At 66.5% G+C, this 56002-nt stretch carries 54 protein-coding genes and 1 pseudogene (1 of these 55 running past the window's edge); 20 read left to right on the top strand and 35 right to left on the bottom strand.

Annotation, left to right across the window (positions count from 1 at the left end; all coding sequences use genetic code 11):
• The 4 genes from mrdA to AQ611_RS01055 all read right to left on the bottom strand — a co-directional run.
• Nucleotides 1-79 carry the beginning of a penicillin-binding protein 2 gene (gene mrdA, locus AQ611_RS01070; protein ID WP_069233513.1) on the bottom strand. Its footprint begins 2279 nt before the window's first position, so only the first 79 of its 2358 coding nucleotides appear in the window; it begins with the start codon at nucleotides 77-79; the stop codon falls past the left edge of the window.
• A gap of 127 nt (nucleotides 80-206) precedes the next feature.
• A complete protein-coding gene (gene mreD, locus AQ611_RS01065) occupies nucleotides 207-719 on the bottom strand; it encodes a rod shape-determining protein MreD (protein WP_059517222.1) in 513 nt (170 codons plus the stop codon).
• Nucleotides 716-1858 carry a rod shape-determining protein MreC gene (mreC, locus tag AQ611_RS01060; RefSeq protein ID WP_059517224.1) on the bottom strand — a complete coding sequence of 381 codons (1143 nt, stop codon included), beginning with the start codon at nucleotides 1856-1858 and terminating at the stop codon, nucleotides 716-718. Before mreC ends, mreD begins: the two co-directional genes overlap by 4 nt.
• Before the next feature lie 117 nt (nucleotides 1859-1975).
• Complete coding sequence (locus tag AQ611_RS01055) at nucleotides 1976-3019, bottom strand: rod shape-determining protein (protein WP_059517226.1); 1044 nt, start codon at nucleotides 3017-3019, stop codon at nucleotides 1976-1978.
• 356 nt (nucleotides 3020-3375) lie between these two features.
• Between AQ611_RS01055 and gatC the strand changes: the two genes are divergently transcribed.
• The 5 genes from gatC (at nucleotide 3376) to AQ611_RS01030 (ending at nucleotide 8497) form a co-directional block, all read left to right on the top strand.
• Nucleotides 3376-3675, top strand: a complete 300-nt coding sequence (gene gatC / locus AQ611_RS01050; RefSeq protein ID WP_059517228.1) for an Asp-tRNA(Asn)/Glu-tRNA(Gln) amidotransferase subunit GatC — start codon at nucleotides 3376-3378, stop codon at nucleotides 3673-3675.
• A 43-nt stretch (nucleotides 3676-3718) separates the two neighbouring features.
• Complete coding sequence (gene gatA / locus AQ611_RS01045; protein ID WP_069233512.1) at nucleotides 3719-5290, top strand: Asp-tRNA(Asn)/Glu-tRNA(Gln) amidotransferase subunit GatA; 1572 nt, start codon at nucleotides 3719-3721, stop codon at nucleotides 5288-5290.
• Between the two features lie 2 nt (nucleotides 5291-5292).
• Nucleotides 5293-6765, top strand: coding sequence for an Asp-tRNA(Asn)/Glu-tRNA(Gln) amidotransferase subunit GatB (gene gatB / locus AQ611_RS01040; protein ID WP_069233511.1), 1473 nt, complete (start codon nucleotides 5293-5295; stop codon nucleotides 6763-6765).
• Nucleotides 6766-6845: 80 nt separating this feature from the next.
• Nucleotides 6846-7685, top strand: a complete 840-nt coding sequence (locus AQ611_RS01035) for a PPK2 family polyphosphate kinase (protein ID WP_069233510.1) — start codon at nucleotides 6846-6848, stop codon at nucleotides 7683-7685.
• 41 nt (nucleotides 7686-7726) lie between these two features.
• Entirely contained in the window at nucleotides 7727-8497 is a 771-nt protein-coding gene (locus AQ611_RS01030) for an exodeoxyribonuclease III (protein WP_069233509.1), read from the top strand.
• 172 nt (nucleotides 8498-8669) lie between these two features.
• Here AQ611_RS01030 and AQ611_RS01025 read toward each other — a convergent pair whose 3' ends face one another.
• Entirely contained in the window at nucleotides 8670-9734 is a 1065-nt protein-coding gene (locus AQ611_RS01025) for an NAD(P)-dependent alcohol dehydrogenase (protein WP_069233508.1), read from the bottom strand.
• Between the two features lie 483 nt (nucleotides 9735-10217).
• On the opposite strand from AQ611_RS01025, the gene AQ611_RS01020 reads away from it, so the two are divergent.
• Complete coding sequence (locus tag AQ611_RS01020) at nucleotides 10218-11165, top strand: AraC family transcriptional regulator (RefSeq protein ID WP_069233507.1); 948 nt, start codon at nucleotides 10218-10220, stop codon at nucleotides 11163-11165.
• Nucleotides 11166-11249: 84 nt separating this feature from the next.
• Here AQ611_RS01020 and AQ611_RS01015 read toward each other — a convergent pair whose 3' ends face one another.
• The 7 genes from AQ611_RS01015 to argB all read right to left on the bottom strand — a co-directional run bounded on the left by AQ611_RS01015 (nucleotide 11250) and on the right by argB (nucleotide 18112).
• Nucleotides 11250-12299 carry a M48 family metallopeptidase gene (locus AQ611_RS01015; protein ID WP_069233506.1) on the bottom strand — a complete coding sequence of 350 codons (1050 nt, stop codon included), beginning with the start codon at nucleotides 12297-12299 and terminating at the stop codon, nucleotides 11250-11252.
• Complete coding sequence (locus AQ611_RS01010) at nucleotides 12289-13599, bottom strand: AmpG family muropeptide MFS transporter (protein ID WP_059517243.1); 1311 nt, start codon at nucleotides 13597-13599, stop codon at nucleotides 12289-12291. The genes AQ611_RS01015 and AQ611_RS01010 overlap by 11 nt, the downstream gene beginning before the upstream one ends.
• 21 nt (nucleotides 13600-13620) lie before the next feature.
• On the bottom strand, nucleotides 13621-14235 hold the full coding sequence (gene metW / locus AQ611_RS01005) for a methionine biosynthesis protein MetW (RefSeq protein ID WP_059517245.1): 615 nt from the start codon (nucleotides 14233-14235) through the stop codon (nucleotides 13621-13623).
• Complete coding sequence (metX, locus tag AQ611_RS01000; RefSeq protein WP_059517247.1) at nucleotides 14232-15377, bottom strand: homoserine O-succinyltransferase MetX; 1146 nt, start codon at nucleotides 15375-15377, stop codon at nucleotides 14232-14234. Before metX ends, metW begins: the two co-directional genes overlap by 4 nt.
• Before the next feature lie 352 nt (nucleotides 15378-15729).
• Nucleotides 15730-16428, bottom strand: coding sequence for a nucleoid occlusion factor SlmA (gene slmA, locus AQ611_RS00990; protein ID WP_059517249.1), 699 nt, complete (start codon nucleotides 16426-16428; stop codon nucleotides 15730-15732).
• Nucleotides 16395-17216, bottom strand: a complete 822-nt coding sequence (locus AQ611_RS00985; protein ID WP_083237194.1) for an HAD-IA family hydrolase — start codon at nucleotides 17214-17216, stop codon at nucleotides 16395-16397. Before AQ611_RS00985 ends, slmA begins: the two co-directional genes overlap by 34 nt.
• A complete protein-coding gene (gene argB / locus AQ611_RS00980; RefSeq protein WP_059517251.1) occupies nucleotides 17213-18112 on the bottom strand; it encodes an acetylglutamate kinase in 900 nt (299 codons plus the stop codon). Before argB ends, AQ611_RS00985 begins: the two co-directional genes overlap by 4 nt.
• 373 nt (nucleotides 18113-18485) lie before the next feature.
• Here argB and AQ611_RS00970 point away from each other — a divergent pair, with 373 nt between their 5' ends.
• The 3 genes from AQ611_RS00970 to AQ611_RS00960 all read left to right on the top strand — a co-directional run bounded on the left by AQ611_RS00970 (nucleotide 18486) and on the right by AQ611_RS00960 (nucleotide 20707).
• Nucleotides 18486-18719, top strand: coding sequence for a cysteine-rich CWC family protein (locus tag AQ611_RS00970; RefSeq protein WP_069233503.1), 234 nt, complete (start codon nucleotides 18486-18488; stop codon nucleotides 18717-18719).
• 20 nt (nucleotides 18720-18739) lie between these two features.
• On the top strand, nucleotides 18740-20080 hold the full coding sequence (locus AQ611_RS00965; protein WP_069233502.1) for an ATP-binding protein: 1341 nt from the start codon (nucleotides 18740-18742) through the stop codon (nucleotides 20078-20080).
• An 84-nt stretch (nucleotides 20081-20164) separates the two neighbouring features.
• Entirely contained in the window at nucleotides 20165-20707 is a 543-nt protein-coding gene (locus AQ611_RS00960) for a response regulator transcription factor (protein ID WP_059517258.1), read from the top strand.
• 335 nt (nucleotides 20708-21042) lie between these two features.
• On the opposite strand, the gene hslU is transcribed toward AQ611_RS00960, so the two are convergent.
• The 10 genes and pseudogenes from hslU to AQ611_RS00915 all read right to left on the bottom strand — a co-directional run bounded on the left by hslU (nucleotide 21043) and on the right by AQ611_RS00915 (nucleotide 30209).
• The gene (gene hslU / locus AQ611_RS00955; protein WP_059517262.1) at nucleotides 21043-22386 is read right to left on the bottom strand and encodes an ATP-dependent protease ATPase subunit HslU; all 1344 of its coding nucleotides are present in this window, start codon (nucleotides 22384-22386) and stop codon (nucleotides 21043-21045) included.
• Nucleotides 22387-22395: 9 nt separating this feature from the next.
• On the bottom strand, nucleotides 22396-22932 hold the full coding sequence (hslV, locus tag AQ611_RS00950; RefSeq protein WP_059517264.1) for an ATP-dependent protease subunit HslV: 537 nt from the start codon (nucleotides 22930-22932) through the stop codon (nucleotides 22396-22398).
• 305 nt (nucleotides 22933-23237) lie between these two features.
• Entirely contained in the window at nucleotides 23238-23654 is a 417-nt protein-coding gene (dksA, locus tag AQ611_RS00945; RefSeq protein WP_006024133.1) for an RNA polymerase-binding protein DksA, read from the bottom strand.
• A 53-nt stretch (nucleotides 23655-23707) separates the two neighbouring features.
• A pseudogene (locus tag AQ611_RS26685) lies at nucleotides 23708-24029 on the bottom strand (hypothetical protein).
• 12 nt (nucleotides 24030-24041) lie between these two features.
• Nucleotides 24042-25115, bottom strand: a complete 1074-nt coding sequence (locus tag AQ611_RS00940; protein WP_059517266.1) for a CobW family GTP-binding protein — start codon at nucleotides 25113-25115, stop codon at nucleotides 24042-24044.
• Nucleotides 25116-25277: 162 nt separating this feature from the next.
• A complete protein-coding gene (locus tag AQ611_RS00935) occupies nucleotides 25278-26642 on the bottom strand; it encodes a class I SAM-dependent rRNA methyltransferase (protein WP_069233501.1) in 1365 nt (454 codons plus the stop codon).
• A gap of 66 nt (nucleotides 26643-26708) precedes the next feature.
• Nucleotides 26709-27629: a tyrosine recombinase XerC gene (gene xerC, locus AQ611_RS00930; protein WP_059517268.1), complete on the bottom strand. Its 921-nt coding sequence runs from the start codon at nucleotides 27627-27629 to the stop codon at nucleotides 26709-26711.
• Between the two features lie 34 nt (nucleotides 27630-27663).
• The gene (locus AQ611_RS00925) at nucleotides 27664-28386 is read right to left on the bottom strand and encodes a DUF484 family protein (RefSeq protein ID WP_059517270.1); all 723 of its coding nucleotides are present in this window, start codon (nucleotides 28384-28386) and stop codon (nucleotides 27664-27666) included.
• Between the two features lie 33 nt (nucleotides 28387-28419).
• Nucleotides 28420-29289 (bottom strand): diaminopimelate epimerase, encoded by an 870-nt coding sequence (gene dapF / locus AQ611_RS00920; protein WP_059517272.1) that lies wholly within the window; start codon nucleotides 29287-29289, stop codon nucleotides 28420-28422.
• Nucleotides 29290-29324: 35 nt separating this feature from the next.
• Nucleotides 29325-30209, bottom strand: a complete 885-nt coding sequence (locus AQ611_RS00915; protein WP_059517274.1) for a lipid A biosynthesis lauroyl acyltransferase — start codon at nucleotides 30207-30209, stop codon at nucleotides 29325-29327.
• Between the two features lie 258 nt (nucleotides 30210-30467).
• Here AQ611_RS00915 and metK point away from each other — a divergent pair, with 258 nt between their 5' ends.
• On the top strand, nucleotides 30468-31655 hold the full coding sequence (metK, locus tag AQ611_RS00910) for a methionine adenosyltransferase (protein ID WP_059517276.1): 1188 nt from the start codon (nucleotides 30468-30470) through the stop codon (nucleotides 31653-31655).
• Nucleotides 31656-31891: 236 nt separating this feature from the next.
• Here metK and AQ611_RS00905 read toward each other — a convergent pair whose 3' ends face one another.
• Nucleotides 31892-32248, bottom strand: coding sequence for a hypothetical protein (locus tag AQ611_RS00905; protein WP_069233500.1), 357 nt, complete (start codon nucleotides 32246-32248; stop codon nucleotides 31892-31894).
• A gap of 365 nt (nucleotides 32249-32613) precedes the next feature.
• Between AQ611_RS00905 and AQ611_RS00900 the strand changes: the two genes are divergently transcribed.
• Entirely contained in the window at nucleotides 32614-33384 is a 771-nt protein-coding gene (locus tag AQ611_RS00900; protein WP_069233499.1) for a phytanoyl-CoA dioxygenase family protein, read from the top strand.
• Nucleotides 33385-33430: 46 nt separating this feature from the next.
• Here AQ611_RS00900 and AQ611_RS00895 read toward each other — a convergent pair whose 3' ends face one another.
• A complete protein-coding gene (locus AQ611_RS00895; RefSeq protein ID WP_059517282.1) occupies nucleotides 33431-33637 on the bottom strand; it encodes a DUF3185 family protein in 207 nt (68 codons plus the stop codon).
• Nucleotides 33638-33814: 177 nt separating this feature from the next.
• Between AQ611_RS00895 and mgrA the strand changes: the two genes are divergently transcribed.
• Nucleotides 33815-34861: an L-glyceraldehyde 3-phosphate reductase gene (gene mgrA / locus AQ611_RS00890; RefSeq protein WP_059517284.1), complete on the top strand. Its 1047-nt coding sequence runs from the start codon at nucleotides 33815-33817 to the stop codon at nucleotides 34859-34861.
• 102 nt (nucleotides 34862-34963) lie between these two features.
• Here the strand turns inward: mgrA and AQ611_RS00885 are convergent, their stop codons facing one another.
• The 3 genes from AQ611_RS00885 to AQ611_RS00875 all read right to left on the bottom strand — a co-directional run bounded on the left by AQ611_RS00885 (nucleotide 34964) and on the right by AQ611_RS00875 (nucleotide 38032).
• On the bottom strand, nucleotides 34964-35149 hold the full coding sequence (locus AQ611_RS00885; RefSeq protein ID WP_059517286.1) for a hypothetical protein: 186 nt from the start codon (nucleotides 35147-35149) through the stop codon (nucleotides 34964-34966).
• Nucleotides 35150-35513: 364 nt separating this feature from the next.
• A complete protein-coding gene (locus tag AQ611_RS00880) occupies nucleotides 35514-36374 on the bottom strand; it encodes a DMT family transporter (RefSeq protein ID WP_069233498.1) in 861 nt (286 codons plus the stop codon).
• A gap of 371 nt (nucleotides 36375-36745) precedes the next feature.
• Nucleotides 36746-38032, bottom strand: coding sequence for an MFS transporter (locus tag AQ611_RS00875; protein ID WP_069235078.1), 1287 nt, complete (start codon nucleotides 38030-38032; stop codon nucleotides 36746-36748).
• A gap of 327 nt (nucleotides 38033-38359) precedes the next feature.
• Between AQ611_RS00875 and AQ611_RS00870 the strand changes: the two genes are divergently transcribed.
• Both AQ611_RS00870 and AQ611_RS00865 read left to right on the top strand, forming a co-directional pair.
• A complete protein-coding gene (locus tag AQ611_RS00870; protein WP_059517290.1) occupies nucleotides 38360-38572 on the top strand; it encodes a hypothetical protein in 213 nt (70 codons plus the stop codon).
• Between the two features lie 45 nt (nucleotides 38573-38617).
• The gene (locus tag AQ611_RS00865; RefSeq protein ID WP_069235077.1) at nucleotides 38618-39649 is read left to right on the top strand and encodes a serine/threonine protein kinase; all 1032 of its coding nucleotides are present in this window, start codon (nucleotides 38618-38620) and stop codon (nucleotides 39647-39649) included.
• A 259-nt stretch (nucleotides 39650-39908) separates the two neighbouring features.
• On the opposite strand, the gene AQ611_RS00860 is transcribed toward AQ611_RS00865, so the two are convergent.
• Together AQ611_RS00860 and AQ611_RS00855 are read right to left on the bottom strand one after the other, a co-directional pair.
• Nucleotides 39909-41327, bottom strand: coding sequence for a coniferyl aldehyde dehydrogenase (locus AQ611_RS00860; protein WP_069233497.1), 1419 nt, complete (start codon nucleotides 41325-41327; stop codon nucleotides 39909-39911).
• Nucleotides 41328-41349: 22 nt separating this feature from the next.
• Nucleotides 41350-43029: an isovaleryl-CoA dehydrogenase gene (locus tag AQ611_RS00855; protein WP_069233496.1), complete on the bottom strand. Its 1680-nt coding sequence runs from the start codon at nucleotides 43027-43029 to the stop codon at nucleotides 41350-41352.
• Nucleotides 43030-43255: 226 nt separating this feature from the next.
• Here AQ611_RS00855 and AQ611_RS00850 point away from each other — a divergent pair, with 226 nt between their 5' ends.
• On the top strand, nucleotides 43256-44896 hold the full coding sequence (locus tag AQ611_RS00850) for a GMC family oxidoreductase (protein WP_069233495.1): 1641 nt from the start codon (nucleotides 43256-43258) through the stop codon (nucleotides 44894-44896).
• A gap of 68 nt (nucleotides 44897-44964) precedes the next feature.
• Here AQ611_RS00850 and AQ611_RS00845 read toward each other — a convergent pair whose 3' ends face one another.
• The 6 genes from AQ611_RS00845 to fliF all read right to left on the bottom strand — a co-directional run bounded on the left by AQ611_RS00845 (nucleotide 44965) and on the right by fliF (nucleotide 52084).
• Entirely contained in the window at nucleotides 44965-46413 is a 1449-nt protein-coding gene (locus AQ611_RS00845; RefSeq protein WP_069233494.1) for a flagellar hook-length control protein FliK, read from the bottom strand.
• A gap of 35 nt (nucleotides 46414-46448) precedes the next feature.
• Nucleotides 46449-46901 (bottom strand): flagellar export protein FliJ, encoded by a 453-nt coding sequence (gene fliJ / locus AQ611_RS00840; protein WP_069235076.1) that lies wholly within the window; start codon nucleotides 46899-46901, stop codon nucleotides 46449-46451.
• A 238-nt stretch (nucleotides 46902-47139) separates the two neighbouring features.
• The gene (fliI, locus tag AQ611_RS00835) at nucleotides 47140-48642 is read right to left on the bottom strand and encodes a flagellar protein export ATPase FliI (protein WP_374755098.1); all 1503 of its coding nucleotides are present in this window, start codon (nucleotides 48640-48642) and stop codon (nucleotides 47140-47142) included.
• Nucleotides 48636-49319, bottom strand: a complete 684-nt coding sequence (gene fliH / locus AQ611_RS00830) for a flagellar assembly protein FliH (protein WP_069233493.1) — start codon at nucleotides 49317-49319, stop codon at nucleotides 48636-48638. The genes fliI and fliH overlap by 7 nt, the downstream gene beginning before the upstream one ends.
• Nucleotides 49312-50307 carry a flagellar motor switch protein FliG gene (fliG, locus tag AQ611_RS00825; RefSeq protein ID WP_069233492.1) on the bottom strand — a complete coding sequence of 332 codons (996 nt, stop codon included), beginning with the start codon at nucleotides 50305-50307 and terminating at the stop codon, nucleotides 49312-49314. Before fliG ends, fliH begins: the two co-directional genes overlap by 8 nt.
• The gene (gene fliF, locus AQ611_RS00820) at nucleotides 50297-52084 is read right to left on the bottom strand and encodes a flagellar basal-body MS-ring/collar protein FliF (RefSeq protein WP_059517306.1); all 1788 of its coding nucleotides are present in this window, start codon (nucleotides 52082-52084) and stop codon (nucleotides 50297-50299) included. The genes fliG and fliF overlap by 11 nt, the downstream gene beginning before the upstream one ends.
• Before the next feature lie 264 nt (nucleotides 52085-52348).
• Between fliF and fliE the strand changes: the two genes are divergently transcribed.
• The 5 genes from fliE (at nucleotide 52349) to AQ611_RS00795 (ending at nucleotide 55994) form a co-directional block, all read left to right on the top strand.
• The gene (fliE, locus tag AQ611_RS00815) at nucleotides 52349-52681 is read left to right on the top strand and encodes a flagellar hook-basal body complex protein FliE (protein WP_059517307.1); all 333 of its coding nucleotides are present in this window, start codon (nucleotides 52349-52351) and stop codon (nucleotides 52679-52681) included.
• Nucleotides 52682-52867: 186 nt separating this feature from the next.
• A complete protein-coding gene (gene fliS / locus AQ611_RS00810; protein WP_069233491.1) occupies nucleotides 52868-53302 on the top strand; it encodes a flagellar export chaperone FliS in 435 nt (144 codons plus the stop codon).
• Nucleotides 53299-53625, top strand: a complete 327-nt coding sequence (locus tag AQ611_RS00805; protein ID WP_059517312.1) for a flagellar protein FliT — start codon at nucleotides 53299-53301, stop codon at nucleotides 53623-53625. The genes fliS and AQ611_RS00805 overlap by 4 nt, the downstream gene beginning before the upstream one ends.
• A 453-nt stretch (nucleotides 53626-54078) precedes the next feature.
• A complete protein-coding gene (gene fliK / locus AQ611_RS00800) occupies nucleotides 54079-55668 on the top strand; it encodes a flagellar hook-length control protein FliK (protein WP_069233490.1) in 1590 nt (529 codons plus the stop codon).
• A complete protein-coding gene (locus AQ611_RS00795) occupies nucleotides 55665-55994 on the top strand; it encodes an EscU/YscU/HrcU family type III secretion system export apparatus switch protein (RefSeq protein WP_069233489.1) in 330 nt (109 codons plus the stop codon). The genes fliK and AQ611_RS00795 overlap by 4 nt, the downstream gene beginning before the upstream one ends.
• Nucleotides 55995-56002 lie beyond the last annotated feature (8 nt).

Below are 56002 nucleotides of genomic sequence, written 5' to 3'. Positions count from 1 at the left end.
CGAACACGAACACGCCCGCCGCCGCGACCCGCAGGCGGAATGTCGAGAGCTGCTGCTGTGTGTCCTTGAATTCGGTCATGCGCTTACGGATGAAGGGGGGCGCGCAGCAGCGCGCCCGCCCGCGCTTCCCACGTCGGCGGGCAAGCGGCTGGGGCGGCAGGCAGGCGGCGGACGGTCGACGCGTTCATCCTGGCGGGTGCCGTGCGTCAGATCGGCCGCGTGTCGTCCGGATCGACCGGGCGGCGTTGCGGCATCAATAGCAGATGACTGGCGACGGGCCACAGCGCCGCCTCGACGAACCCGTCGACGAGATAGCTCCAGCCGGGAAACGCGGCGCCCATCAGCAAGCGGATCACGAACGGCACGAGCTGCGCGATCACGAGCAGCGGCGCGACATAGAAGATCTGCACGCCGAGCGGCAGCCACAGCACGCGGCGGTGGATCGTGATCGCACCGTATGCGAGCAGCGTGTAGGCGAGCGCATGCTCGCCGAGCAGGCCCGCGTCGTGGACGTCCATCAGGATGCCGAGCAGGAACGCGACACCCATGCCGACCTTGCGCGGCTGGTGGACGTTCCAGAACAGCACCACGAGCGCGACGAAATCGGGGATGCCGGGGATGCGGCCCCACGGCATCAGATTCAGCAGGAACGCGGCCGCGAGGCTGAAGACGATGAAATACGGGTTGACCGGCTGCAGGATGTATTGCGGACGGCTCATCGCTGCGCTCCTTGCGGTGGCGCGGCCGCGGGTTTGGGCGGCGCGGCGGGTTTGGCCGGGCCGGCGGCGCGGTGCGGCGCGGCTGGCTTGGCGGGCGCCGCCGGCTGCTTGGCAAGCGCCGCATCGGCAGGCTTGCCGGCGGGCGCGCCGGATTCTGCTTGCGCGGCCGGTTTGGCGTCAGCCGCCGCGCTCTTGTTCGCGTCCGGTGCGGCGGTTTTCTGCTTGTCGGCGCTCTTCGCGGGCTTTTTGCCCTTGGCGGGCTTTGCGTCGCTTGCGGCATCGTCGGGGGCGGGCCGCGGCGGGATGTCGTTGCGATAGTGCAGCACCAGCATGGTGCGCGCGCCGCGCACCGCGGCGATCGGCTCGCAGACGACGTGCGCGAACGCGGTATCGGCGAGCTTATCGACGCGCACCACCTTCGCGACGGGCAGCCCCGGCGGGTAGACGCCGTCTAGCCCGCTCGTCACGAGTTCGTCGCCCGCCAGCAGATCGGCGCTCGTCGGCACGAAGCGCAGATCGAGCGAATCGCCCTTCGGTGTGCCGTAGATCACGCTGCGCAGCCCGGTGCGCAGCACCTGGACGGGAATCGCGAGATCGCGGTCGGTGATCAGCGTGACTTCGGCCTGCAGCGGGAATACGCGCGTGACTTGGCCGACCACGCCGTCCTCGTTGACGACGGGCGCGCCGTTCTGCACGCCGGTTTGCGAGCCGTGGCCGATGATGATCTTTTGCGAGAATGGGTCGCCCGTGTCGTACTGAATCTCGACCGGCGTCGCCTGCGCGGCGATCTGCTCGCGCAGCCCGAGCACCGCGCGCAGATGCGCATTGTCGGCGGCGAGCTGATTGGCCCGGTTCGCCTGCAGCGAGAGCTGCAGGTTGCGCGCATGCAGCTGCTGATTCTCGCTGCGCAGCGCGGTGCCCGTCACCGCGAATTCGGCGGCGCCCATCAGCAGATCGCGGGGAACCAGTGCCGCGCGCTGCAGTGGGTAGAGAGCGGTGCCGAGCACGCCGCGGACAATCTCGAGCGTTTTGAAGCGTGCATCCGATACGAGGAGCGTGATCGCGAGCACGACGAAGAAGATCAGCCGCACCAGGGCGGACGGACCTTGCTTGAAGAGGGGCGGCGGACTGTATTCCATGGTCGGCGCCGGACGCGCGATCGGTTAGATGTTGCTCAGACGCGCGAAACGCGCGACGGTTCGGCGATAGCCTTGCCGTGGGCGCCGCGCGTGTGACATCGCTGGCCGATGGGACGGTTATTCGTAGGAGAAGATGCTGCCGAGCTTGTCCATCCGCTCGAGCGCCATGCCGGAGCCGCGCACGACGCAGGTGAGCGGATCTTCGGCGACGAGCACGGGCAGGCCGGTTTCCTCGGCGAGCAGGCGGTCGAGGTCGCGCAGCAGCGCGCCGCCGCCCGTCAGCATCATTCCGCGCTCGGCGATGTCCGCGCCGAGTTCGGGCGGCGTTTGCTCGAGCGCGATCTTCACCGACGACACGATCTGGTTCAGCGGATCGGTGAGCGCTTCGAGGATTTCGTTGCTGGAGATCGTGAAGCTGCGCGGAATGCCCTCGGACAGATTGCGGCCCTTCACTTCCATTTCCTTGACTTCGGAGCCGGGGAATGCGGAGCCGATTTCCTTCTTGATCGCCTCGGCGGTTTGCTCGCCGATCAGCATCCCGTAATTGCGGCGGATGTAGTTGACGATCGCTTCGTCGAACTTGTCGCCGCCGACGCGCACCGAGCCCTTGTAGACGATGCCGCCGAGCGAGATCACGCCGACTTCCGTCGTGCCGCCGCCGATATCGACGACCATCGAGCCGGTTGCTTCCGACACCGGCAGCCCGGCGCCGATGGCGGCCGCCATCGGTTCCTCGATCAGGTAGACCTGCGAGGCGCCCGCGCCGTGCGCGGCTTCCTTGATTGCGCGGCGCTCGACCTGGGTCGAGCCGCACGGCACGCAGATGATGATGCGCGGCGACGGCGAGAACATCCGCGATTCGTGCGCCTGCTTGATGAACTGCTTGATCATCTGCTCGGTGACGGTGAAATCGGCGATCACGCCGTCTTTCATCGGACGGATCGCCTCGATGTTGCCGGGCACCTTGCCGAGCATCTGCTTTGCTTCCTTGCCGACCGCCTGGATCGTTTTCTTGCCGTTCGGGCCGCCTTCCTGGCGGATCGACACGACGGACGGTTCATCGAGCACGATGCCCTTGCCGCGCATGTAGATCAGGGTGTTTGCGGTGCCGAGATCGATCGCGAGATCGTTGGAGAAATAGCTGCGCAAAAAACCGAACATTCAGAATCCTGTCTCGCTCTGAGGCCGGCCCCGTGCGGACGTGGCGCGAAGGGCGGCAGCGGAAAAAATAACAGCCTCGGATCGGGCGGACGAGGCCGCTCGGAAGCGCGAAGCTGCGAGTGAAATCCTCCGGACCGGCACGCGGCGCCCGCGCGGCGTGGCTGCGGCGCGGCAAAGGCAGTCCTGGTCTGGGTCGAACGCGTAATGATACCTTATAATTTCGCAGTATTTGAACCGAAACGGGCGGTATTTTCGCCGCTTCGCCCCCGATTTTCGAGGGCTCGATCCAGCCCTCCAACCCCCTGGCGCGGCGCGCTTCGCCCGCTGCGCCAAGCTCTTGTTTTTCCGGTGATCGCATGGCCTTGACCCTGACCGATGTGAAACGCATCGCGCACCTCGCGCGGCTCGAAATGACCGATGCCGACGCCGAGCACACGCTCGGCCAGCTCAACGAGTTTTTCGGCCTCGTGGAGCAGATGCAGGCAGTCGACACGACGGGCGTCGCGCCGCTCGCGCACCCGATCGAGCAGATCCAGGAAGTCGCGCTGCGGCTGCGCGACGACGTCGTCACGGAAGCGGTGAACCGCGACGACAATCAGCGCCCGGCGCCTGCCGTCCAGGACGGGCTGTACCTCGTGCCGAAGGTGATCGAGTAAGCGCCCGATGCGGGCCCCATCGTCAATCCATGAAATTCACGCAATGCACGCAAAAAGCCTGACTGAACTGCGCGCCGCGCTCGACGCCAAGCAATATTCGGCCGTCGAACTCGCGCAGCACTATTTGACGCGGATCGACGCCGCGCGCGATCTGAACGCCTTCATCCACGTCGACCCCGAACTCACGCTCGCGCAGGCGCGAGCCGCCGATGCGCGGCTTGCCGGCGGCGACGCGGGCCCGCTGACGGGCGTGCCCGTCGCGCACAAGGACGTGTTCGTCACGCGCGGCTGGCGCTCCAGCGCCGGCTCGAAGATGCTCGCGAACTACGCGAGCCCGTTCGACGCGACGGTGGTCGAGCGTTTGGCGGCGGCCGGCATGGTCACGCTCGGCAAGACCAACATGGACGAATTCGCGATGGGCTCGTCGAACGAGAATTCGGCGTTCGGCCCGGTGAAGAATCCGTGGGATCTGAACGCCGTGCCGGGCGGCAGCTCGGGCGGCAGCTCGGCCGCGCTCGCCGCGCGCCTCGCGCCCGCCGCGACGGGCACCGATACGGGCGGCTCGATCCGCCAGCCGGCGTCGTTCGCCGGCGTGACCGGGATTAAGCCGACTTACGGCCGCGTGTCGCGTTACGGGATGATCGCGTTCGCATCGTCGCTCGATCAGGGCGGCCCGATGGCGGCCAGCGCCGCCGATTGCGCGCTGCTGCTCAACGCGATGGCGGGCTTCGACGAGCGCGATTCGACCAGCCTCGCGCGCGCCGACGAGGACTTCGCCCGCCATCTCGGCCAGCCCTGGGCCCCGCAGGCGGGCGCGGGCAAGCCGCTCGCGGGCCTGCGCATCGGTCTGCCGGACGAATACTTCGGCGCGGGCCTTGCCGACGACGTGCGCGCGGCGATCGACGCGGCGCTCAAAGTCTACGAAACGCTGGGTGCGACGCTCGTGCCGGTGTCGCTGCCGAAGACCGAACTGTCGATTCCGGTTTATTACGTGATCGCTCCCGCTGAGGCGTCGTCGAACCTGTCGCGTTTCGACGGCGTGCGTTACGGCCATCGCGCGGCCGAGTACCGCGATCTGCTCGACATGTACAAGAAGTCGCGTGCGCAGGGTTTCGGCCCCGAGGTCAAGCGTCGGATTCTGGTCGGCACGTATGTACTGTCGCACGGCTACTACGACGCGTATTACCTGCAGGCGCAGAAGATCCGCCGCATCATCGCGCAGGATTTCCAGGAAGCGTTCAAGCAGTGCGACGTGATCATGGGCCCGGCGTCGCCGACGGTCGCGTGGAATCTTGGCGCGAAGGGCGACGATCCCGTCCAGATGTATCTCGCGGATATCTACACGCTGTCCGTGAGCCTCGCAGGCCTGCCCGGCATGAGCGTGCCGTGCGGCTTCGGCGCGGGGGCGAACGCGCAGCGTCCGGTTGGCCTGCAGATCATCGGCAACTATTTCGACGAGGCTCGGATGTTGCAGGTCGCCGACGCGTTTCAGCGCGCGACCGATTGGCACCGGCAAATTCCGGCGTGGGGGGACGGCGAGCCTTCACGCTCATCAGATTCGTTGCCCCCCGGGGGGGCGGATGCCTCCGTTGAGGCAGCTCGGCGGGAGGCATGAGTATGACGCAATGGGAAGTCGTTATCGGTTTGGAGACGCACGCGCAACTGTCGACCGTCTCGAAGATTTTCTCCGGCGCGCCGACGCAGTTCGGCGCGGCGCCCAACACGCAGGCGTGCGCAGTCGATCTCGCGCTGCCGGGCGTGCTGCCTGTCGCGAACCGCGGCGCGGTGGAGCGGGCGATCCGCTTCGGTCTGGCGATCGGCGCGACGATCGCGCCGCGCAGCATCTTCGCGCGCAAGAATTATTTCTACCCCGATCTGCCGAAGGGCTATCAAATCAGCCAGTACGAGATTCCCGTCGTCCAGGGCGGGCAGATCACGATTCAGGTGAGCGCGAATGAAAAGGCCGGCCAGCAGGCGTATGCGAAGACGATCAATCTGACGCGCGCGCACCTCGAGGAGGACGCCGGCAAGTCGTTGCACGAGGATTTCGCGGGAATGACGGGCATCGATCTGAACCGCGCGGGCACGCCGCTGCTCGAGATCGTCACCGAGCCCGAGATGCGCAGCGCGGCCGAGGCGGTTGCGTATGCGAAGGCGCTGCATGCGCTTGTCGTATGGCTCGGCATCTGCGACGGCAACATGCAGGAAGGCTCGTTTCGCTGCGACGCGAACGTATCGGTGCGGCCGCTCGGCCAGGAAAAGTTCGGCACGCGTGCCGAAATCAAGAATCTGAATTCGTTCCGCTTCCTCGAAGAGGCGATCAACTACGAAGTGCGCCGCCAGATCGAGCTGATCGAGGACGGCGGCGAGGTCGTGCAGGAAACGCGCCTATACGACCCGGACAAACGCGAGACGCGCTCGATGCGCAGCAAGGAAGACGCGCACGATTACCGCTATTTCCCCGATCCGGACCTGATGCCGCTCGTGATCGGCGCGGACTGGATCGAGCGCGTGAAAGGCGAGATGCCCGAATTGCCCGCCGCGATGCAGCAGCGCTTCGTCGATCAGTACGGCCTGACGTCGTATGACGCGAGCGTGCTGACGTCGAGCAAGGCAATGGCTGTCTACTTCGAGGCCGTGGTCGCGAAGGCCGGCGCCGCGCAGGCGAAGACGGCCGCGAACTGGCTGATGGGCGACGTATCGTCGCAGCTCAACCGCGACGGCATCGACATCGACGCGAGCCCGGTGTCGGCCGCGCAACTCGCGCTGCTGTTGCAGCGGATCGCCGACGGCACGATCTCGAACAAGATCGCGAAGGAAATCTTCGTGACGATCTGGGACGAGAAGGCAACCGACGAAGCCGCGGCCGACCGCATCATCGACGCAAAGGGCCTGAAGCAGATCTCCGACACCGGCGCGCTCGAAGCGATCATCGACGAGGTGCTTGCCGCGAACGCGAAATCGGTCGACGAGTACCGCGCGGGCAAGGAGAAGGCGTTCAACGCGCTCATCGGCCAGGCCATGAAGGCGACGAAGGGCAAGGCGAACCCGCAGCAGGTCAACGAGCTGCTGAAGAAGAAACTCGGCTGAGCAGGCGCGGCGGTGCCGGCGCGCCCGGCACCGCCGCGCCTGCGATTGGCCGATTCCCGCATCGATTCCAGGAGGTGCCGATGGCCAAGCAGCCGTCGCTCGACGATTACCGCGTGCCGTACCACACGCGCGAAAAGGAGGCCGCCGCATTCGCGCTCGATGCGTTCGATCCGGCCGTCAAGCCGTTCTCGGCGGGCTCGAAGGAGGCCGATCGCGAGCGGCTGTCGACGGTGTCGCTCGAGCTTGACGCGCAGCAGGAGCGTCTGCATACGCAAAACCGCAAGCGCATGCTGCTGGTGCTGCAAGGTATGGATACGAGCGGCAAGGACGGCACCGTGCGCGCGGTGTTTCGCGAAGTCGATCCGCTCGGCTTGCGCGTCGTGTCGTTCAAGGCGCCGACGCCCGTCGAGCTTGCGCACGATTTTCTTTGGCGCGTGCATGCGCAGGCGCCCGCGGCGGGCGAGCTGGTGATCTTCAACCGCAGCCATTACGAGGACGTGCTCGTGCCGCGCGTGCTCGGCGCGATCGACCGGGACGAATGCGAGCGGCGCTACCGGCGAATTCGCCAATTCGAGGAGATGCTGGTCGAATCGGGCACGACGATCGTCAAGTGCTTCCTGCACATCTCGAAGGACGAGCAGCGCAGCCGGCTGCAAGCGCGTATCGACGATCCGACCAAGCATTGGAAGTTCGACGTGTCCGATCTCGAGGCGCGCAAGCATTGGGATGCATACCAGGCCGCGTATCGCGACGCGCTCGCCGCGACGTCCGCCGAGCACGCGCCGTGGTACGTGATCCCGGCCGATTCGAAAACGCATCGCAACGTGATGATCGCCGAGTTGCTGTTGCGCGCCCTGACCGGCATGAAGCTCGACTATCCGCCCGCGAAGCCGGAACTCGCGGGCGTCAAGATCCAATAAGCCGCAACGGAAAACGCATTTACTGGACGGAATCCATCATCATGCTGCGTGTCATTACCGCGAATCTGAACGGCATCCGATCGGCCGCGAAAAAAGGTTTCTTCGATTGGCTCGGCGAGCAGAGCGCCGATTGCGTCTGCGTGCAGGAAATCAAGGTGTCGGCGGACGATCTGCCCGCCGAATTCGTCGAGCCGCATGGCTTCAAAAGCTACTTTCACCACGCTCAGAAAAAAGGCTACAGTGGCGCGGGGCTCTATTCGCGCCACGAGCCCGATGACGTGATCGTCGGTTACGGCAGCAGCGAATTCGACGCGGAGGGCCGTTACGTCGAGGCGCGGTTCGGCAAGCTGTCGGTGGTGTCGGTGTACGTGCCGTCCGGCTCGAGCGGCGACGAGCGTCAGCAGGCGAAATACCGCTTCATGAACGAATTCATGCCGCATCTGGTCGAGCTGAAGAAAAAGCGCGAAGTGATCCTGTGCGGCGACGTGAACATCGTCCACAAGGAAATCGACATCAAGAACTGGAAGAGTAACCAGAAGAATTCCGGATGCCTGCCCGAAGAGCGCGCGTGGCTGACCGCGCTGTTCGACGATGTGGGCTACGTCGACGTGTTCCGCACGCTCGATCCTCGGCCCGAGCAATACACGTGGTGGAGCAATCGCGGCAATGCGTATGCAAACAACGTCGGGTGGCGGATCGATTATCAGATCGCGACGCCGGGCGTGGCGAGCACCGCGAAACGGACGTCGATCTTTCGCGACATCAAGTTCAGCGACCATGCGCCGCTGACGGTCGACTACGACTACAAGTGAGCGGACTGCGCGCCTGGCGCGCGCGGTCCGAGCGATGCGCGGCTGCGTAGTTCGCCAATGTTTTGGCGGATTCGAGAGATCCGATCGCTTCCCATCCGAACCCGCCCTTGGGCCGGCGAATCGGCCAAGGGCGTATCCGGTGCGCGGCCGTGGCCGCCTGCCGCGGCTGCTGTCAGGCGGCGAGCTTCGGTTTCAGCGACGCAATGTCGATCACGAAGCGATACTTGACGTCGCTCGTCAGCATCCGCTCATAGGCAGCATTGATCTGCTGCATCGAAATGATTTCGATATCCGACGTGATGCCGTGCTGCGCGCAGAAATCGAGCATTTCCTGCGTCTCGGCGATGCCGCCGATCAGCGAGCCCGCCAGGCGGCGGCGCTTGAAGATCAGGTTGAACACCTGCGGCGACGGATGGTCGTGCTCCGGCGCGCCGACGAGCGTCATCGTGCCGTCACGCTTGAGCAGGTGCAGGAACGGATTCAAGTCGTGCTGCGCGGCAACCGTGTTCAGGATGAAATCGAAGCTGTTCAGGTGCGTGTTCATCTGCGCGGCGTCCTTCGAGATCACCACCTCGTGCGCGCCGAGCCGCTTGCCGTCGTCGATCTTGGACGGCGATGTCGTGAACAGCACGACGTGCGCACCCATCGCGCGCGCGAGCTTTACGCCCATATGGCCGAGGCCGCCGAGCCCGACGATGCCGACTTTCCTGCCCGGCCCCGCGCCCCATTGGCGCAGCGGCGAGTAGGTCGTGATTCCCGCGCACAGCAACGGCGCGGCGCTGGCTGGATCGAGTGTGTCGGGCACGCGCAGCACGAACGCCTCGTCGACGACGATTTGCGTCGAATAGCCGCCGAACGTGACGTCGCCCGTCACGCGGTCCTGGCCGTTATAGGTGCCGACGAAGCCGTTTTCGCAATATTGCTCGAGCCCTTCGGCGCAGCTTGCGCACGTGCGGCACGAATCGACGAGACAGCCCACGCCGACCAGCTCGCCCGCCTTGAAGCGCGTGACGTGCGGGCCCACGGCCGTCACGCGGCCGACGATCTCATGCCCCGGCACGACCGGGTAGATACTGTTTTTCCATTCGTTGCGGGCTTGATGGAGATCGGAGTGGCAGACGCCGCAATAGAGGATGTCGATCTGCACGTCGAGATCGCGCAGCGCGCGGCGCTGGAATTCGAACGGTGCGAGCGGCGTGGTGGCGCTCGACGCCGCATAAGCGTAAGTCGTGCTCATAGAAGCTCCTCAGTGTCGACCGGCGCAGGAGGTTTGGCCCCTGTTCCGGTCATAGGTAAAACAGTCAGTCGATCCGGGCGACGGCTGAAGCCATTGCCCTGGGTAAAGGCCATCAAGGGGAGCGGGCGCTTTACCGCTCCGTCGCCGCCATCCCGGTTCCGGCGAAGCAATCGGCTGAAGTCGACGCTTCGGCAGCGATGCCGGCCGGAACAAACGCTTGAATTCCTGCGCTGATCCGATACTGCGCACGCTGAACCGATCATGTCCGGCCGGCCGAAAAGACGGGCGCAGCGCGTGGCGCAGCGCACGCATGCGGCGATGCGGCGGCACGGGTGCACATCGTAAGCACGCACCCAAGCCGGCGGAATACCTGAAGGTCCGCAATGCTTGCCTATTTCTCTTGAATTGCGCCGCGTGCAGCGCGCCGACGCGGTTCCGATGCTAGATTGCAAGCCTGATTCTCTTGTGTGCGCATCTTGTTCAATGAGCTTCGAACCCCTTTTAGACGACGCCGGGGCGCGTGTGCAGCGCCGCATGGTCGAGTTGCTCGGCCGCCTCGCTCCCAATGAAGGCTCGACGCATGCCGCTGTCGAAGGCGTGCGCTTCATTCGCGCGAATCGGCCGGTGCCCAGGGTGCCGGTGCTGTACGAGCCGAGCATCGTCGTCGTGTGTCAGGGCCGCAAGCGCGGCTATCTGGGTGAGGAGACCTTCGCTTATGACGCGCAGCAGTACTTGGTGCTGTCAGTGCCGATGCCGTTCGAATGCGAAACCTACGCCACGTGCGCCGAGCCGTTTCTCGCGATCTCGATCCGCCTCGATCTCGCGATGATCGCCGAGCTTGCGATTTTGCTGAACGAAACGCACGGCGCGGCGGTGAGCGAGCCGCGCGGCATCTATTCGACGCCGCTCGACATGCCGCTCGCCGACGCGGTGCTGCGTTTGCTCGAAGCGCTGGCGTCGCCGCTCGATACGCGCGTGTTGGGGCCGTCGATCATGCGTGAGATCGGCTATCGCGTGCTGACGGGCGCGCAAGGCGACGCGATTCGCGCGGCGCTTGCACAGCAGCATCAATTTGGGCGGGTTGCCAAGGCACTGAGGCGGATTCACGCCGATCTGAGCGGCGATCTCGACGTCGGGACGCTCGCGAGCGAGGCGGGCATGAGCATTGCCGCGTTTCATGCGCAGTTCAAAAGCGTGACGGCGACATCGCCGATGCAGTACGTGAAGACGACGCGGCTGCATCACGCACGGCTGATGATGGTACAGGACGGATTGAGCGCGGGCGCGGCGGCGGCGCGTGTCGGTTATGCGAGCGCGTCGCAGTTCAGTCGCGAGTTCAAGCGTTTGTTCGGGCGCAGCCCGAGTGACGAAATCCGCTGGATGCAACTGCCGGCGATCCAGCCGGCTGCCGGACTCGACGCGGCGGGGTGACGCACGCATGCGCACGCCGGGCGGCAGCGAGCGGGGAATTCCAACCACAACGAACGGCCACAACGAACGGCCGCGCACCCGACTTCAGCGCCCCGCTGCCGCCTCACGTGCCTTCGTATTGTCCGCCGCGCCGGTTTTCGCGGCGTCCGCACGCTTCGCGCTCGTCTTGTCGAGCGCTTTCTTGTAGAGCGGCATCAGATCGGCAAGCCGCTTGCGCAGATCGTTCCGGCGCCGCGCATCGTAGGGGTGCGCATAGATGAAGCCGTTGTCCGGGTCGCCGCGGGTCGCGGCGGCGAGCTTGTCCCACAGCGGCAGCGCCGCGCGTGGATCGAAGCCCGCACGCGCGGCGATGTCGCCGCCGATCACGTCGGCCTCGGTTTCATCGGTCGGATCGTAGCGGACCGACGCGAATCGCTCGATGGAGCCGATCGGTTCGGGCGCCGGTTCGGACAGCCCGAACAACTGCGGCAGCCGCGTCGCGCCGAATGGCGTGGCCTGCTGCTCGCCAAGGCTCGCGCGCGCATGCTCACGCAGCGCGTGCGCGATCTCGTGCGCGAACAGCACGCCGAGTTCGTCGTCGGCAAGGCGCAGCTTGTCGAACAGCGCGCTGTCGACGAGCACCTTGCCGCCCGGCAGGCAGAACGCCCGGATCTTGTCTGAACGCAGCACCGCGACTTCCCAGTTCCAGCCCTTCACGCGCTCGTTCCATTTGACCGCATAAGGCGCGAGCCGCGTGACGATCATGCGCAACCGCTTCACGCGCGGATTGTTCGGCGGCAGCAGCCGGTTGCGCTGGGAGGCGTCTTGAATGGTTTGCCGGAATTCGGTGTCGGTCAGTTGCTCGAGGAGCGGCGACGGAATCAGGCTGCGAAACGTGAGCGCGTTGCCGTAGCGCACTTGCGGCTCGGCGTGGCCATATCGCCACGCACCGTTTGCGGCAGCCGTCGCGACCGATGCAGGCGCGCTGGCCGTCGGCTGCGCGCCGGGCGCCGAAGGCGCCGCCGGAGCGGCTCCGTCGGCGATGACGGCCGTTTCGGCCGCGCATGGCCGAATGCCGGCCGGCCCGATTGCGCCGAACGCGACCCCGCCCGCGACCGTCAGCGCGAGCCGGGCGGCGTGCCGCCTAGCCGGCACGGGCGGCCTCGTCGCGGGTGGCGTTGCCCCACGGTGCGATTTTGAAGAGCAGCAGCATGCCGGGAATGCCGAGCGCGGTGCAAACGAGAAAGTAGTCGAACCAGCCGATCTGCGACACGATGAAGCCGCTCGATGCCGATGCCAGCGTGCGCGGCACCGACGCGAGACTCGTGAACAGCGCGAACTGCGTTGCCGTATAGCGCGGATCGGTGGTGCTCGCGATGTAGGCGGTGAACGCGGCGAGCGTGAGGCCCGTCGAGAACGTCTCGAAGCCATAGATGAGCGCCATCAGCGCAGGCTGCGGGCCCGCCTTTGCGAGCCACGCGAAGCCGAGCGTCGAGACGAGCTGCACGATGCCGAAGATCCACAGCCCGCGCGCGATGCCGATCTTCACGAGCCAGATGCCGCCGATAATGCCGCCCGCGAGGCTCGCCCACAGCGCGGTGGTTTTCGCGATCACGCCGATTTGCGTCTTATTGAAGCCGAGGTCGAGGAAGAACGATGTCGACAGCGTGGTTGCCATCGTGTCGCCGAGCTTGTAGAGGAAGATGAATCCGAGCACGAGGAGCGCGCCGCGCCAGCCGTCCCGGCTGATGAATTCGCGAAACGGCAGGATCACCGCATCCGTCAAACTTTTCGGCGGCGTGCCGCGGACTTCGGGCTCGCGCACGACGAGCGTCATCAGGATGCCGGGCAGCATGAATGCGCCGGTGATCGCGAACACGACATTCCAAGGCAGGTGGTCGGACAGGATCAGCGACAGCGAGCCTGGCACCAGCGCGGCGATCTTGTATGCGTTCACGTGCACCGCGTTGCCGAGGCCCTGCTCGGTGTCGCGCAGCAACTCGCGGCGATACGCGTCGATCACGATGTCGGCGCTTGCGCCGAAGAATGCGACGAGTGTCGTCAGCGCGGCCACCGTCCAGATCGAATCGCGCGGCGATACGAAGCCGAGCGCCGCGATCGCGAGCGCGACCAGCAGTTGCGTGACGAGCATCCAGCCGCGCCGCCGCCCCGGGCGCCAACCCGGCAGGCGCGGAATGAAGCGGTCCATCAGCGGCGCCCACAGGAATTTCCATGTGTAGGGGAACTGAATGAGCGCGAAGAGGCCGATTTCTTTCAGGTTCACGCCTTCCGAGCGCAGCCACGCCTGCACGAGATAGACGAGCGTGAAAAGCGGCAATCCCGACGTGAAGCCGAGAAAGACGCAAATCAGCATGTGTGTGTTCAGATAGGCGCGCCAGCCCGGGTGGTCCTCATGGGCGTTGAGGGCGGGCGCGTCGTGCGGCGGCTTGGTCATCGAGCTACAAAGATGGTCGAACTAGGGTTGTATCCGCTTGACGCGGTAGACTGCAAGACTACCACGCCAGTTCACTCCCCACCGAATCGGCTGCCCTTCGTGCAGCACCGCGCGATCGAGAATCTCGACGCCGACCTCCGGCGCGAGCGCTTCGAAATCCTTGATGGTGAGCACCCGCACGTTCGGCGTGTTATGCCATTGATAAGGCAGCGATTTCGACACCGGCATGCGTCCGCGCAATACCGACAGCCGGTGCGCCCAATAGCCGAAGTTCGGAAACGACACGATGCATTCGCGCCCGACCCGCGCCGTTTCGCGCAGGATCGCGGCCGTTTGATGGATCGTTTGCAGCGTCTGCGACAGGATCGCGAAATCGAAACTATGGTCTCCGAACAGACGCAGCCCATCCTCGAGGTTCTGCTGGATCACGTTGATGCCGTTTTTCATCGACGCCAGCACGCCCGCGTCGTTGATTTCGACGCCGTAGCCCGACACCTCCAGCTCCTCGGTCAGCAGCGACAGCAGCGATCCGTCGCCGCAGCCGAGATCGAGCACGCTCGCGCGCGGCTCGACCCAGCGCGCGATCGTGCGAAAGTCCGGCCGCGCGGACAGCGTATTCAATGCTTGTTGATTCATGCGCCCACCTCGTCGGCAATGCGTTCGTAATAGGCGCGCATCAGGTTGTGATAGCGCGCGTCGTCGAGCAGGAACGCGTCGTGACCGTGCGGCGCGTCGATCTCCGCGTAGGACACCTGCCGGCGGTTGTCGAGCAGCGCCTTCACGATTTCGCGCGAGCGCTCGGGCGCGAAGCGCCAGTCGGTCGTGAAGCTGACGACGAGATATTTCGCCGTCGTATGCGCGAGCGCCGCGGTCAGATCGCCGCCGAACGCCTTGGCCGGATCGAAGTAATCGAGCGCGCGCGTGATCAGCAGATACGTATTTGCATCGAAGTAGTCGGCGAATTTGTCGCCCTGATAGCGCAGGTACGATTCCACCTCGAACTCGACGTCGAAATTGAAGTTGTACGCATCGAGCGCGCCGTCCGCGCGGCGCAGCGCGCGGCCGAATTTTTCGGCCATGTCGTCGTCGGACAGATAGGTGATGTGGCCGATCATCCGCGCGACGCGCAGGCCGCGCTTCGGCTTCACGCCGTGCGCGTAGTAATCGCCGCCGTGGAAATCGGGGTCCGACAGGATCGACGAGCGCGCGACTTCGTTGAACGCGATGTTCTGCGCGGACAGCTTCGGCGTCGACGCGATATCGATGCAGTGCGCGACGCGCTCCGGATACAGCAGGCTCCACGCGAGCGCCTGCATGCCGCCGAGGCTGCCGCCCATCACCGCGGCGAAGCGCTCGATGCCGAACGCATCGGCGACGCGCGCTTGCGCATGCACCCAGTCCTCGACCGTGACGACCGGAAAGCGCGCGCCGTATGGCGTGCCCGTTGCCGGATCGATGCTCATCGGGCCAGTGGAGCCGAAGCACGAGCCGAGATTGTTCACGCCGATCACGAAGAAGCGGTTCGTGTCGAGCGGCTTGCCCGGCCCGACCATGTTGTCCCACCAGCCGATGTTGCGCGGATCGTCCGCGTAGACGCCCGCGACATGGTGCGACGCGTTGAGCGCATGGCAGACGAGCACCGCGTTCGAGCGTGCGGCATTGAGCGTGCCGTAGGTTTCGACCACGAGCTGATAGTTGCCGAGCACGTTGCCGCTTTGCAAGCGCAGCGGTTCGGCGAAATGCAGGGTTTGTGGCGTGACGATGCCGATCGATTCCATTCTTTGCGCCTGATGACTGGGCGGCTAAACGGTGTCCGGCATGCGCGAGAGGCTAGGGAGCGCGGCTGACGACCTCTTTAGCCGCATTTATAGTGAACTGGCGGGAGGCAAAGCCTCTGCCGGTTCGCGCGCCCGCAATCGAGTCAGCAAATCGGCGCGCTTTCCGGGCGTCGCTGCAAGAAGCGCGGCGACGACAAGTCGCGCAAGTATAACGGAAAAAGGCGGCGGCAATGCTCGGCTGAGCGCCTGGCGTGCGTGCCGCCGCCGGCCCGGTTGCGCGCTTCGGCGCCGCGCGACCGGATTTGCCGGATGACAAAGGCGTGACGCGCGTGCACCGCCGTGCGCGTTGCCGCTACTGCAAAATGAGCTGCAATTGCGCGTCGGCGTGCTCGGCGGGCGCCTTCGTGAAACCGCTTTTCGCATAGCGATGCCAGCGGCCGAGCACGTAACTGATCAGCAGGCTCGCGCGCAGCGCCGGGTCGTAGCCGTCGGGCAGCGGCAACGCATGGCCGGCGTGCGCGGCGGGAGCGGCGCTGCCGGTGCGGGCTTCGGCGAGCGCGACGCGCAGGGTTTGCTTGACCGATGCCTCGATGCGCTCGAGCATTTGGTCGATCCGTTCGGCGAGGCGCTCGTCCTCGCCGACGAGCGCCTCGCCCGTCAGCACGCGCGTCATTCCGGGGTTTTTCGCCGCGAAATTGAGCAGCATCAGCGCGATCGAGCGCGCCTGCAGCACGCCGTTCGGCTCGTTCGCGGCGATCTGGTTGATGAGCCCGAAGAATGTTTCCTCGATGAAGGCGATCAGCGCTTCGAACATCTGCGCCTTGCTCGAGAAATGGCGGTAAAGCGCGGCCTCCGAGACGTCGAGGCGCGCGGCGAGCGCGGCGGTCGTGATTTTTTCGCGCTTCGGCGCTTCGAGCATCGACGCGAGCGTCTGCAGGATATGGATGCGGCGCTCGCCCGGCTTCGGACGTGCGCGCGGGCGGTAAGCCGCGGGGTGTTCGCCGTCGGCCGTTGCGGTTACTGCCGGATCTTGCGGGTGAGTCGGCTGCATTTTTGTCGCCCCGATCGAGAACCCAGTCTCAGCGATTTTAGCGAACCAATGCGACGGTCGATATAGTGCGGCCGGCCGTGGCGCGGTAAGTGCCCGGGCAGATGTCCGGTGATCCAGACCGTGCCGATGCCGAGCCGCTTGTAGCGTTTCAGGTGGCCGCGCGTGTCCTCGACGAGGATGGCGTCCGACAGGCGCGCGCGCGCGTCGCGCAGCGCGCGGCGCAGCATGGCCGCGTCCGGTTTCGCGCGCCAGCCGCGGCGATCGCGCATTTGCTCGATCGCGATCACGCGCTCGAACAGCCGTTCGATGCGCAACTCGCGCAGCACGTCGCGCGCATAGGTTTCGGGTGCGTTCGTCAGCACGATCTTGCGGCCGGGCAGCCCGGCGACGAGCCGGGCGAGCCCGCGCTCGGCGCGCACCATCGCCGGCAGATCGGCGAACGTGTGGACGGCTTGCAGAAAATCGGTCAGATCGATCGGATGGTGGCGGGCCAGGCCGATCAGCACCGCGCCGTAGCGGTGCGTGTAATGCTTGCGCAGATGGTCGGCGCGCGCATGCTCGATTTGCAGCGCGTCGACCAGATATTGCGTCATCGCCCTGTTGATCGCCGGGAAGATCGCGTGCGTCGCATGGTGCAGCGTGTTGTCGAGATCGAACAGCCACACCGGGCCGCCCGCGAGCGGCCGGATGCGTCGCGAGCGACGCCCGGACGGCCGCTGCCGGCCGGCAGCCTGTAGGCCGCCGGCCGGCAGCGGCGTGTCGTGAGCAGGCTTGCGGCGCGCGTTCAATGCGAGCGGATCATCGTGCCGAACGGCTGTTCCGTCAGGATTTCGAGCAGCACCGAATGCTCGATCCGGCCGTCGACGATATGGACCGATTTCACGCCGCTCTTCGCCGCGTCGAGCGCTGACGAGATCTTCGGCAGCATCCCGCCCGAGATCGTGCCGTCTTCGAAGAGCGCGTCGATCTCGCGCGCGGACAGATCGGTGAGCAGCTTGCCCTGCTTGTCCATGACGCCGGGGATGTTCGTCATCATCACGAGCTTCTCGGCGTTCAGCACGGTCGCGAGCTTGCCCGCGACGAGATCGGCGTTGATGTTGTACGACAGGCCTTCCTCGTCGAAGCCGATCGGCGAGATCACGGGGATGAACGCGTCGTCCTGCAGCGCCTTCACGACGGCCGGATTGATCGCCTCGACTTCGCCGACCTGGCCGATGTCGACGTATTGACCGGGGTTGTCGCGATCCGGCATCAGCAGCTTGCGCGCGTGGATCAGGCCGCCGTCCTTGCCCGTCAGGCCGACCGCGTGGCCGCCGAAGTGATTGATCAGCATCACGATGTCCTGCTGCACCTCGCCGCCGAGCACCCATTCGACGACTTCCATCGTCTCCTCGTCGGTCACGCGCATGCCTTGGATGAACGTGCCCTGCTTGCCGATCTTGCGCAGCGCATGGTCGATTTGCGGGCCGCCGCCGTGCACGATGACGGGATTGATGCCGACGAGCTTCAGCAGGATCACATCGCGCGCGAAGCCTTGTTTGAGCCGCTCTTCCGTCATGGCGTTGCCGCCGTATTTGATGACCACGGTTTTGCCGTGATAGCGGCGGATGTACGGCAGGGCCTCGGCGAGGATTTCGGCTTTCAGCGTGGGCGAGATCTGCGACAGATCGAGGGGATCGGACATGGCGGCGACTCTGGGTGCGAAGCGGTTGAAACGGCAGGCAGTCGAAACAGGCCGAATTGTACAGGAGTGTCGCAGTGCAACATGCGGTTTTTGGCCGTTCGGCCGAGGTGGTCCGCGTGTGGCCGGAGGGCGTGGATAACGGTGCGCGAACGGTTTTTTCGAGGCGGCGCACATGCATTTTCCGTGTGCGGCGCTTATGCTTGGGAATGACGTGGCGCTTACGCGGTCCGGCGGCGGCATCGGGCGGAGCGTATCCGGCGTTCGGCGTGGCCGGCGGCCGCCGCGTTTGCCGTTGCGTTTGCTGCTGATTTTGCCGGCGTCTCGCCGTGTTTTTTTATTCCACTTTGCCTGACCGACCGATGCCCGTTTAGCGATGACCAAGCCAGCCGCTTCATCCGATCTTGTCAGCAAGCGCTGCCCGCACTGCGGCAGCGCGTTCGACTGCGGCGCGCGCATGCAGCCGTTTGCCTGCTGGTGCGCGGCGATGCCGGCACTGCCGCCCGGCGCTCAGCCCGCGACGGGCGGCCGCTGTCTATGCCCGCAATGCCTTGCCGATCGGCTTGCGCCGCGCGTGTCGTCGGGGGTTGGCGCAACACGCGAAGGCTGAGCGGCGGTTACACTGCGCGGATGCAACGAAGAATCACGACCACCACCGCCAGCGGCCGCGTCAACCTGAGCCATCTGTTCTGGCTGCGCAATCTCGCAATCATCGGTCAACTCGTCACGATTGCCGTCGTTCAGGCTTATTTCGGCGTGCATCTGCCGCTTCCGGCGATGCTGATGGTGATTGCGCTGGAGATCGTCTTCAATGCGCTGACCTGGGTGCGCGTATTGCGTGCGCGCCCAGAGACCAATTTCGAACTGCTCGGCCAGCTCTGGGTCGACCTGGGTGCGTTGTCGGCGCTGTTGTTCCTGTCGGGCGGGACCACCAATCCTTTCGTGTCGCTGTATCTACCGTCGCTCGCGATCGCGGCCGCGGTGCTGCCCTGGCATTTGATGATTTGGCTCGCCGCGTTCGCGGTCGCATGCTATTTGGCGCTCGGCTTCGATTCGGTGCCGCTCAATCTGGACAATCCGGCAAATCTGTTCGACTACTTTCGCGCGGGCATGTGGGTGAACTTCATGGTGAGCGTCGGGCTCATCGCATGGTTCGTCGCGCGCATGTCGAGCGCGCTGCGGCAACGTGACGCGGCGCTCGGCGAGGCGCAGCAGGCACTCTTGCACGACGAGCGGGCGGTCGCGCTCGGCGTGCAGGCGGCGACCGTCGCGCATGAGATGGGCACGCCGCTGTCGACGATCGCGATGCTGACCGAGGAACTGCGCGAGGCCGCCCGCACCGATCCCGGCCTTGCGCGCTACGACGCCGATCTGAAGGTGCTCGAAGAGCAGATGTCGCAGTGCACGTCGGCGCTCGCTCGGCTGCGCAGCCGAGCATCCGAGCGGCCGAACCGCCAGTCGGTTGCCGCATGGCTCGGCACGTTCGTCGAGCATTGGCGGCTGCGCCATCCGCACGTGAGGTTTGAGCAGCTTGGGCCGCAGCCGCGCGGCGTCGTGCTCGACGACACGGTCGCGGTTGGCCAGATCCTGACTATCCTGCTCGACAATGCCGCCCGCGCGAGCCGCGATCGCGTTACGCTGGCGGCGGCGACCGTGCATGACGGCGCGCGCGACGAAATCGTATTCGAGGTGTGCGACAACGGCGCAGGCATTCCGGCCGCGCTGCGCGATGCGCTCGGCTCGATGCCGGTCGACAGCACGCAAGGCGGTCATGGCGTCGGCCTGTACCTTGCGTTTAGCGCCGCGGCGCGCCTGGGCGGCTCGATCGAACTTGCCGATGCGAAGCCGCGTGCGGCGGGCGCGACGCCGGGGCGTTCGGCGGAGGCCGCCTCCGGGCGCGGCACGCGAGCGATCCTGCGCGTGCCGGTCGAGCGCGAGAGCGGCGGCAGCTTGGGCTCGGATGCAGCTTGAGCACGCACGAGCCCAATGGCGCGGGCCGCCTGGCGTGCGGGCCGAATGATGAACGCAAACCGGTGGAAAGATGGAGCAATGTCAATGAGCGACAAGAATTTTCTCGTGATCGACGATAACGAAGTATTCGCCGGCACGCTCGCGCGCGGCCTCGAGCGCCGCGGCTACACGGTGCGGCAGGCGCACGGCAAGGACGATGCGCTCAAGCTCGCCAGCGCGGAGAAATTCCAATTCATCACCGTCGATCTGCATCTCGGTGACGATTCGGGACTGAGCTTGATCGCCCCGTTGTGCGATTTGCAGCCGGACGCGCGGATTCTCGTGCTGACGGGCTACGCGAGCATCGCAACCGCGGTGCAGGCGGTGAAGGACGGCGCGGATAATTATCTTGCGAAGCCCGCGAACGTCGAATCGATTCTCGCCGCGCTGCAGACGAACGCGAGCGAACTGCAAGCCGAGGAGGCGATCGAGAATCCGGTCGTGCTATCGGTCGATCGGCTCGAATGGGAGCACATTCAGCGCGTGCTCGCGGAGAACGGCAACAACATTTCGGCGACCGCGCGTGCGCTCAACATGCATCGGCGCACGCTGCAACGCAAGCTCGCGAAAAAGCCGGTGCGGCAGTGAGCGGCTGCCGGCCGCGTCGGCGTGGCTGGCGTTTCGCTCGGCGGACGCGGTGATGTTTCGCTTGGCGGGCGCGGCGATCGCAGCGGTCCGCCTGGCAGGCGCTGACGAACGGATTGCGGATATTTTCGAGGCAGCGCGATCGAGCCGCCTCGAACGCCGCCGCCGATGCATAACCGGCTCGGTGGCGGCTCATCCGATGGGCGATTTCGGGCGATGAGCGAACCCCGAGATGCGTCTCGGCGAAGCGCGCATCAATGAAAAACGGGCAGCCCTTGGCGGGACTGCCCGTTTTTCATTGATGCGCGGCGTTGCCGGCTGCCGCGATCGTCATGCCGTCACAACACGTAGCGCGACAGATCCTCGTTCTTCGATACCTCTCCGAGCGCGCGATCGACATAAGCCGCATCGATCGTCACTTGCTGACCGGCGTGATTGCCGGCCGAGAAAGACACTTCCTCGAGCAACTTCTCGATCACCGTATAAAGGCGCCGCGCGCCGATATTCTCGGTTTTCTCGTTAACCGCGCAGGCGATCTCGGCAAGCCGCCGGATGCCGTCATCGGCGAATTCGAGCTGCACGTCCTCGGTGGCGAGCAGCGCCTGATACTGCTTGACGAGGCTTGCATCGGTCGCGACCAGAATCGCTTCGAAGTCCTTCACGGACAGCGAATCCAGCTCGACGCGGATCGGAAAACGCCCTTGCAGTTCGGGAATCAGGTCGCTCGGCTTGGCGAGATGGAACGCGCCGCTCGCGATGAACAGGATGTGATCGGTCTTCACCATCCCGTACTTCGTGTTGATCGTCGTGCCTTCGACGAGCGGCAGCAGATCGCGCTGCACGCCCTGCCGCGACACCTCGCCGCCACCGCCTTCGTGGTTGCGCGACGTGATCTTGTCGATCTCGTCGAGAAATACGATGCCGTTCTGCTCGACGTTCTGCACCGCCTTCGTCTTCACTTCCTCATCGTTGAGCATCTTCGCCGCTTCTTCGTCGATCAGCAGCTTCAGCGCTTCCTTGATCTTCAACTTGCGGCGCGTCTTCTTGCCGCCGCCGAGGTTCGAGAACATCGAGCGGATCTGCTCGGTCATCTCTTCCATTCCCGGCGGCGCCATGATGTCCATGCCGAGCGTCGGCTGCTCGATGTCGAGTTCGATTTCCTTGTCGTCGAGCTGCCCTTCGCGCAGGCGTTTGCGAAACGTCTGGCGGGTCGCGTTGTTGTCGTCGTTCGCGTGTTCTGCGCTCGCGCCGAAGCCCACCGCGCGCGGCTGCGGCAGCAGCACGTCGAGAATCCGGTCCTCGGCCTGATCCTGCGCCTTCGAGCGTACCTTGCGCATCTCGAGTTCGCGGGTCTGCTTGACCGAGATCTCGATCAGGTCGCGCACGATGCTGTCGACGTCGCGGCCGACGTAGCCGACTTCGGTGAACTTGGTCGCTTCGATCTTGATGAACGGCGCGTCGGCGAGCTTGGCGAGGCGGCGCGCAATCTCGGTTTTGCCGACGCCCGTTGGCCCGATCATCAGGATGTTCTTCGGCGTGATTTCCTGGCGCAACGGCTCGGCTACTTGCTGGCGGCGCCAGCGATTGCGCAGTGCGACCGCGACAGCCCGCTTCGCCTTATTTTGCCCGATGATGTGCTTGTCGAGTTCCGAAACGATCTCGGCAGGGGTCATGGTGCTCACAGCTTCTCCTTACTCGATGGTCTCGATGACGCGATTGTGGTTCGTATAGATGCACATGTCGCCCGCGATTTCGAGCGCTTTTTCGACGATCTCGCGCGGAGATAGATCGGTGTTCTCCACGAGCGCGCGCGCGGCCGCTTGCGCATAGGCGCCGCCCGAGCCGATCGCGCAGATTCCCTCTTCGGGATCGAGCACGTCACCGTTGCCGGTAATGACGAGCGTCGTGTTCGCGTCGGCCGTGATCAGCATCGCTTCGAGCCGGCGCAGCATCCGGTCGGTGCGCCAGTCCTTCGCAAGCTCGACGGCCGCACGGGTCAGGTTGCCCTGATGCTTTTCGAGCTTCGCCTCGAAACGGTCGAGGAGCGAGAACGCGTCGGCGGTGCCGCCCGCGAAACCGACGAGCACCTGGTCGTTATAGATACGGCGCACTTTGCGCGCACCGCCCTTCATCACGATATTGCCGAGCGTCACCTGGCCGTCGCCGCCGAGCGCAACCTTGCCGCCGCGCCGCACGGAAACGATCGTCGTGCCGTGAAATTGCTCCATCTGTATTCCTTCAGAAAGGCCGGGGGAGGCGGGGCGCCCAGCGCCGCCGCTTGATGTGACGCGCGGCAGGCACCAGCCCCGCGGGCCGGTTCACCGCGCATTGCTCTCACATCTTAGGGCAGGCGCCGCAATATCAAGGGCGGGACGCGAACGAGCCGCGCCGAGCGGCGAAAAAGTATGGGGAAAAGCCGCCAAAAAGGCGGGCACGCGGACGCGTGGCGGGAAAACAAAAGCGCGCGGCAGGCCGCGCGCTTTGCTGTAAAGCGTGTTGGGGGGCGCAAGGCAAGCCTGCGCCGCAGCGGGGGTCAGTCGCCGAACAGTTTCTGCCGCAACTCGCGACGCTCCTGCGCCTCGAGCGAAAGCGTGGCCGTGGGGCGCGCGAGCAGACGCGGAATGCCAATCGGCTCGCCCGTTTCCTCACACCAGCCGTATTCGCCCGATTCGATCCGGGCGAGCGACTGCTGGACCTTCTTGAGAAGCTTGCGCTCGCGGTCGCGTGTACGCAATTCGAGCGCGTGCTCTTCCTCGATCGTCGCGCGATCGGCAGGATCCGGCACGATTACCGTTTCGCGCAGATTCTCGGTCGTCTGGCCCGCGTTGCGGAGAATTTCTGCCTGCAATTGTTCGAGCCGATTTTTGAAGAAGGCGAGCTGGTCCTCATTCATATAATCCTTGTCGCTCATCTTCAGGATTTCGGCTTCGGTCAAGAGTTTCTTCGTCATCTGCTTGCTTCTTCAATGTGCGGCGAACGATAGATATTGCCCGCACTTTGGGATTACCCGCAACAGCCCTTGCAATTCTTTGCCATTCGCTGCGGCGGGGCCGAAAGCCTCCGGATACCGGCGCGCCTCTCGTTCAGGATTCCCCCGTGCGCCGGATTGCGCATTGACCAGCAGGTGAACCGCGCCGCGCTGGCGGGCCCCAGGATCGATCGTTTGCTCCGTGGCCCCGAGCGGGCGAGTATTGTAACTGAATCGCAAGCCACTGCTGTATCGGGTCGATCCCCCGCCGGTCAAGCGGCATCCTGAAAATATAACCCGCAAATCGAGAAAAAGCGATGACGAGCGCGCGGCCCGGCTCACGTGCGCCGCGCGCAAAGCACGCGCGTTTTACGCGAGGCAGGCGTCCAACCCGTCGGTGATCAGATCGCGCGGCAGATCGATGCCGATGAACACCATTTTGTTGGTTTTCTTCTCGGCCGGCAGCCACTTCGCCGCGAGATCGCTGCCCATCATCTGATGCACGCCCTGGAACACCACCTTGCGGTCGACGCCCTTCATATAGAGCACGCCCTTGTAGCGCAGCATCCGCTCGCCATAGATCTGCAGGATGCCGCCGAGGAAATCCTCGAGCTTGTTCGGATCGAACGGACGGTCGCTGCGGTAGACGAACGACTTGATCTTGTCGTCGTGATGCGCGTGGTGGTGGTGATGGCCATGACCATGGCCGTGATCGTGCTCGCAGTGGCCGTGATCGTGGTCGCAATGCGCGTGATCGTGGTCATGATCGTGCGCATGGTCGTGATCGTCCTCCGCGAGGAAATCCGGGTCGATTTCGAGCTTCGCGTTCAGGTTGAAGCCGCGCAGATCGAAGATTTCCTTGATGTCGGCGTCGCCGAAGTTCACCATCTTGACCGTCGCTTTCGGGTTCATGTGCAGCAGCCGGTGCTTGAGCGCCGCGAGCGTCGCATCGTCGACGAGATCCGATTTCGTGATGAACAGGCGGTCGGCGAAGCCCACTTGGCGCTGGACGACCTCGTGCTCGTCGAGCTGCGCGCCGGCATGCTTTGCGTCGACGAGCGTGATGATCGCGTCGAGCAGGAAATCGTCGGCGATCTCGCTGTCGATGAAGAACGTCTGCGCGACGGGGCCGGGGTTTGCAAGCCCGGTGGTTTCGATTACGACGCGCTCGAAATCGAGCTTGCCGTCGCGTTTCTTGGCGGACAGATCGGCGAGCGCGCGGGCCAGGTCGCCGCGAATCGTGCAGCAGATGCAGCCGTTGCTCATCTGGATGATCTGCTCGTTCGAATCCTGCACGAGAATCTCGTTGTCGATGTTTTCTTCGCCGAACTCGTTTTCGATCACGGCGATCTTCATGCCGTGCTGCTCGTTCAGGATGCGCTTGAGCAGGGTCGTTTTGCCGCTGCCGAGAAAGCCGGTGAGGATGGTGACGGGAATGGCCATGTCAGTCGCCTGTGGTTCGTGAAACGGGGTCGAAACTGGGAGGGGCGGCGCGCGATGCGCGCCTGGGTGCCAACTCTTTATTGAAACATACCTGTCAAGCCCCTGCCGCCTATCCGTTCGGGCGGCGGGGGCGCGCTGCGCAGACCGCACAGATCGGGGCGCTCACGCGATTTGCAACAGCAGCCCTTTCAGATACTCGCCTTCGGGGAAGGCGCTGAGGAGCGGATGGTCGACGCCCGCGCCGAGGCGCTTCAGGATCCGCGCGTCGACGCGCGCGTCGGCGGCCGCTCCGGCGACGATTTTCTGGAACAGATCCATGTCGATCGCGCCCGAGCACGAGTAGGTGAACAGCAGGCCGCCCGGGCGCAGCAGCTTGAAGCCGCTCAGGTTGATGTCCTTGTACGCGCGCGCGGCCCGCTCGACGTGCTCGCGCGACGGCGCGAATTTCGGCGGGTCGAGCACGATCAGGTCGAAGCGCTCGCCGTCGTCCGCCAGGCGGCGCAGCGTCTTGAACGCGTCGGCGTCGAGCCATTCGGCGCGCGCGGCGTCAAACCCGTTCGCCGTCACGTTGCGTTGCGCGAGCGCGAGTGCGTCGCCCGACGAGTCGATCGATACCACCCGCTTCGCGCCGCCCGCGAGCGCGGCAAGCGAGAAGCCGCCGGTATAGCAGAAGCAATTCAGCACATCGCGCTCGCGTGCGTATTGCGCAACGAGCGCGCGGTTGTCGCGCTGGTCGACGTAAAAGCCCGTTTTGTGGCCGTGGCGAACGTCGACGTGATAGCGCACGCCGTTCTCGGTCGTGATCAGCGTATCGGGGGGGGCGTCGCCGGCGAGTACGCCGGTTGTCTGCGCGAGCCCTTCCTTTTCGCGGATCGATACGTCCGAGCGCTCGTAGACGTTCGGGCAGCCGGTCGCTGCAACGAGCGCCGCGACGATCGCGTCCTTCCACGCTTCGACGCCCGCCGCCATGAATTGGCAGACGAGCTGGCCACGCGGCGCGCCGGCCTCGGGCCGCGCCGCGCCGGCTGCCGGCGCGTCCGCATGGGCGGGCAGCGCCGGGCGGGCGCCGTGTTCGGCTTCGTGGCTGGCCGCCGTGTGTTGCTGCACAGCCGGCTTTGCCGGGTCTATCGACGAGGTGGGCGCCGCGGCGGCGTCCACGAAGGCGTGCTGGGCGACGTAATAGTCGACGATCAGCCCGGGCAGCCCGTCCGCCTCGCCGAATACGAGCCGCACCGCGCCGGTATCCGAGACGAACGCGCGCCGATGCGCGATCGCGCGCTGCACGCGGCGCTTGAAGAACGCGTGGTCGATCGGTTCGGCTTCGTCGAAACTCCACACGCGCAGCCGGATCTGCGAGTGCGGGCTGTACGCGGCGCGCGCGAGAAAGCGGCCGTCATGCGCGCGCACGACGACCGTCGCGCCTGACGCCGGCTTGCCGTCGACGCGTTCGATCGCGTTCGCATAGACCCACGGATGGCGGCGCAGCAGGGATTTGTCCTTCGACGGCTTGAGCGTAACGGTATGCATGTCGGAATCGAAAAGGCCGCGCTGGACGCGGCGGAAAGGAATTCGGAAAACCAGGCGCGGCGCGTATCAATCGCGTTTTTTCGCCCGCGGATGCGCGCTATCGTAAATCTTCGCGAGATGCTGAAAATCGAGCGACGTATACACCTGCGTCGCCGAAATGCTCGCGTGGCCGAGCAGTTCCTGCACCGCGCGCAGGTCGCCGCTCGATTGCAGCACGTGCGTCGCGAACGAATGGCGCAGCACGTGCGGATGCACGTTTGCCGGAATGCCGGCAGCGAGCGCCGCGCGCTTCACGCGCTCGCGCACGACGCCCGGCGACATCCGGTTGCCGCGCACCGACAAAAAAAGCGGGTGCGGATCGTGCTTGACGAACTCGCCGCGCACCGCGAGCCATGCGTTCAGCGCGTCGATCGCCTTGCGCCCGACAGGCACCTTGCGCTCCTTGCCGCCTTTGCCGCGCACCGTGACTTCCGCCTCGGCGAGATCGAGCCAGCCGTCGGACCGGTGGCCGCCTTCGTTCACGTAGGCGACATCCAGGCCGATCAACTCGGCCAGCCGCAGGCCGGACGAATAGAACAGCTCGAGGATCGCATGGTCGCGCACGCTCTCCGGCGTGCCGGACACCGGCGCATCCATCAGCGTGGCCGTATCGTCGACGGACAGCGCCTTGGGCAGCGTCTTGCCGCGCTTGGGCGCGCGTACCGTCGCGACCGGGTTCGCAGGCATTTCTACGCGCTGCGCGAACCAGCGGTAGAACGCGCGCCACGCCGACAGCCGGTGCGAGATCGAGCGCGCGGACAGCCCGCCCGCGTGCGCACGGGCCACGGCGCCGCGCATGTCGACGGCGCTCAGGCTCGCGAGCGGCCGGCCGTTCGCGAGCTTCCTCAGTTCGTCGAGTTCGTGCGTGTACGCACGCAGCGTGTGATCCGACAACTGTCTGACGTGCCGCAGGTTCGACAGGTATGCGGCGATCGGATCGTCGGTCATCGTCGTGCGTGGCGCGCGGTTGCGGGCGCGGCCGTCAATGCGGCAGCAGGCGCGTGAGCGCCGCGCTCGCGAGCGTGCCGATTTGCGTGAGGAAATCGGTGCCCATGCCGTCGTGAAAGCGGCGCGGGTCCGGCGAGCCGAGCACGAGCAGCCCGAACGCGCCCGCGTCTTCGGGATCGTCGGCCGAGGGCGCGCGCAGCGCGATCAGCGCGATCGATTCGGCCGTGCCGGCCGCTGCCGCATTGCCGCCGCCGTCGGCGGGCGCCGCGGCCGCCGCGACGGGCGTGAGCCACTGCGCGGCTTCGAAGCCGGTATTGGCGCCGCAATAGGGGGTTGCAAGGCTGTTGGTGAAAAGCCGCACCTCCTCGCCGACATTGCGCGCGAAATCCGCCTGCGCGTAGGTATCGGCGACATCCCAAAGTCTGAGCGCCGTTTGCGGCACGTCGAACACGTCGGCGAGGCCGGCCGCGATCGCGCGCGGCAGCGCATACGGGTCGCGTTCGGCGATCACGCGCGCGGTCCAGCGGTTGAACTTCGCGGCGAGCCCGTCGTTCTCGTGGCCATAGCGCACCAGCTCGGCCAGACGCCGCTCGAGATGCTTGTTCTTGTCGCGCAGCATTTCCATCTGCCGCTCCTGCAGCGACACCGCGGCCTTGCCGTGCGGATTCGCGAGCTTGATCGTCGCGAGCAGTTCCGCGTGCCGCGTGAAGAATTCGGGGTTGGCGAGCAGGTAGTCGGCGACTTCGCGATCGTTCATGGGCTTCTTGGGCAGAGGTTCAGCAGATAAAAGTCAGGCGGGCAGGTCGATCACGCCTTCGAACACGGTGGTCGCGGGGCCGGCCATCGCGAGCGGCGCGGCTTCGTCGCGCGCGCCGTCCCACGAGATCGTCAGCGTGCCGCCGTGCGTATGGACCACGACCGGCGAATCGAGCACGCCGCGCCGGATGCCCGCTGCGACCGCCGCGCATGCGCCCGTGCCGCAAGCGAGCGTCTCGCCCGCGCCGCGTTCATAGACGCGCAGCCGCACCTCGCTGCGCGACACGATCTGCATGAAACCTGCGTTCACGCGCTGCGCGAAGCGCGGATGACGCTCGATCGCCGGCCCTTCGATGTCCACCGGATACGCTTGCACGTCGTCGACGATCTGCACCGCGTGCGGATTGCCCATCGACACGACCGAGATCCAGCGGGTCGCGCCGTTCACGTCGAGCGGCCACAGCGTGTCGGCGCCGTCGCGGCGGCCTTCGAGGCCATGCGCGTCGAACGGCACGCGCGCGGGTTCGAACGCCGGCGTGCCCATGTCGACGACCACTTCGCCGTTGTCCAGCATGGTCAGCGTGATCACGCCGTGCTTGACCTCGACGCGCACGCTCGTCTGGCTGCTGAGCCCGCGATCGCGGACGAATTTCACGAAGCAGCGTGCGCCGTTGCCGCAATGCTCGACTTCACCGCCGTCGCAATTGAAGATCCGGTACTTGAAATCGGCACCGTCGACGCTCGGCCGTTCGACGAGCAGGAGCTGATCGGCGCCGATCCCGAAATGGCGGTCGGCGAGCGCGCGCACCTGCGCGCCCGTGAGCGGCGGCAGCGCGCGGGTGTAGCCGTCGAGCACGACGAAGTCGTTGCCCGCGCCGTGCATTTTGGTGAACGAGAGTTTCATGGACGCTATTGTATGCGGCGTATGCGGCGGCGCGCTCAATAGAAGCCCGGCTCGCCGGGCGGGCGCGTCTTGAAGCGCTTGTGCACCCAGTAATACTGCTCGGGCAGCCGCGGAATCTGCTCCTCGAGGAACGCGTTCATGCGGCGCGCGTCGAGCGTGTCGTCGCCCGTCGGATAGTGGTCCCACGGCTTGAACACCTTCAGCCGATAGCCTTTGTAGCCGGGCAGCACCTCGCCGATGAACGGCACCACCTGCGCGCGGCCGGTCTTTGCGAGGCGGCCGACGGCGGTCAGCGTGCACGCGGGCACGCCGAAGAACGGCACGAACGTCGAGTTGCGCAGCCCGTAATCCATGTCCGCGCCGAGCATCACGGGCTTGCGCTCGCGCAGCCAGCGCAGCACGATTCGCGCGCTGTCGGCGCGCCCCGCCATTTCCGCGTTGAAGCGCCCGCGCGCGGCTTTCGCGACCGCCTCGAGCGTCGGGTTCGAGAACGGCTGGTACAGCGAGCCGCAGCGGCGTTGCAGCGAACGATTGAGCCAGATCGAGCCCGCCTCGATGCCGACGAAGTGCAGGCCGAGAAACAGCGTCGGCGGCAGGTTCGGGTCGGTGAGGTCGATTTCGCTGTCGACTTCGATCAGTTTGTCGAGCTTTTTCTCGGAGCCGAACCACTGGACGCTGCGCTCGACGTAGCTGCGGATCGCATGCCGGAAGTGCTGGCTGGCCACGTCGTTGCGGTGCGCGTCGCTCCAGTCCGGAAAGCAGAGCTTCAGATTGGTGTGGACGACGCGCTTGCGCCGGCTCGGGATCTGGTAGAGCAGCCAGCCGAGGCCGTCGCCCAGCCGCGCGGTGAAGCCGTACGGCAGGATCGCGAGGAATTTGAGCAGCGCGACGGCGAGCTGGGTGCCCAGGCGGCTCAGCATGCGGCGCCTCCGGCGGTCGGCGGCAGCCACGCGGGAAGGCGGGACGGTGAAAGAAACGGCACGATCGGCGGCCTGTGAGAATTTGAGAAAGCCGCTATAATAAGGGCTTCGCCGAGTTAACTGACAACTTGCGGGGCGAAGCCGGCTGGCGCAGCGAGCGCCGACGGCGCAGGAAATCCGCTAAAGCGTCGCCGCTTCGGGCCTCTGGAAGCTGGCTACGTGAACTTTTAACCGTAACCACCATAGGAGCCAGAGACCGTGGCAAACGATTATCTCTTTACGTCTGAATCCGTCTCCGAAGGCCACCCGGACAAGGTTGCCGACCAAATCTCCGACGCGATCCTCGACGCGATCCTTACGCAAGACAAATATTCCCGTGTTGCCGCCGAAACGCTGTGCAACACCGGTCTCGTCGTGCTGGCGGGCGAAATCACGACGACGGCCAACATCGACTACATCCAGATCGCGCGCGACACGATCAAGCGCATCGGTTACGACAACACCGATTACGGCATCGACTACAAAGGCTGCGCGGTGCTCGTCGCATACGACAAGCAATCGCCGGACATCGCGCAGGGTGTCGACCGCGCGCACGACGACAATCTCGATCAAGGCGCGGGCGACCAGGGTCTGATGTTCGGCTATGCGTGCGACGAAACGCCTGAGCTGATGCCGCTGCCGATCTACCTGTCGCATCGCCTCGTCGAGCGCCAGGCGAACCTGCGCCGTGATGGCCGGCTGGCGTGGCTGCGCCCGGATGCGAAGTCGCAGGTGACGATTCGCTATGTCGGCGGCAAGCCGCACGCGATCGATACCGTGGTGCTGTCGACGCAGCATGCGCCCGACATCGAACTGCCCGCGCTGCGCGAGGCCGTGATCGAAGAAATCATCAAGCCGACGCTGCCCGCCGATCTGATCAAGGGCGACATCAAGTTCCTCGTGAATCCGACCGGCCGTTTCGTGATCGGCGGCCCGCAAGGCGATTGCGGGCTGACCGGCCGCAAGATCATCGTCGATACCTACGGCGGCGCGGCGCCGCATGGCGGCGGGGCGTTCTCGGGCAAGGACCCGTCGAAGGTCGACCGCTCGGCCGCGTATGCGGGCCGCTATGTCGCGAAGAATATCGTCGCGGCGGGCTTGGCGTCGCGCGCGCTGATCCAGGTGTCGTATGCGATCGGCGTGGCCGAGCCGACGTCGGTGATGGTCAACACGTTCGGCACCGGCCGCGTGTCCGATGAGACGATCACGAAACTCGTGCGTGAGCATTTCGACCTGCGCCCGAAGGGCATCATCAAGATGCTCGATCTGCTGCGCCCGATCTATGAGAAGACCGCCGCTTACGGTCACTTCGGCCGCGAGGAGCCGGAATTCTCGTGGGAAGCGACCGACAAGGCAATCGCGCTTGCCGAAGCGGCCGGCGTCGAGCCGGCGGTGCAAGTGGCCTGATCCGCAGGCTTGCCGCGTCGTTGCGGCACGAGCGATAGAATGCCGCCCGGTTGAACGCCGGGCGGCATTTTTTTTGATTATTTCAATGTGATCGGGCGCAGCAAAGACATGATCGGCTGCGCCGCGCGAGCCGGTTTCGGGGGGCGGAACGCAGGCGGGCAATCGAATCTTGCCCGCGCGGGCCATGCGCGCGGCGTATATCGTCCGCTATGCTGCGGCACGGTCCCGTTAGCGCGTCAGCGGGCGGCGAATGCGAACCAGCCGGTGCTCGTCGCCAGACGGCGCGGCCGGTTGATGCGGCGTGCCGTCGCGCTTGCGCGGCGCGCCGGCTGCGTGTTCGGGCGCAGCGACGAAGGCTTGGGCAGCAACGAACGCAGCGCGGTGCGGCGGGCCGCTGCCTGCGCGCGCATCATCGACAGCAATGCGTGCAGCCACGCGCGCAAACCGTCGAGCCGCGGCTGATGCCAGCGCGCGCGCTCGGCGAGCACGTTGGCCCGGGCGCTGTGGTGACGCAATGCACGCGTGATCCGGGGCGACGCGAACCGCGCGCCCTTGGTGGTGCGATGAAGACGGGAAGGCAATCGAAAAGGCATGACGGAAATAGTGACTTGCTTGGCGCGCCCGTGAGGGGCGCTCATTCAAAATGGCCGTTGACGGCACGGGATTGGGTCGGATCGTACCGAAAGCGCGGGTGCTCCGCTGCCTGTCAGAAGCGGCAGGTATGATCAGACTATAGACGGTTCATGACGCCCGAAAGTCATTGCATGTCGCGCCAAGCGAACGTTTCGGCGATGCGTCGTTCGTCGTTAGTGATATGAACGAGGCCGGCAGTTCCTTTGCGCTACGTCAAATTTTGTGCGGCGATCGAGGTTCGCTTTCAACGGATCGTCAGATTGCGCTGCACGCCGGTTGGGACCGTTTTACAATCAATGATTCATAACAAATATGTGAATGTCCCATGCCGTCATTGCACCCAGAGTCGATCCACACGCAAATCCAGACGCTGCGCGAACGCGGTTTCGTGGTGGCGCCGGCGCTCGTCGCGCCCGAGCGGTGCAAGCAACTGAGAGCGATTGCCGAGCGGCAGTTGGCCGATGCCGCTCAACCGCTCGAGTTCGAAGCCGATCTGCGCTATCCGGGCGCGCCCGAGTCGCGGCAGGCGCCTGGCGGCCATACGGTGCGGCGTCTGCTCGACGCCTACGCGCGCGACGCGGCGTTCGCCGAACATGCGGCGGCGCCGGAGATCAGCGCATGGATGCGCGCCTATTTCGGCGAGACGCCGGTGCTCTCGCGTGCGCATCACAATTGCGTGATGACTAAGCATCCGGCATACGGCAGCCTGACCGGCTGGCATCGCGATGCGCGCTACTGGTCGTTCGAGCGGGCGGATCTTGTGTCGGCGTGGCTCGCGCTCGGCCCGGAGACGGACGAGAACGGCGCGTTGTGGCTCGTGCCCGGCTCGCATCAAACGGCGCTCGGGCCGGAATGCTTCGACGACGCGAAATTCTTCCGCAGCGACGTGCCTGAGAACCGGCGGCTCATCGAGCAGGCGGTGTGCCCGCCTCTCGAGGCGGGCGACGTCGTGTTTTTCCATTGCAATACGCTGCATTCGGCGGGGCAGAACCGGACCGATCAGGTGAAATTCTCGCTCGTGTTCACCTATCGCGGCGACAGCAACCCGCCGGTGCCGGGCTCGCGCTCGGCGTCGAAGCCGGAAGTGCGTCTTTGAGCGTAAGGGCGGCCGAAGCGGCGCGGCCCGCGCTCGCCGGCGATGCCTAACGCTTGCCGCTGGGCGTCGACAGGCCGATCAGCCCGACGAGCGTTGCCACGATGCCGCCCGCAATCAGCATGATCGTCTTCGTTGACGGCGAGCCGGTGAAAAAGCGCGCGACGCCGTCGTTGATCGAATGGAACGACTGGCCGCCGAAATACAGCAGGACCACGCCGCCCGCGATGAGCGCAACAAAAATCGCTCGAACCATGAAAATCCTCGTTGAAACGGATAGTGAAGACGCCGCAGTGTAGGGGAGTGTCGCGCCGGCGTCCATTCGCGCGCAGTTTTCTGCATGACCGGCGATCGTTGATTAACATGGCGGCTTCGGCGTTTTCATATCGCTGGACGGTGTCCGGCTTTGTTCAATGTCTTGACAGGAATTGTGATGGGCTACGAAGCAGCTTCCGATCGTTATGCGGACATGCAGTATCGCGTCAGCGGCAAATCCGGGCTCAAATTGCCGGCGCTGTCGCTTGGGCTGTGGCACAACTTCGGCGATACGACGCCGATCTCGACCCAGCGTGACATTCTGCGTACCGCGTTCGATCTCGGCATCACGCACTTCGATCTCGCGAACAATTACGGGCCGCCCTACGGCAGTGCCGAAGCGAATTTTGGCCGCTTGTTGCGCGAGGATTTCAAGCCGTACCGCGACGAACTGCTGATCTCGACGAAGGCGGGCTGGGACATGTGGCCGGGCCCATACGGCAGTGGCGGCGGCTCGCGCAAGTATGTGCTGGCGAGCCTGGATCAGAGCCTCAAGCGAATGGGGCTCGATTATGTCGACATCTTCTATTCGCACCGCTTCGACGCACACACGCCGCTCGAGGAAACCGCGGGCGCGCTCGCGTCGGCCGTTCAGCAAGGCAAGGCGCTGTATATCGGGATTTCGTCGTATTCGGCGGCGAAGACGCGTGAAATGGCGAAGCTGCTCGCCGAATACAAAGTGCCGCTGCTCATTCACCAGCCGGCCTACAACATGCTGAACCGCTGGGTGGAAGAGCAGAAACTGCTCGACGCGCTCGACGACACCGGCTCGGGTTGCATCGTGTTCACGCCGCTCGCCCAGGGGCTGCTGACGTCGAAGTATCTGAGCGGCGTGCCGGCCGACGCGCGCGTCAACAAGCCGGGCGGCGGCTCGTTGCAGGAAAGCCACCTGAGCGCGCAGAACCTCGAGCGCGTGCGCAAGCTCAACGAGATCGCGCAGCGGCGCGGCCAGAGCCTCGCGCAAATGGCGCTTGCCTGGACGCTGCGCGATGCGCGCGTCACGTCGGCGCTGATCGGTGCCAGCCGCGCGGAGCAGGTGCGTGAAAACGTCGCCGCGCTCAAGCAACTCGCTTTCAGCAACGAGGAACTCGTGGAGATCGACCGCTACGCGACGGAAGGCGGGGTCAATTTGTGGGAAAAGCCATCCACCGATCAGGCGATCTGACCGGCGGTGATCGATAGCGGGCCTGACGAGCGGCGTGCCGCGCGCCGCATTGGTTTCGACGCACCGGCTTCGAAACCAGCGCGGGCGGCGAAAGCGGTGCGGCTAGATCAGCGCGGGCAGCCCTTCGACCAGCAATACGGCAACCACGACCCCGAGCATCGCGCCGAGCACGCGTAGCACGTTATGGCGGAACTCGGTCGCGCAGGGCACCGCGCCCAGAAACAACGCGCCGGCCAGCGCCATCGGAATCAGCAGAATGAAGTCGCCGATCGTGAAATAAGTGTCCATACCCGTCTCCCGTTTTATCTGACCGGCCTGCGTGCGATCGCGGCCGGTTGTTTCGAGTATAGGAAACGGCTCGCGGTTTTTCGTTGTTCCGGTGGGGGGAGCGAGCGGAAAATCGCCGATTGTTGGGTTTACCGCAAACAAACCGACGAAAAGCTTTCGTTCGGTCTTTCCCGATGCTCTCCAGTTTGTGGTGGGTCAATGCGTCGACGCGCCGAACGAGGCAGTCGCTCGGCAGGCCGCGCCCGTCGGGGTTCGTTCAATCTCCATCATGATTGTTCCCGTCATTTCTCGACTGAGTGGTGCGATGCAATAAGCAAGGCGTCCGCTCGTGCCGCGCGGCGGACGCCTTGCGATCATGCTGCCGTCATCCGTGAGCGGGGCGGCGCAACGCCAGCGCAAGCCCCGCGACGATCGCGATCATGCCGATGATCTCGAGCGGCGCGAGCCGGTTGCCGAGCCATACCGCGTCCATCAGCGCGGTCACGACCGGGACTAGGTAGAAGAGACTCGTCACATTGACGAGATCGCCGCGCTGCATCAACCGATAGAACAACAATTGCGCAGCCACCGAAATGACAATGCCGAGCCACGCGAGCGGTAGCACGAGCGACCAGCTCGCTTCGAACCGGATCGGCTCGAATGGCGCGATCAGCAGGCACAAGCCCAGCCCGAGCGCGTTTTGCAGCGGCAGCACGTCGATCGGCGCGGCGCGCACGCGCTTTTGCAGCAGGGTGCCGGCGGTGATCGCGAAAAGCGCGCCGAGCGCGCAGGCGATGCCCGATAGCGTCGCGCCGCCCGAGAGGCTGCGATAGACGACCAGGCTCAGGCCCGCGAGCGCAAGCGCGAGTCCCGCGAGCCGAGCGCCGGACGCGCTGCGCTCGAGTATGGCGAGCGTGAGGATCGGCTGCACGCCGAGGATCGTCGCGAGGATGCCGGGCGCGAGCCCGCGCTCGAGCGCGAGCAGATACAGGATCGAATAACCGCCCGTGAGCAGCAGCCCGGTGGCGACTGTCGCGCGGCGTGCGCCGGACGGCGGCAGCCAACGCCGTCGCGCGAGCGACAACGCAAGCAAGACGAGCGACGCAAGCGCGAAGCGTGCGCTCAGGAAAGCGACTGCGGACGCGTGTCGCAGGCCGAGTTCGGCGAAGATCGCGCCGCTGCTCCATAGCAGGACGAACAGCGATGTCGCCCCGTGCGCGGTGAGCGCGGGTCTGATTGAAACCATTTGGAATCCACCTGTCGATCGGATCGATACGCTCCGTCCGCGAGCGCTTGCGCGCCGCCTGCGCGGCATATCGGCGCGCGGCGCGATGCGGTTCGCGGTGAACGGAGAGCGAAAAGAGGGGCGCGGCGTTCAGCCGGGCAGCGCCACCGAAGGCGGCGCGCCGACGGGCGGGGGAGCGGCGGGTGGACGATGCGCGCACGCGAGCCGTGCAGTCGACGGCTGGAAAATGGCGCGGGCGGGCAACGACGGATTCATCGCGATGAGTGCGAATGAGGTGAATGAACTGGCGTCAAAGGTAACGCAGGTGCGCGCCGCTTGGCAATCGCTTGGCATGCGCATCGACGAGAATTCCGGCGATCCGGTTACGTCCGTCACGCCGCGCCGATGCGCTCACGCGCACGCAGCCACGCCGCGGCCACGATGCCGAGCGCGAGCAGCGCGCCCACCAGCGCCGCGATACCTGGCCAGCCGAGCGCGCTCCAGCAGCGTCCGCCAAACGAGCCGACGACGCTCGATCCGACATAGTAGGCAAGCAAATAAAGCGCCGCCGCTTGCCCCTTGCCTTGTTGCGCGAGCCGCCCGACCCATCCGCTCGCGACCGCATGTCCGGCGAAGAAGCCGAACGTCACGCAGGCGATGCCGGTTGCGATTGCGGCGACCGGATGCAACAGCGTCAGCGCGACGCCGGCCAGCATGATGACCAGGCTCGCGATCAGCACGCGGCCGCGCCCGAACATATCGGCGACGCGCCCCGACAGCGGCGACGCGACGACGCCGACCAGATACACGACGAAGATCGCGCTGATCGTCGCCTGCCCCATCGCATAGGGCGGCGCGAGCAGCCGATAGCCGATGTAGTTGTAGAGCGTGACGAAGCTGCCCATCAGCACGAAGGCCATCAGGAACAGCACGGGCAACTCGCGCCGCTTGCCGAGATGATGCGCGAGCGAAGCGCGATGATGCGCGAGATTGAGGCCGCGGCGCGGCGTGAAATGCCGCGACGGCGGCAGCAACGCGCGAAACGCGAGCATCGACGCGAGGCCGAGCACGCCGATCGTGCCGGCGGCGATGCGCCAGGTGGACAGATCGGTGACGATGCCGGTGATCACCCGTCCCGCCATGCCGCCGATCGCGGTGCCGCCGACGTAGAGTCCCATCGCGAGTCCGAGCCCTTCAGGATGCACTTCCTCCGCGAGATACGCCATCGCCACGGCCGGCACGCCGCCGAGCGCGAGCCCGGTCAGCGCGCGCAGCGCCAGCAGCTGAGGCCAATGCGGCGCGAACGCGGCGCCGAGTGTGAAGAGCGACGATGCGGTGAGCGACGCCGTCATCAGCGCGCGGCGGCTGAGCCCTTCGGACACGAAGCCCGCGACGAAGATGGCGAGCGCGAGCGCCGCGGTCGAGAACGACAACGCGAGGCTGCTCTGCGCGGGGCTCACGCCGAACGTTGTCGAGAATTCGGGCAGAAGCGGCTGCACGTAATAGAGCAGCGAGAACGTCGCGAAGCCGGCAAACAGCAGCGCGATGCTTGCGCGCCAATAGTTGCGCGAGCCGCGCTCGAGATAGGCGGGGCCGGAAGCGGCGGGCGCGGCGCCGGCCGTTCCGGTTGGCTTGGCGCGGGGCGCGGGCTGCGGCGGGCCGCCGGACGATGCACTCACGCGGTTGTTCTCCGTGCGGGACAAACCACCACGATACGCCGGTTGCGCGTGTTATGGCGCTGCGGTGGAGGACGCCGTCGCATTTCGCGCGGCTGGCGCGTCATTCGCGTGACGGCAACGATCGTCGGGGTATGATGCTGCGAAGCGCCATCGCGAAAGCACGGCGGCGCATCCCGGGAATGGGCGGCGCATTTGCCGCCGGTTCCGCTGTCGGCGGTTCTCCGGACGGTGAACCGCGGGATGCGCGCCGCTGTGGCAAAAGGGCGGCGCGATCGGGATATTTCCGGCCGGGCGGTAGGCGGCCGGCTTTCACAGCGGGGAAACATCATGCATGTCGGTTCGATTGTCTGTACCACCCATATCGCGGTGCCAAAGGGCGCGCGCGGGATCGTCCAGCGCATTCTCGGCAACATGGCGATGGTGACCTGGTATGCGGGCGTGCCGGGTGAATCGAAGGAGCTCAATACCGAGCCGTTTTTTCTCGAGGATCTGATCGATACCGGCGAATCGGTGCTGCCGGCAGGCGCGGCGCTGCACTGAACCGGACGCTCGTCTTTCGGCTTCGCGCGCGGCACAATGCGCAGCATGAACGACGTTACCTCTGAATCCATGACAGCCGGCGCGAGCGCCGGCTTGCCTTTTGCCGGCCTCACGCCCGAGCGCGTGCTGGATGCGCTCGACAGCGTGCTGATTCCCGCCGGTTCGCGCACCGACGGGCGTCTGCTCGCACTCAACAGTTATGAAAACCGCGTCTATCAGGCGGGTATCGAAGACGGCCCGCCGATCGTCGCGAAGTTCTATCGCCCGCATCGCTGGTCGAGCGATGCGATTCTCGAAGAGCACGCGTTCGTCGCCGAGCTGGCTGCGCGGGAGATTCCCGCGGTGCCCGCGCTCGAATTCGACGGGCGCACACTGCACGAATTCGACGGTTTTCGTTTCGCGCTGTTCGAGCGGCGCGGCGGGCGGCCGCCCGAGCTAGATCAGCGCGATACGCTCGAATGGCTCGGCCGCTTCATCGGCCGCATTCATGCGGTGGGCGCGATGCAGCCATACGCCGAGCGGCCCGCGCTCGATATCCAAACCTTCGGCTATGAGCCGCGCGATTTCCTGCTGTCCCGCGATTTCGTGCCCGGCGACGTTCGTCCTGCTTATGAAGCGGCGGTGACGCTCGCACTCGAGGGCGTGGCCGACGCATACGCGCGCGCGGGCGACGTGCGGATGCTGCGCGCACATGGCGACTGCCATCCAAGCAACGTGCTGTGGACCGATGCCGGCCCGCATTTCGTCGATTTCGACGATAGCCGGATGGCGCCCGCGATACAGGATTTGTGGCTGCTGCTGCCGGGCGACCGGCCGGGCGCGTCGCGCGCGCTTGCCGATCTGCTCGCCGGCTACGAAGACTTCTGCGAATTCGATCCGCGCGAGTTGCATCTGATCGAAGCGCTGCGCACGCTGCGCCTGATTCACTACGCGGCATGGCTCGCGCGCCGCTGGGACGATCCGGCGTTTCCAGCCGCGTTTCCGTGGTTCAACACGCATCGCTATTGGGAAGAGCGGGTGCTCGAACTGAGGGAGCAGATTGGCGCGATGCAGGAAGGGCCGCTGTGGCCGGTATGAGGGATGGCGTTGCGTCGTGCGGCGGCGCCAGCGTGCGCGGCGCGCGAGGGTGTCGCGGTGGCACTCGCCGCCTGGGGACGGCGAGCGCGCATCGCTGTCGCGGCTGAGGCTGAGCGCGGCGCCCGGGCACGCGAGCGTGGCCGCGTGCGGTTAGGCGGTGGGCGCGAATCGCGTCTGCACGCCGAGACGACGCGGCCGCGATGAGCGCAACGAGCGCCAACGCGGCGGATAAGGCCGATGCCCGTCGCGCCTTCGGCAGTCAGAGTTTCAGCATCATGCTGATGACGGCCGCGAAGCGCTTGCCATACGGCGGGGCGATCAGGCCGCGCGTGTTGAGGCGCGATTGCGTGAACACCGGCTTCATCTTCGAGAACGTCACGAAACCTTCGTAACCGTGATACGAACCCATCCCGCTCGGGCCGACGCCGCCGAACGGCAGCGTGCCGCATGCGATGTGCGCCAGCGTGTCGTTGATCGTCACGCCGCCCGAGATCGTGTCGCGCATCACGCGCTCGATCGTCGTGCGATCGTCGTCGAACAGGTAGAGCGCGAGCGGCCGCGGGCGCGCGTTCACATAGGCGATCGCGTCGTCGAGCGTGTCGTATGGCACGAGCGGCAGGAGTGGCCCGAAGATCTCTTCCTGCATCAGCTTCGCTTCGTCCGGCGCCTGCGTGACGATCACGGGCGGCAGGCGGCGCAGCACCGGATCGGGCGCCGCGTCGGTGAGCGGATGCAGTTGCGCGCCGCTGTCGCGCGCTTCGTCGGCGAGCCGCTGCAATCGCGTGAAATGACGCTCGGAGATGATCGACGTGTAGTCCCGGTTGGCCGCCAGATTCGGATAGAGCTTGGCCATTTTCGCCTTCGCGCGCGCGACGAACTCGGCCTCCTTGCCGCGCGGCACGAGCACGTAATCGGGCGCGATGCAGGTCTGGCCGGCGTTCAGCGTTTTACCGGTGACGATCGAATCGACGGCCGAGTCGAAGCGCGCATGCGGCCCGACGATCACGGGCGATTTGCCGCCCAGCTCGAGCGTGACGGGCGTCAGATGCTCGGCGGCCGCGCGCATCACGTGGCGGCCGACCTGCGTCGAGCCGGTAAACAGCAGATGATCGAACGGCAGTCCGCTGAACGCGGCGCCGATTTCCGCATCGCCGTTGACGACGGCGACGTGATCGCGCGAGAAGGTTCTCGCGATCAGCTCCTCGAACAACTGCGACGTGCGCGGCGTCAGTTCGGACATCTTGATGATCGCGCGGTTGCCGGCGGCGAGCGCGCAGATCAGCGGCCCGACGGCGAGATAAATCGGGTAGTTCCACGGCACGACGATGCCGACCACGCCGAGCGGCTGCGGTATCACCTTCGCGCGCGCGGGGCGCAGCCACTTGTTCATCGCGCGGCTTTGGGGGCGCATCCAGCGCTTGCCGTGCTTGAGCGCTTCGTTGATTTCCTCCTTGGCCAGAAAGATTTCGGCGAACAGGAATTCCTCTTTCGCGCGATGCGCGAAGTCGGCGTTGACCGCGGCGGCCAACGCGTCGCGGTTGTCGAGCAGCATCGCGCGCAGCGCGCGCAGGTGAGCGGCGCGCGTCTCCCATGTCGGATACGGCGCGCGCAGGTAGGCGGCGCGCTGGTCGCGCAACAGCGCGTCGAGCGTGGCCAGGCCGGGCAGATCGTTTTTCATGGCGTCTCCTGTTCGATACGGGTCATGCCGGAAATGCTCGATCGACGAGCGCGGCGTGGTCGAAGGTGGCCGGCAGCGTACCGTAGACGCGTCCGGTTTCGGTGCTGGCGCCGCCGATGCGTGTGGCGATGAACGCGTCGGCGACGGCGGATGGAGCGTCGCGCAGCAGCAGCGCGGCCTGTGCGATGACGGCGATGCGTTGTGCGATACGGCGCGCGCATGCTTCGCGCTGCTCGGATTCGAGTTCGAGCAGGCGGGCGAGTTCCGCAAGCGCGGCGGCAAGCGGCGCGTTTGCCGCCGCGACGTCCCGCCACTCGGCGAACAGTGCGGCGGCGGCGTCGGGCTCGCGTTCGATCGCGCGCAGCACGTCGAGACACATCACGTTGCCCGAGCCCTCCCAGATCGAATTGACGGGCGCTTCCCGATAGAAGCGCGCCATCGGCCCGGTCTCGACATAGCCGTTGCCGCCCCAGACTTCCATTGCTTCGCCGGTGAATTCGACCGCGCGCTTGCAGACCCAGAATTTCGCGGCCGGCGTGACGATGCGGCGCCAGCCGCGCGCCGCGGGCGAGTGTGCCGCGGCGTCTTCCTCGAAGGCGTAGGCAAGCCGCATGAACAGCGCGCTGGCGGCTTCCGATTCGAGTGCCAGATCGGCGAGCACGTTGCGCATCAGCGGCTGTTGCGCGAGCAGGCGGCCGAACGCCGAGCGGTGCCGCGCATGATGGATTGCCTGCACGAGTGCGGCGCGCATCAGCGCTGCGCTGCCGATCACGCAATCGAGCCGCGTGTAGTTCGCCATCTCGATGATCGTCGGCACGCCGCGGCCTTCGTCGCCGATCATCACGCCGTATGCGTTCAGGAATTCGACTTCGCTGCTCGCATTGGACCGGTTGCCGAGCTTGTCCTTCAAACGCTGCACGTGCACCGCGTTCTTGCTGCCGTCGGGCGCGAAGCGCGGCACGTAGAAGCATGAAATACCCGCATGATCGGCCGTGCGCGCGAGGACGAGATGCGCATCGCATTGCGGCGCGGAAAAAAACCATTTGTGCCCGACGAGGCGATACGCTTCGCCTCGTCCGCCGGCGCCGAGCGCATACGCGCGCGTTTCGTTGCTGCGCACATCCGAGCCGCCCTGTTTTTCGGTCATGCCCATGCCGACCATCATCGAGCGCTTTTGTGGCAGCGGCGCGTCGCGCGGATCGTGTTCGCGCGCATAGAGCCGCTCGCGCAGCGACGCGAACAGCGCGGGCTCGCGTTGCAGCACGGGAATGCTCGCGAAAGTCATCGTGATCGGGCATAGCGAGCCGGATTCGAGTTGCGCGTGCAAAAAATAGCTCGCGCAACGCGCGGCCATCGCGCCCGGCTGCGGATCGGAGAACGGCAGCGCTTGCAAACCGTCGCTGCGCAACAACAGTAGCAATTGGTGCCAGCTCGGATGAAATTCGAGCGCGTCGATACGCTCGCCGCGCGGGCTGTGCGTCGACAGCTCCGGCGCATGGCGGTTCGCAAGATCGGCAAGCGCGAGCGCATCGGGTGTCGTGAGCGTGGCGCCGGTATGCGAGAGCGCTGTTCGATACCAACCTGCTTCGTATTGCTGGAGCGCGCGAACGAGCGCAATGTCGGTTTCAAACGCGTTGTAATCGTGCAGCGGCGGCGCCTGGTTCGTCACCTGGTGAGTCGCCGTCAGAAGGTGTTCTTGCATGCCCTGTCTCCCATTTCGCGTGGTTCGGCTTCTGTCGAGCGTATCCGACGCGCGAGGCGGATCTGGACATCTTAAATTTAGTTGACGATGGCGTTTAGAGTAATCGCTCTTGAATCGACGCATCGAAATTCGATTTGCGTTCCTAAAATGATGCGCAAACATCATAAGTGCATGGCTGCGGCAGGGCGCAAAATCAGCCGATGGTGGGCGCAAGGGAGACGGACAAATGCAGTACGACTACATAATTGTTGGCGGGGGATCCGGCGGAGCGAGCTTGGCGGGGCGTCTGGCCGATGCGTGCCCGGATGCGACGATCGCGCTGATCGAGGCAGGCGGCCACACGGAGCGCAATCCGCTCGTCAATATTCCCGTCGGGATCGCCGCGCTCGTTCCCTTTAAGCTACGCACGAATTACGGCTACGAGACGGTTCCGCAGCCCGGGCTCGGCGGCCGGCGCGGCTATCAGCCGCGCGGCCGCGGCCTGGGCGGCTCGAGCGCGATCAATGCAATGGTCTATACGCGCGGTCATCCGCTCGATTACGACGAATGGGCGCAGCTCGGCTGCACCGGCTGGGGCTGGCGCGACGTGCTGCCGTATTTCCGGCGCGCGGAAGGCAATCAGCGCGGTGCGAACGAGTGGCACGGCGCGCTCGGGCCGTTGACGGTGTCGGATCTGCGCTTTCATAATCCGTTCTCCGAACGATTCATCGCGGCCGCGCACGAAGCCGGCTATCCACTCAACGACGATTTCAACGGCGCGGACCAGGAAGGCGTGGGCTACTTCCAGGTCACGCATCGCGACGGCGCGCGTTGCAGCGTCGCGCGCGCTTACGTGTATGGCCGCACTCGGCCGAACCTGCATGTGATAGTCGATGCGACGGCGCTGCGCGTCGTGTTCGACGGCAAGCGCGCAACCGGCGTCGAGGTGGCGCGCGGCGGCCGGGTCGAGACGCTCGGTGCGCGTGCGGAAGTGATCCTGTCGGCAGGCGCGTTCAATACGCCGCAGCTTCTGATGTGCTCGGGCGTGGGCTCCGCAACGCAATTGCGCCGGCACGGCATCGCACTCGTGCACGATGCGCCGGAGGTCGGCGAGAACCTGATCGATCACATCGATTTCATCATCAACAAGCGCGTGAACTCGCCGGATCTGGTCGGCATCTGCGTGCGAGGCTTCGCGAAGATGGGCATGCAGCTATTCCGCTATCTAGCCAAACGCGACGGGATGTTGTCGAGCAACGTTGCCGAAGCGGGCGGTTTCATCAAGAGCGAGCCGGGCCTCGATCGGCCCGATCTGCAACTGCACTTCACGACGGCGCTCGTCGATGATCACAACCGCCGCATGCACTGGGGGTTCGGTTATTCGTTGCACGTGTGCGTGCTGCGGCCGAAGAGCCGCGGCAACGTGACGCTCGCGAGCCGCGATGCGCGTGTCGCGCCGCTCATCGACCCGCGTTTCTTCAGCGACGAGCGCGATCTCGAAGCGCTGATTCGCGGCGCGAAGGCGGCGCGCAAGATCCTGGAGGCCGAGCCGCTTGCGTCGCAGGGTGGCCGTGAGCTTTATACGAGCCCCAACGATACCGACGCGCAGTTGCGCGCGGCGATCATCGCGCATGCGGACACGATCTATCACCCGGTCGGCACCTGCCGGATGGGCAGCGATGCGCGCTCGGTCGTCGATACCGAGCTGCGCGTGCGTGGCGTCGAGGGGTTGCGGGTGGTGGATGCGTCGGTGATGCCGACGCTCATCGGCGGCAATACGAATGCGCCTACCGTGATGATCGGCGAGCGCGCGGCGGATTTCATCGTGGCCGCGCGCAAGGGGCGCGCCGCGCCCGCCGTCGAGGATTTGGCCGCCGTGGGGCGCTGACCGACGGGCACGCGGGCGCCGCGTCCGCGATGCGCGGCGGCGGGCATGCCGCACGGCGATGCCGGGTATCAGGCGAACGTATCGATCATTCCGACGCTGCGCCGGAGCGCGCCACTCGACGCGGCCGCAGCTTCTTCCACGATGTCTTCCCCGGCCAACGCGCCGAATTCGCGGTGCGGCGCGTTGCCGCTGTCCGCAGGTTGCCGTTGCGGCGTGTGCTGCTGAGCGAACGCGAAGCCGCCGTCGCCGACGCTCGCGCTGCCAAGGCCGAGACCGTTTGCCTCCATCGCTTCGCGCAGCTTCGGCAGCGCGGCTTCGAGCGCATCGCGCACCTGGGCGTGCTGCGATACGAAGAGCGCGTGCGCGTGATTGTCCGCCACGCGCAGCACGACTTGCAGCGGCCCGAGATCGGGCGGATTCAGCGTGAGTTCCGCGCTTTGCTGATGCGCGTTCGACAGGAAGACGACCTTTTGACTCAAAGCTTCAGTCCAATCGGGCGAGCCGACGACAGGCGCGAGCGACGGCGTGGCCGACGCGGCCGCATGCGTGCTGGCGGCGCCGGCCGCTGCGGCGGATTGCACGGCGGCCGGCGCGGCTGACGCCGCGAGCGTCGCCTGTGCGGCATCCGATGGGTGCTGTTGAGCGATCGGCGATACGCCGGGCTCTTGCGGCGCGACGTGCACGGCTGGCGCGCTTGCGCCGGCCGTGCCGATCGCACCGGCCGGGCTCGCTGCATCGCCGAGCGCCGCGGTAGGCGAAGCGGGCTGCTTCGCACCGGCGGGCAGCATGCCGAATGGCCCGCTATCGGCCGCAACGGGCACGCCTGCTTCCGCGCGCAGCGGCGCGGCGTGGGCGATGCCGGAGGCGCCCACGGCATGGGTGTTCGCCGGGGCGTTCGAGCCGGCGCTCAGCGGTGGTTGAGCGCCGGCGCGGCGGGCCAAGCCCTGCTGAGCCGACGTGTCGGTCGTGCCTGCCGGCGCGTATGCGGCCAGCGTGCCGTGGCTGTCGGTTTCAGCGGGGTTCGTGGCGCTTGTCTGCGAGCCGGCTGCGCCGGACGGCGGCGGCGTTTGCGGCAAAGCGGCCGCCGCGAGCGATGCCACATCGGCAGCGCCTTGCGTGGCGGGAGTGTCGTCTTCCTGATCGTGGCCGCCGGAGGCGCCGGTTCCTTTGGTGCGCGGCGCGCCGCCCGCCGCTTGCGTGCTTGCGCCGCCGGTCGAATCAAGCGCGTTCGGCGCAGCGGCGGCGTTGGCGGCATGACGGGCGCCCGGCTCATTCGATCCGTTCGGCCCGTTCAGTGCCGCGTCCGTCGACGCGTTGCGCGCGCCCGCTTTCGTCGTGGCGGTTGCGGTTGCGTTCGCGGCGGAATTCGCTTGTTGCTGCGACTGCACGCTTTGCTTGAGCGTCTGCGCGAATGTTGCGGTGCGGGCCGTATCGCCCGGCGCCGTGTTCGTGCCGGACGATCTGGCCGCTGCGCCTGCCGCGCGGGACAGCGCGCCGATCAAAGAAAGTGAAGGCATGGGAAATCTCGCATTCGAAGGGGATAGGCGCGGGCTTATTTCACCGCGTCCGCGCGCATGCGCAGCACCTTGGCGGCGTGTTCGTCGGCATCGCGCTGCTCGCGCTTCGCGGCGCGCGCAGCTTGCTGCCGCGCACTGCGCGCTTGCAGGATTTCGTATGAACCGAGCGTGCGCTTCTTCAACTGCCAATCGGGACGCGCCGTATCGATGCGCGCCTGCGCGGCGGCAAGCACGCGCCGCTGCTGATCGATCGCCGCATCGAGCGTATCGAGAAACGCCTGGAAGTTGCGCCATTTGCCAGCGGACATGCCAGATTGCGCCGATTCGGCGAAGCGCTCGCGATACTCGTCGCGATAGCGCAGCAGCGCGTCGAGTTGCGCGTGCGCGTTGGCGCCCTCGCGTTGCGCGTGGCCGAGCTGCTTCGTGGCGGCGTCGAGTTCGTGCTGCGCGCGATCGAGCAGGATTTGCAACGGAAAGTGTTGGGTCATATCAGTCAGCGCCACACGAAACGGCGTGCGCCGGTGCGCTGCCGCGTGACAGACGAAGAGGCGGGCGCGACACGTAATTTCCGGCGTGCGCGGGCCGATGCGCATCGCGCCGGCGGCACATCGCTTCGCGGCGGACGATGCGAATGCGGCGGACGTTTGCCGCACGCGCTGTGCCGCCACGGGCAACGCACGAAGGTTGCGCCGGATTTCGGCCGGCCGTGCAGGCGTGCAAGCTGTGTCATTGCGGTAAGCCTCCTTCGGTGTCGAATAGCGCGGCGAGCGCCGCGACGCTTGGCTCGTAGGGCGCGCATTCGCGAAAGCCCTGTTGCAGGAACGCCTCGATCTGCGGATACAGCGCGATCGCGCGGTCGAGCTGCGCGTCGCGGCCCGCCGCGTAGGCGCCGACCGCGATCAGATCGCGATTGCGCTGATAGCGCGACAGCATTTGCTTGAACTGGCGCACGCGATCGAGATGCGCATCGTCGATCAGCGCGGTCATCGCGCGGCTGATCGACGCCTCGATGTCGATCGCCGGATAATGGCCCGCCTCGGCAAGCGAGCGCGACAGCACGATATGGCCGTCGAGAATCGCGCGCGCCGAATCGGCGATGGGATCTTGCTGGTCGTCGCCTTCGGTGAGCACCGTGTAGAACGCGGTGATCGAGCCGCCGCCTTCGCGGCCGTTGCCGGTGCGCTCGACCAGGGCGGGCAGCTTCGCGAATACGGACGGCGGGTAGCCCTTGGTCGCGGGCGGCTCGCCGATCGCCAGCGCGATCTCGCGCTGCGCCATCGCATAGCGGGTCAGCGAATCCATCAGCAGCAGCACGTGCTTGCCCTGGTCGCGGAAATATTCGGCGAGCGTCGTCGCATACGCGGCGCCCTGCATGCGCATCAGCGGCGATACGTCGGCGGGCGCCGCGACGACGACCGAGCGGGCGAGCCCGTCGTCGCCGAGAATCTGCTCGATGAATTCCTTCACCTCGCGGCCGCGCTCGCCGATCAGGCCGATCACGATCACCTCCGCGCTCGTGTAGCGCGCCATCGTGCCGAGCAGCACGGATTTGCCGACGCCGGAGCCCGCGAAAAGGCCCATTCGCTGCCCGCGGCCGACGGTCAAAAGCGCGTTGATCGCGCGCACGCCGACGTCGAGCACCCGGTGGATCGGTTCGCGCTCGAGCGGGTTGATCGACGGTGCGCTGAGCGGCGCATCGAGATCCGATGCGAGCGGGCCGAGATTGTCGAGCGGCCGGCCTGACGCGTCGACGACGCGCCCGAGCATCGGCCAGCCGACGGGCAGGCGTTTCGCGCCCGCGAGCGGATCGGCGACGGGGGCGCGTTCGAGGGGCCACACGCGCGCACCGGGCAGCACGCCCGTGACCGCCGTGGTCGGCATCAGGAACAGGCGTTCGCCGGCGAAGCCGACGACTTCCGCTTGCGCATACGGCAACGGGCTGCCGGCGGGCAGCTCGATCATGCATTCGGCGCCGACCGCGACGCGCAACCCGACCGCTTCGAGCACGAGGCCGGCTGCGCGCGTCAGGCGCCCGCACGCACGCAGCGGCAGCGCGCGCGCGTTGAGGCTGCGCAGTGTGTCGAGATGGGCGCGCCAGCGCGTGACGAACGGGTTGGCGGGCGCGGCGCGCGGCGCGAGGTGATCGGCCGTGTCCGCATGCGGGCGCGAGGGCGGATCAACGTGCCCGCATGCGGGCACGGCCGAGCCGGCCGTTGCCGTGCTCACCACGGCCCCGCCTTGCCGAGCGCGGCCGCGACGCGTTCCCAGCGGGTCGGCAGCGTCGCGTCGATTTCGCCCGTCGATGCATGCGCGCGGCAGCCGCCACGCGCGATCGCCGGATCGGTGCGGACCTGGTAGCCGAGCGCGTCCAGCTCGTCGCGTAAGTAAGCATCGACGACCGGCAGATCGGCCGGATTGACGATGAGATGCGGCGCGCCGGCGAGCGCGGGTTCGGCCGCGAGCACTTCGCGCGCGGCCGCGATCAAGGCGGCGGGGTCGTGCTGCACGTGCTGGCGCACCACCTGCTGGGCGATTTCGAGCGCAAGCGTGGCGATATCGTCGGCGAGGTCGCGCCCGATGCCGTCGAGCGCTTCGCGAAACGAAGCGGCGAGCGCGGCGAGCTGCGCGCGCTGCTCGCGCGCTTGGGCTTGACCTGCTTCGAAACCCTTCGCATGACCCTGCTCGTAGCCGGCGCGATAGCCGAGCGCCTGCCCCTCGACGTGGCCGGCCGCGAGCCCCTCGTCGCGCGCGGCGTCTCGCACGCGCTGCAACTCGGCGGCGAGCGCGGCGGCCGCCGCGGCGCCGCCATCGCCGTCAGGCTCGGGCGGCGGCGGATCGAACGACGCCATCTCCCACCGCTGATACGCGGTGACGGGCGGCGCCGGCGCGTGCGCGGAATCAGACATAGGCGTCTTCCGCCTTGCCGCCGATCACGATCTGACCGCTCTCGGCGAGATTGCGCACGATCTGCAGAATCTTGCGCTGCTGCGTCTCGACCTCGGACACGCGCACCGGCCCGCGCGCGTCCAGATCCTCGGCGAGCAGCTCGGCCGCGCGCTGCGACATGTTCGACAGAAACTTCTGCCGCAGCGCGGGCGGCGCGCCCTTGAGCGCAACGATCAGCGCGTCCGATTCCACTTCCTTCAGCAAAAGCTGGATCGCGCGATCCTCGAGGTCGAGCAGGTTCTCGAACACGAACATCTGGTCGATGATCTTCTGCGCGAGATCGGGATCGTATTGCTTGACGTTTTCGAGCACCGCTTCTTCGTGCGTGCTCGTCATGAAGTTCAGAATTTCGGCTGCCGTGCGGATGCCGCCCATCGGCGAGCGCTTCAGATTGTCGCTGCCGGACAGCAGGCCCGTGAGCACGTCGTCCAGCTCGCGCAGCGCGGTGGGTTGAATGCCGTCGAGCGTCGCGATGCGCAACAGCACGTCGTTGCGCAGCCGCTCGGCGAAGCACGACGCGATCTCGGAGGCCTGGTCGCGGTCCAGATGCACGAGGATCGTCGCGATGATCTGCGGATGCTCGTTCTTGATCAGCTCGGCGACGGCCGCCGAATCCATCCACTTGAGCCCTTCGATGCCGCTCGTGTCGCTGCCTTGAAGAATCCGGTCGATCAGCACGCCGGCCTTATCCTCGCCGAGCGCCTTCGTGAGCACCGAGCGGATGTACTCGCTCGAATCGAGCGACAGCGCGGTGTGCTTCTCCGCCTCCTGCACGAAATCGGCGAGCACGTCCTCGACCTGCTCGCGCGTGACGTTCTTCAGCGCGGCCATCGCCGCGCCGATCTTCTGCACTTCGCGCGGCGCGAGAAACCGGAAAACCTGCGCGGCCTCTTCCTCGCCGATCGACATCAGCAGCAGCGCGCTCTTGTTCAAGCCTTCAGCGTTCATCGGACACCCAATTCTTGACGACGGTGGCGACGATCTTCGGATCCTGCCGCGCGATCGTGCGCGCATAGTCGAGATTGCGTTCGTAGCGGTTCTTCTCGCTTTCGAACGCGAGCAGCGCGGCGTGCTCGTCGTCGGCGGCGAGTTGCGGCGTGTCGGGCGCGGGCAGTCCGTCCAGCACGAGCGCGTCGCCCGGGCCGTCGAGCGCGGGCACGGGGGCGGCGTTTGGCGGCGGCGGTGACGCGCGGCGCAGCGCCGGGCGCACGAACATCAAATACAGCGCAGCGGCGGCCGCCGCGATGCCGAGCCATTTCGCGATTTCCTTGCCCAGCTCGATCATGTCCGGCTGCCGCCACCACGGCAGGTCGGCGAACGGATCGGCGGCTGCCGAGAACGCGCTGTTGACGACGTTGACCGAATCGCCGCGCTTCGCGTCGTAGCCCATCGCGTCCTTCACCAATTGCTCGATCTGCGCGAGTTTGTCGGCTGCGAGCGGCTGCATCGTCACATGGCCTTTGGCATCGGCCTTCGGCTGATAGTTGACGACCACCGCGACCGACAGGCGCTTGATCTTGCCGAGCGACTCCTCGACGTGGCGCACGGTCTTGTCCAGCTCGTAGTTTGTCGTCGCGTCCTTGCGGTCGCTGACAGGCGTGGCCGCGGGGGCGGCGTTCTGGCCGCCGGCGGCGACGATCGGCGCGGAGGCCGGCTGCGGCGGCGTGTTCGACAGCGCGCCCGGCACGCCCGACGCGCCGCCTTGTGCAAGCTCGGTCGAGGTGCTGGTCTGCTGGCTGCGGATCGCGGCCTGCTGCGGCGAGCCGTTCGGACCGTAGCTTTCCGAGGTTTGCTCGATCCGCGAGAAATCGACGTCGGCGCTCACCTGCGAGCGTGCGTTGCCGGCGCCGAACAGCGGCGTGAGGATCGCGTCGATCCGCTTTTGCGTGTTGCGCTCGATTTGCTGCACGTATTTGAGCTGGCTCGCATCGAGGCCGGACGCCGACGCGGCTTGCGTGAGCAGGTTGCCGTCCTGATCGACGATCGTCACGTTTTGCGCGGGCATATCAGGCACGCTCGACGACACCATACGCGTGATCGCGAGCACCTGGCCTTCATCGAGCACGCGGCCCGGATACAGATCGACGAGTACCGATGCCGACGGCGCCTCGCGCTCGCGCACGAATACCGACGGCTTCGGAATCGCCAGATGCACGCGCGCCGCGCGCACGGCGTTGACCGCTTCGATCGTGCGCTGCAATTCGCCTTCGAGCGCGCGCTGGTAATTCACCTGCTCGGCGAACTGGCTGATGCCGAATTTCTGGTTGTCCATCAGCTCGAAGCCGACCGAGCCGCCTTTGGGCAAGCCGAGCGCGGCAAGCTTCAGGCGCGTTTCATGAACCTGGCTCGCGGGCACGAGGATCGCGCCGCCGGCTTCGGCGAACTTGTACGGCACGTTCGCCTGCTGGAGCGCGGCGATGATCGCGCCGCCGTCGCGGTCGGACAGATTGCTGTATAGCACCCGGTAGTCGGGCGCGCGGCTCCACAGCACGAGCGCGACGATGGCGGCCACGGCCAATGCCGCGGCAACCAGCAGCGGCACGCGCGGGTTCGTCCTGATCCGCGCGAAGCCCGGAATGCGCTCGGCGAAGCCGGCCAGGCCGAAGTCCGCGCCGCCCGCCGCCGCGCCCGGCAGCGCGCCCGCGACGCCCGCCGCTTGCGGCGCCGCGCCGCTCACGCTGGTACGGGCGTCGGGATTGATCAGCGAGTTGGCCTGCGAATCCATGCGTCGGGTATCTCCACAGCGGGCTTGGCGCCCGCTCGGCGGAGCAGGCGGACATTGACACGATCCGATTATCCCGAGCGCGCGCGGACGCGATCGGGCGAATAGAGACGGGTTTCGCCCGCACTTTCGCGGCTTTGCCGATGCGTGCGCTGCTATGCTCGTCGACATCCGGCTCGTGCCCGCGCGCTACGCGTCGTTTGCGTGCACGGGCTGGACTTCCCCTGACGCCGGGCCTGCATGGCCCGGCCCTTTCGCGGAGATTCCATGGTTGCCCCCGTCAACGGCATCGCTTCGGCGCTGCAGCAGATGCAGGCGATGGCCACGCAGGCGGCGAGCCCGGCGGCGGCGCTCGCGGGCGCCGGCGCGGCCGGCGCCGGCTCGTTCGCGAGCGCGATGAAGGCGTCGCTCGACAAGATCAGCGGCGACCAAACGCGCGCGCTCGGCGAGGCGCAGGCGTTCGAGCTTGGCGCACGGAACGTGTCGCTCAACGACGTGATGGTCGATATGCAGAAGGCCAATATCGGCTTCCAATTCGGCCTGCAGGTGCGCAACAAACTGGTGAGCGCTTACAACGAAGTCATGCAGATGTCGGTGTGAGCGAAGCGCGCCCGCGCTGTTCGACCCTTCCTGCTGCCGGCGACGCGCGTTCGCCGGCTCGCGATCAGCGTGAACAAGCGTTAGGCCGGTTGGCTAAAGCTGGCGCGCCTTTGCGCCGATAACTCGGGAACAGAGCCGCGCGCGGCGCGGCGGTATTGAATCGAACGCACCAAATAGGAGAGCGCCATGTTGACCCCAGGCCACGCTGGAGCCAGTGCTTATGCGCGCGTCGGCGTCGAGACAGGGGTGATGGGCGCGTCCCCTCACCGGCTCATCGCGATGCTGTATCAGGGCGCGCGCCAGGCGATCGCGCACGCGCGAATGCACGTGCAGCAGCACAACGTCGCCGCGCGCGGCGACGCGATAGGCAAGGCCATCCGTATCGTCGAGAGCGGCCTGCAGCAGTCGCTGAATCTCGAAGCCGGCGGCGAGATCGCGGCGCGCCTCGATGCGCTCTATGCGTACATCTGCCGGCGTTTGCTGCAGGCGAACATCGACGCAAGCGAGGCGATGCTCATCGAGGTTGACGGTCTGCTCGCGACGCTCGAGCAAGCATGGACGGGGATCGGCCCAGAAGTCGCGAGAATGACCGAGCAGGCGAGAACGGAACAGCCCAGATGAGCCGGAAGGACGAGTATTTTGCCCGCTATGAGGCGATCGTCGACGTGTCCGGGCGGATGCTCGTTGCGGCACGCGACGCGGCGTGGCATTCGCTGTCCGGATTGCAGGCGGAGTATCTGCGGCTTGTCGACGGGCTTCGGCAGGCGGAGGAGGGCGTGCTGCTCGACGACGCGGAGCGCCGCCGCAAATTCGAGCTGATCCGGCGCATCCTTGCCGACGACGCGGCGATTCGCGATCTCGCGGCGCCCGAGGTCGCGCGGCTCGCGATGCTGATTCATGCGAGCCGTTCGACGTTGAACGATTTGTATCGAGCACGGGGCTGACGGGCGAGGCGGGCGGAGTGTGCCGCGTGGCCCGTCAGCGCGATTGCCCGGTTGCGTGGCCCGCGGTGCCGGTTCGCGCGAAGCGCTCGTTGTCGAGCGGTTCGTATTGTTTGTGTCGGGCGGCATGGAGCCTGGCGTCGAGCGGTTGTCACGTTGCCGTTCGATGTATTGGGCGCCGCCCGGTGGTGCGATTTGCGATGCCGGCTGGCGCGGGGGCTCGATGTCGAATGTTCTTGTATCGGGCGTTGGGCCGATAGCACGCGTATCGCGTGCCGGTATCCGATGCGCTTTGCCGGACCGCCGGTTGACGGTTGCGGCCGTTTCTAGTCACGGCCGGCGCGAAGCGTCGGCCACCGGCGTCCTTTCGTTCGATGTGTCCGACGCGTTCGATCGGGTTGCGCGGAGCGCCGCGATCGCTCCGGTCGCGGCTCGGCGCGCCATCCAGGATTCACGATGACCGGTATCGATACCGTTGCCGCCGCCATACTGGCGAGTCGCATCGACAGTCTGCTCGACGCCGTCCAGCCTTCGTCGGGCAGTGCGGTCGCGCCGCAGGCCGGTGCGTCCGGTGCGGCGGCGGCAGCCGCATGGCCGGGCGGCGCAACGGGCGGCGGCGCGACCGCCGCGTCCGCGCAGGCCGTGCTATCCGAGCTTGGGCGCGTGCTCGATGCGATTTCCCGCCTGGGCGGCGATGCGACACCGGCCGTCATCGGCACAGCGCCATTGTTGAGTGCCGCGCAAATGGCCGGGCTTGCCGGGCCGGCGCGCGCCGTGCCGGACTCCGGGGCCGGCACGGCGGCGGGACAGGTCAGTGCGGGTTCGCCGCAAACTTTGCAAGCCGCACCGGCCGCACCTGCTTCATCGGCCGCTCAGACGTCTCAAGTAGCTCAGACATCCCAAGCGGCGCAGGCGGCATCCCCGGTGGCGGCGTTGAGCGCCGCGCTTGCGCGGGCGGTCGACGAAAGCGGCCTTTTTTACGAATCTCATCTTGTGCAGTGGCTGGCCGGTCAGCGCACGGCGGCCGAACTGGCACGCGAGCCGCAGGTCCGGCTGGTGAGCGGCTGGCGCCGGGCGGCCGAACTCAATCCGGCGGCCGATGCGCTCGACGATGCGCTCGTCGATTGGTTTGCCGCGCGAATGCCGTTGCCTTCCGGTGCGCGCGGCGGCAACGCACCGCCGGCGGCAGGCGATATGGCCGGCCGCGCCGCCGCACCGGGTAGCGGCGCGCCGAATCCGGCGCCGCCGCCGCGTGCCGTCGACGCTTATGCAACGCTCGCCGGTGCGAACGCGTCACTCGCGCCGCCATCCGCGCCTGCCGCCGGCGTGCGGTTCGCACCGGCATCGCCGCTTGCTTCGCCGTTCGCGTCGCCGCCGGGCGACGCCGATGCACAAGCGGCGGTTGCCGCGGTGTTGAATCCGGCTGCGTTGCCGCTCGTGCGTCAGCAGCTCGATCTGCTCGCGACCGGCCAATTCCGTTGGATCGGGGATGCGTGGCCCGGCACGCGGCTCGACTGGACCATCGAGCCCGACGGCGAGCAGCGCGGCCGCGATCGCGCCGCGCTTGGCATCGAGGCGGCGGAGACGGGCGGGTGGCGCACGCGGCTGACGCTTGCGTTGCCGTCGCTCGGCACGGTTGCCGCGGAACTGGTGCTCAGCGGCGAGCGGCTCACAGCGCGGTTGAGCGCGAGCGGCGCGAGCGCTGCGCGGCTCGCATCGCATGGCGATGCGTTGCGCGCGCGCCTGGAGACGCTTGGCTTGCGGGTGAGCGACATGTCGATTCGTGCCACCGACGGCCCGCTCGCGGATCGCGACGCGACAGCGGCGCGAGCGACGGCGTATGCCACGGCGGCCGCTGACGCGTGCCGCAACGACGACGGCAGCCTGCCGGCGAGCCGCGTTGAGCAACCGGCTGCCGATCCGCTTGCGCCGCGCCTGCCGTGCGCAGCGGCTGGATCGGTTGCAACGGCTGGATCGGCTCCATCGGTTACACCGCCCACCTCGCTTTTACCGAACATCGCCGGCGGCCGGGAGCCGTTGCGATGAGCGGCCTGTCGTCCAAGCGCGCCGCGGTACTCGCCTATGACGCGAAGGGCGGCGATGCCGCGCCGCGCGTCGTCGCAAAGGGCTACGGGCTTGTTGCCGAGCGCATCATCGAACGTGCGCGCGATGCCGGGCTGTATGTGCACACTGCGCCGGAGATGGTGTCGCTGCTGATGCAGGTGGATCTCGACGCGCGCATTCCGCCGCCGCTTTATCGGGCGGTCGCCGAGTTGCTCGCATGGCTGTACGCGCTGGACAGCAGCGCCGGCGATGCGCAAGGGGCCGGCGATACCGCGTCTGCGCCTTTTCCCAGGCTGCCGAAGCGTTGAGCGAACTG

This window comes from Burkholderia singularis (assembly GCF_001718875.1).
GTDB lineage: Bacteria > Pseudomonadota > Gammaproteobacteria > Burkholderiales > Burkholderiaceae > Burkholderia > Burkholderia singularis.
The sequence above is the reverse complement of the archived record's forward strand: the minus strand, read 5'-3'. Positions and strand labels throughout refer to the sequence as shown.

Coding starts and splice junctions, on each gene's coding strand:
- AQ611_RS01030 (WP_069233509.1), top strand. CDS start 7,727: ATGCTGCGTGTCATTACCGCGAATCTGAACGGCATCCGATCGGCCGCG.
- argB (WP_059517251.1), bottom strand. CDS start 18,112: ATGTCCGATCCCCTCGATCTGTCGCAGATCTCGCCCACGCTGAAAGCC.
- AQ611_RS00960 (WP_059517258.1), top strand. CDS start 20,165: ATGAGCGACAAGAATTTTCTCGTGATCGACGATAACGAAGTATTCGCC.
- AQ611_RS00900 (WP_069233499.1), top strand. CDS start 32,614: ATGCCGTCATTGCACCCAGAGTCGATCCACACGCAAATCCAGACGCTG.
- AQ611_RS00865 (WP_069235077.1), top strand. CDS start 38,618: ATGAACGACGTTACCTCTGAATCCATGACAGCCGGCGCGAGCGCCGGC.
- xerC (WP_059517268.1), bottom strand. CDS start 27,629: ATGACCGACGATCCGATCGCCGCATACCTGTCGAACCTGCGGCACGTC.
- AQ611_RS00860 (WP_069233497.1), bottom strand. CDS start 41,327: ATGAAAAACGATCTGCCCGGCCTGGCCACGCTCGACGCGCTGTTGCGC.
- fliJ (WP_069235076.1), bottom strand. CDS start 46,901: ATGACCCAACACTTTCCGTTGCAAATCCTGCTCGATCGCGCGCAGCAC.
- AQ611_RS00795 (WP_069233489.1), top strand. CDS start 55,665: ATGAGCGGCCTGTCGTCCAAGCGCGCCGCGGTACTCGCCTATGACGCG.
- AQ611_RS00845 (WP_069233494.1), bottom strand. CDS start 46,413: ATGCCTTCACTTTCTTTGATCGGCGCGCTGTCCCGCGCGGCAGGCGCA.
- AQ611_RS00970 (WP_069233503.1), top strand. CDS start 18,486: ATGACCAAGCCAGCCGCTTCATCCGATCTTGTCAGCAAGCGCTGCCCG.
- fliH (WP_069233493.1), bottom strand. CDS start 49,319: ATGTCTGATTCCGCGCACGCGCCGGCGCCGCCCGTCACCGCGTATCAG.
- AQ611_RS00850 (WP_069233495.1), top strand. CDS start 43,256: ATGCAGTACGACTACATAATTGTTGGCGGGGGATCCGGCGGAGCGAGC.
- gatA (WP_069233512.1), top strand. CDS start 3,719: ATGCACGCAAAAAGCCTGACTGAACTGCGCGCCGCGCTCGACGCCAAG.
- AQ611_RS00935 (WP_069233501.1), bottom strand. CDS start 26,642: ATGCATACCGTTACGCTCAAGCCGTCGAAGGACAAATCCCTGCTGCGC.
- metX (WP_059517247.1), bottom strand. CDS start 15,377: ATGGAATCGATCGGCATCGTCACGCCACAAACCCTGCATTTCGCCGAA.
- AQ611_RS00880 (WP_069233498.1), bottom strand. CDS start 36,374: ATGGTTTCAATCAGACCCGCGCTCACCGCGCACGGGGCGACATCGCTG.
- mgrA (WP_059517284.1), top strand. CDS start 33,815: ATGGGCTACGAAGCAGCTTCCGATCGTTATGCGGACATGCAGTATCGC.
- fliF (WP_059517306.1), bottom strand. CDS start 52,084: ATGGATTCGCAGGCCAACTCGCTGATCAATCCCGACGCCCGTACCAGC.
- AQ611_RS00915 (WP_059517274.1), bottom strand. CDS start 30,209: ATGCTGAGCCGCCTGGGCACCCAGCTCGCCGTCGCGCTGCTCAAATTC.
- fliK (WP_069233490.1), top strand. CDS start 54,079: ATGACCGGTATCGATACCGTTGCCGCCGCCATACTGGCGAGTCGCATC.
- AQ611_RS01025 (WP_069233508.1), bottom strand. CDS start 9,734: ATGAGCACGACTTACGCTTATGCGGCGTCGAGCGCCACCACGCCGCTC.
- AQ611_RS00855 (WP_069233496.1), bottom strand. CDS start 43,029: ATGCAAGAACACCTTCTGACGGCGACTCACCAGGTGACGAACCAGGCG.
- AQ611_RS00870 (WP_059517290.1), top strand. CDS start 38,360: ATGCATGTCGGTTCGATTGTCTGTACCACCCATATCGCGGTGCCAAAG.
- metW (WP_059517245.1), bottom strand. CDS start 14,235: ATGAATCAACAAGCATTGAATACGCTGTCCGCGCGGCCGGACTTTCGC.
- AQ611_RS00965 (WP_069233502.1), top strand. CDS start 18,740: ATGCAACGAAGAATCACGACCACCACCGCCAGCGGCCGCGTCAACCTG.
- dksA (WP_006024133.1), bottom strand. CDS start 23,654: ATGACGAAGAAACTCTTGACCGAAGCCGAAATCCTGAAGATGAGCGAC.
- AQ611_RS01020 (WP_069233507.1), top strand. CDS start 10,218: ATGAGCTTCGAACCCCTTTTAGACGACGCCGGGGCGCGTGTGCAGCGC.
- AQ611_RS00895 (WP_059517282.1), bottom strand. CDS start 33,637: ATGGTTCGAGCGATTTTTGTTGCGCTCATCGCGGGCGGCGTGGTCCTG.
- AQ611_RS00885 (WP_059517286.1), bottom strand. CDS start 35,149: ATGGACACTTATTTCACGATCGGCGACTTCATTCTGCTGATTCCGATG.
- mreC (WP_059517224.1), bottom strand. CDS start 1,858: ATGGAATACAGTCCGCCGCCCCTCTTCAAGCAAGGTCCGTCCGCCCTG.
- gatC (WP_059517228.1), top strand. CDS start 3,376: ATGGCCTTGACCCTGACCGATGTGAAACGCATCGCGCACCTCGCGCGG.
- AQ611_RS00805 (WP_059517312.1), top strand. CDS start 53,299: ATGAGCCGGAAGGACGAGTATTTTGCCCGCTATGAGGCGATCGTCGAC.
- AQ611_RS01010 (WP_059517243.1), bottom strand. CDS start 13,599: ATGACCAAGCCGCCGCACGACGCGCCCGCCCTCAACGCCCATGAGGAC.
- slmA (WP_059517249.1), bottom strand. CDS start 16,428: ATGCAGCCGACTCACCCGCAAGATCCGGCAGTAACCGCAACGGCCGAC.
- fliG (WP_069233492.1), bottom strand. CDS start 50,307: ATGAACGCTGAAGGCTTGAACAAGAGCGCGCTGCTGCTGATGTCGATC.
- fliE (WP_059517307.1), top strand. CDS start 52,349: ATGGTTGCCCCCGTCAACGGCATCGCTTCGGCGCTGCAGCAGATGCAG.
- hslV (WP_059517264.1), bottom strand. CDS start 22,932: ATGGAGCAATTTCACGGCACGACGATCGTTTCCGTGCGGCGCGGCGGC.
- AQ611_RS01035 (WP_069233510.1), top strand. CDS start 6,846: ATGGCCAAGCAGCCGTCGCTCGACGATTACCGCGTGCCGTACCACACG.
- gatB (WP_069233511.1), top strand. CDS start 5,293: ATGACGCAATGGGAAGTCGTTATCGGTTTGGAGACGCACGCGCAACTG.
- fliS (WP_069233491.1), top strand. CDS start 52,868: ATGTTGACCCCAGGCCACGCTGGAGCCAGTGCTTATGCGCGCGTCGGC.
- AQ611_RS00940 (WP_059517266.1), bottom strand. CDS start 25,115: ATGGCCATTCCCGTCACCATCCTCACCGGCTTTCTCGGCAGCGGCAAA.
- dapF (WP_059517272.1), bottom strand. CDS start 29,289: ATGAAACTCTCGTTCACCAAAATGCACGGCGCGGGCAACGACTTCGTC.
- AQ611_RS01055 (WP_059517226.1), bottom strand. CDS start 3,019: ATGTTCGGTTTTTTGCGCAGCTATTTCTCCAACGATCTCGCGATCGAT.
- AQ611_RS00925 (WP_059517270.1), bottom strand. CDS start 28,386: ATGAACGATCGCGAAGTCGCCGACTACCTGCTCGCCAACCCCGAATTC.
- AQ611_RS00905 (WP_069233500.1), bottom strand. CDS start 32,248: ATGCCTTTTCGATTGCCTTCCCGTCTTCATCGCACCACCAAGGGCGCG.
- mreD (WP_059517222.1), bottom strand. CDS start 719: ATGAGCCGTCCGCAATACATCCTGCAGCCGGTCAACCCGTATTTCATC.